General features: G+C 65.8%; 58 protein-coding genes and 2 tRNA genes (2 of these 60 running past the window's edge). 37 read left to right on the forward strand and 23 right to left on the reverse strand.

Features of this window, described 5'->3' with window-relative positions; all coding sequences use genetic code 11:
* The 14 genes from lptG to hspQ all read right to left on the reverse strand — a co-directional run.
* Positions 1-570: the 5' portion of an LPS export ABC transporter permease LptG gene (lptG, locus tag ACWKSV_RS16890; RefSeq protein WP_076715083.1), read on the reverse strand. The gene continues 528 nt to the left of window position 1, outside the view; the window shows 570 of its 1,098 coding nt (coding positions 1-570); its start codon is at positions 568-570; its stop codon lies off the left edge, out of view.
* Positions 567-1,766, reverse strand: a complete 1,200-nt coding sequence (gene lptF, locus ACWKSV_RS16895; protein WP_172839621.1) for an LPS export ABC transporter permease LptF — start codon at positions 1,764-1,766, stop codon at positions 567-569. Before lptF ends, lptG begins: the two co-directional genes overlap by 4 nt.
* Positions 1,767-2,001: 235 nt before the next feature.
* Positions 2,002-3,921, reverse strand: a complete 1,920-nt coding sequence (locus tag ACWKSV_RS16900) for an ATP-binding protein (protein WP_076715085.1) — start codon at positions 3,919-3,921, stop codon at positions 2,002-2,004.
* A gap of 75 nt (positions 3,922-3,996) precedes the next feature.
* Positions 3,997-5,259 carry a serine palmitoyltransferase gene (gene spt / locus ACWKSV_RS16905; protein ID WP_056430241.1) on the reverse strand — a complete coding sequence of 421 codons (1,263 nt, stop codon included), beginning with the start codon at positions 5,257-5,259 and terminating at the stop codon, positions 3,997-3,999.
* A 22-nt stretch (positions 5,260-5,281) separates the two neighbouring features.
* Positions 5,282-5,527: an acyl carrier protein gene (locus tag ACWKSV_RS16910; RefSeq protein ID WP_076715087.1), complete on the reverse strand. Its 246-nt coding sequence runs from the start codon at positions 5,525-5,527 to the stop codon at positions 5,282-5,284.
* A gap of 70 nt (positions 5,528-5,597) precedes the next feature.
* Entirely contained in the window at positions 5,598-6,494 is an 897-nt protein-coding gene (locus tag ACWKSV_RS16915) for an NAD-dependent epimerase/dehydratase family protein (RefSeq protein ID WP_076715089.1), read from the reverse strand.
* Entirely contained in the window at positions 6,491-7,591 is a 1,101-nt protein-coding gene (proB, locus tag ACWKSV_RS16920; RefSeq protein WP_191864571.1) for a glutamate 5-kinase, read from the reverse strand. The genes ACWKSV_RS16915 and proB overlap by 4 nt, the downstream gene beginning before the upstream one ends.
* A gap of 178 nt (positions 7,592-7,769) precedes the next feature.
* Entirely contained in the window at positions 7,770-8,819 is a 1,050-nt protein-coding gene (obgE, locus tag ACWKSV_RS16925) for a GTPase ObgE (RefSeq protein WP_076715092.1), read from the reverse strand.
* A gap of 61 nt (positions 8,820-8,880) precedes the next feature.
* Positions 8,881-10,485, reverse strand: a complete 1,605-nt coding sequence (locus ACWKSV_RS16930) for a pilus assembly protein TadG-related protein (protein ID WP_076715094.1) — start codon at positions 10,483-10,485, stop codon at positions 8,881-8,883.
* Positions 10,485-10,937 (reverse strand): TadE/TadG family type IV pilus assembly protein, encoded by a 453-nt coding sequence (locus ACWKSV_RS16935; RefSeq protein ID WP_172839622.1) that lies wholly within the window; start codon positions 10,935-10,937, stop codon positions 10,485-10,487. The genes ACWKSV_RS16930 and ACWKSV_RS16935 overlap by 1 nt, the downstream gene beginning before the upstream one ends.
* Before the next feature lie 532 nt (positions 10,938-11,469).
* Positions 11,470-12,018, reverse strand: coding sequence for a GNAT family N-acetyltransferase (locus ACWKSV_RS16940; protein ID WP_083706551.1), 549 nt, complete (start codon positions 12,016-12,018; stop codon positions 11,470-11,472).
* A 180-nt stretch (positions 12,019-12,198) separates the two neighbouring features.
* Positions 12,199-12,465, reverse strand: coding sequence for a 50S ribosomal protein L27 (rpmA, locus tag ACWKSV_RS16945; protein ID WP_042486007.1), 267 nt, complete (start codon positions 12,463-12,465; stop codon positions 12,199-12,201).
* A 43-nt stretch (positions 12,466-12,508) separates the two neighbouring features.
* The gene (gene rplU, locus ACWKSV_RS16950) at positions 12,509-12,808 is read right to left on the reverse strand and encodes a 50S ribosomal protein L21 (protein WP_007405484.1); all 300 of its coding nucleotides are present in this window, start codon (positions 12,806-12,808) and stop codon (positions 12,509-12,511) included.
* A gap of 147 nt (positions 12,809-12,955) precedes the next feature.
* Positions 12,956-13,336: a heat shock protein HspQ gene (gene hspQ / locus ACWKSV_RS16955; RefSeq protein ID WP_042486005.1), complete on the reverse strand. Its 381-nt coding sequence runs from the start codon at positions 13,334-13,336 to the stop codon at positions 12,956-12,958.
* Positions 13,337-13,464: 128 nt separating this feature from the next.
* Here hspQ and ACWKSV_RS16960 point away from each other — a divergent pair.
* Both ACWKSV_RS16960 and ACWKSV_RS16965 read left to right on the forward strand, forming a co-directional pair.
* Positions 13,465-13,554: transfer RNA gene (locus ACWKSV_RS16960), tRNA-Ser, on the forward strand.
* A 259-nt stretch (positions 13,555-13,813) separates the two neighbouring features.
* On the forward strand, positions 13,814-14,002 hold the full coding sequence (locus ACWKSV_RS16965) for an integrase arm-type DNA-binding domain-containing protein (protein ID WP_076715102.1): 189 nt from the start codon (positions 13,814-13,816) through the stop codon (positions 14,000-14,002).
* A gap of 145 nt (positions 14,003-14,147) precedes the next feature.
* On the opposite strand, the gene ACWKSV_RS16970 is transcribed toward ACWKSV_RS16965, so the two are convergent.
* The 3 genes from ACWKSV_RS16970 to ACWKSV_RS16980 are packed head-to-tail and all read right to left on the reverse strand — an operon-like array spanning position 14,148 to position 16,815.
* Complete coding sequence (locus ACWKSV_RS16970; RefSeq protein WP_076715104.1) at positions 14,148-14,870, reverse strand: phosphocholine cytidylyltransferase family protein; 723 nt, start codon at positions 14,868-14,870, stop codon at positions 14,148-14,150.
* Complete coding sequence (locus ACWKSV_RS16975; RefSeq protein ID WP_076715106.1) at positions 14,867-15,964, reverse strand: inositol-3-phosphate synthase; 1,098 nt, start codon at positions 15,962-15,964, stop codon at positions 14,867-14,869. Before ACWKSV_RS16975 ends, ACWKSV_RS16970 begins: the two co-directional genes overlap by 4 nt.
* Positions 15,964-16,815: a CDP-alcohol phosphatidyltransferase family protein gene (locus tag ACWKSV_RS16980; RefSeq protein WP_083706553.1), complete on the reverse strand. Its 852-nt coding sequence runs from the start codon at positions 16,813-16,815 to the stop codon at positions 15,964-15,966. The genes ACWKSV_RS16975 and ACWKSV_RS16980 overlap by 1 nt, the downstream gene beginning before the upstream one ends.
* A 350-nt stretch (positions 16,816-17,165) precedes the next feature.
* On the opposite strand from ACWKSV_RS16980, the gene ACWKSV_RS16985 reads away from it, so the two are divergent.
* Complete coding sequence (locus tag ACWKSV_RS16985; protein ID WP_483666822.1) at positions 17,166-19,070, forward strand: AI-2E family transporter; 1,905 nt, start codon at positions 17,166-17,168, stop codon at positions 19,068-19,070.
* Positions 19,067-20,209 carry a YihY/virulence factor BrkB family protein gene (locus tag ACWKSV_RS16990; protein ID WP_076715112.1) on the forward strand — a complete coding sequence of 381 codons (1,143 nt, stop codon included), beginning with the start codon at positions 19,067-19,069 and terminating at the stop codon, positions 20,207-20,209. Before ACWKSV_RS16985 ends, ACWKSV_RS16990 begins: the two co-directional genes overlap by 4 nt.
* A 174-nt stretch (positions 20,210-20,383) precedes the next feature.
* Here the strand turns inward: ACWKSV_RS16990 and ACWKSV_RS16995 are convergent, their stop codons facing one another.
* Entirely contained in the window at positions 20,384-22,015 is a 1,632-nt protein-coding gene (locus ACWKSV_RS16995) for a histidine kinase famiy protein (RefSeq protein WP_172839623.1), read from the reverse strand.
* Positions 22,016-22,363: 348 nt separating this feature from the next.
* On the opposite strand from ACWKSV_RS16995, the gene ACWKSV_RS17000 reads away from it, so the two are divergent.
* The 5 genes from ACWKSV_RS17000 (at position 22,364) to ACWKSV_RS17020 (ending at position 25,389) form a co-directional block, all read left to right on the forward strand.
* Positions 22,364-22,924, forward strand: coding sequence for a sigma-70 family RNA polymerase sigma factor (locus ACWKSV_RS17000; protein WP_076715113.1), 561 nt, complete (start codon positions 22,364-22,366; stop codon positions 22,922-22,924).
* Positions 22,914-23,585, forward strand: coding sequence for an anti-sigma factor (locus tag ACWKSV_RS17005; RefSeq protein ID WP_076715115.1), 672 nt, complete (start codon positions 22,914-22,916; stop codon positions 23,583-23,585). The genes ACWKSV_RS17000 and ACWKSV_RS17005 overlap by 11 nt, the downstream gene beginning before the upstream one ends.
* Positions 23,586-23,667: 82 nt before the next feature.
* Positions 23,668-24,219, forward strand: a complete 552-nt coding sequence (locus tag ACWKSV_RS17010; RefSeq protein WP_076715118.1) for a fasciclin domain-containing protein — start codon at positions 23,668-23,670, stop codon at positions 24,217-24,219.
* Between the two features lie 210 nt (positions 24,220-24,429).
* Positions 24,430-24,828 carry a VOC family protein gene (locus tag ACWKSV_RS17015; protein ID WP_076715120.1) on the forward strand — a complete coding sequence of 133 codons (399 nt, stop codon included), beginning with the start codon at positions 24,430-24,432 and terminating at the stop codon, positions 24,826-24,828.
* Between the two features lie 108 nt (positions 24,829-24,936).
* The gene (locus ACWKSV_RS17020) at positions 24,937-25,389 is read left to right on the forward strand and encodes a hypothetical protein (protein WP_076715122.1); all 453 of its coding nucleotides are present in this window, start codon (positions 24,937-24,939) and stop codon (positions 25,387-25,389) included.
* 94 nt (positions 25,390-25,483) lie between these two features.
* On the opposite strand, the gene ACWKSV_RS17025 is transcribed toward ACWKSV_RS17020, so the two are convergent.
* Positions 25,484-25,819: a hypothetical protein gene (locus tag ACWKSV_RS17025; protein ID WP_076715124.1), complete on the reverse strand. Its 336-nt coding sequence runs from the start codon at positions 25,817-25,819 to the stop codon at positions 25,484-25,486.
* A 29-nt stretch (positions 25,820-25,848) separates the two neighbouring features.
* Here ACWKSV_RS17025 and ACWKSV_RS17030 point away from each other — a divergent pair.
* From ACWKSV_RS17030 to ACWKSV_RS17045, 4 genes are all read left to right on the forward strand, one after another.
* A protein-coding gene (locus ACWKSV_RS17030; RefSeq protein ID WP_156884179.1) for an IS5 family transposase occupies positions 25,849-26,669 on the forward strand; the annotation gives its coding sequence in 2 pieces (ribosomal slippage) (positions 25,849-26,170 and positions 26,170-26,669; 822 coding nt in all).
* A 391-nt stretch (positions 26,670-27,060) separates the two neighbouring features.
* Positions 27,061-27,222, forward strand: a complete 162-nt coding sequence (locus ACWKSV_RS17035; protein ID WP_168371483.1) for a hypothetical protein — start codon at positions 27,061-27,063, stop codon at positions 27,220-27,222.
* Positions 27,223-27,588: 366 nt separating this feature from the next.
* Positions 27,589-29,217, forward strand: a complete 1,629-nt coding sequence (locus ACWKSV_RS17040; RefSeq protein WP_076715130.1) for a beta-helix domain-containing protein — start codon at positions 27,589-27,591, stop codon at positions 29,215-29,217.
* Positions 29,218-29,329: 112 nt separating this feature from the next.
* A complete protein-coding gene (locus tag ACWKSV_RS17045) occupies positions 29,330-32,170 on the forward strand; it encodes a TonB-dependent receptor domain-containing protein (RefSeq protein ID WP_056431276.1) in 2,841 nt (946 codons plus the stop codon).
* Positions 32,171-32,313: 143 nt separating this feature from the next.
* Here ACWKSV_RS17045 and ACWKSV_RS17050 read toward each other — a convergent pair whose 3' ends face one another.
* Positions 32,314-32,985: a prolyl hydroxylase family protein gene (locus ACWKSV_RS17050; RefSeq protein ID WP_076715132.1), complete on the reverse strand. Its 672-nt coding sequence runs from the start codon at positions 32,983-32,985 to the stop codon at positions 32,314-32,316.
* 118 nt (positions 32,986-33,103) lie between these two features.
* Between ACWKSV_RS17050 and ACWKSV_RS17055 the strand changes: the two genes are divergently transcribed.
* From ACWKSV_RS17055 to ACWKSV_RS17160, 22 genes are all read left to right on the forward strand, one after another.
* On the forward strand, positions 33,104-33,946 hold the full coding sequence (locus tag ACWKSV_RS17055) for a type II secretion system protein N (RefSeq protein ID WP_076717933.1): 843 nt from the start codon (positions 33,104-33,106) through the stop codon (positions 33,944-33,946).
* Entirely contained in the window at positions 33,943-36,165 is a 2,223-nt protein-coding gene (gene gspD / locus ACWKSV_RS17060; protein WP_076715134.1) for a type II secretion system secretin GspD, read from the forward strand. The genes ACWKSV_RS17055 and gspD overlap by 4 nt, the downstream gene beginning before the upstream one ends.
* A gap of 121 nt (positions 36,166-36,286) precedes the next feature.
* The gene (gene gspE, locus ACWKSV_RS17065; RefSeq protein ID WP_076717931.1) at positions 36,287-37,762 is read left to right on the forward strand and encodes a type II secretion system ATPase GspE; all 1,476 of its coding nucleotides are present in this window, start codon (positions 36,287-36,289) and stop codon (positions 37,760-37,762) included.
* 396 nt (positions 37,763-38,158) lie between these two features.
* Positions 38,159-39,382, forward strand: a complete 1,224-nt coding sequence (gene gspF / locus ACWKSV_RS17070; protein WP_056430163.1) for a type II secretion system inner membrane protein GspF — start codon at positions 38,159-38,161, stop codon at positions 39,380-39,382.
* A 12-nt stretch (positions 39,383-39,394) separates the two neighbouring features.
* Positions 39,395-39,850: a type II secretion system major pseudopilin GspG gene (gene gspG / locus ACWKSV_RS17075; RefSeq protein WP_076715136.1), complete on the forward strand. Its 456-nt coding sequence runs from the start codon at positions 39,395-39,397 to the stop codon at positions 39,848-39,850.
* Between the two features lie 197 nt (positions 39,851-40,047).
* Positions 40,048-40,458 (forward strand): GspH/FimT family pseudopilin, encoded by a 411-nt coding sequence (locus tag ACWKSV_RS17080; RefSeq protein WP_056430161.1) that lies wholly within the window; start codon positions 40,048-40,050, stop codon positions 40,456-40,458.
* Between the two features lie 82 nt (positions 40,459-40,540).
* A complete protein-coding gene (gene gspI, locus ACWKSV_RS17085; RefSeq protein WP_076715138.1) occupies positions 40,541-40,972 on the forward strand; it encodes a type II secretion system minor pseudopilin GspI in 432 nt (143 codons plus the stop codon).
* Between the two features lie 95 nt (positions 40,973-41,067).
* Positions 41,068-41,748: a type II secretion system minor pseudopilin GspJ gene (gspJ, locus tag ACWKSV_RS17090; protein ID WP_083706554.1), complete on the forward strand. Its 681-nt coding sequence runs from the start codon at positions 41,068-41,070 to the stop codon at positions 41,746-41,748.
* Positions 41,741-42,730: a type II secretion system minor pseudopilin GspK gene (gene gspK / locus ACWKSV_RS17095; protein WP_483666823.1), complete on the forward strand. Its 990-nt coding sequence runs from the start codon at positions 41,741-41,743 to the stop codon at positions 42,728-42,730. The genes gspJ and gspK overlap by 8 nt, the downstream gene beginning before the upstream one ends.
* On the forward strand, positions 42,730-43,812 hold the full coding sequence (gspL, locus tag ACWKSV_RS17100) for a type II secretion system protein GspL (RefSeq protein ID WP_076715142.1): 1,083 nt from the start codon (positions 42,730-42,732) through the stop codon (positions 43,810-43,812). Before gspK ends, gspL begins: the two co-directional genes overlap by 1 nt.
* Complete coding sequence (gene gspM, locus ACWKSV_RS17105) at positions 43,809-44,282, forward strand: type II secretion system protein GspM (protein ID WP_076715144.1); 474 nt, start codon at positions 43,809-43,811, stop codon at positions 44,280-44,282. Before gspL ends, gspM begins: the two co-directional genes overlap by 4 nt.
* Positions 44,282-45,004, forward strand: a complete 723-nt coding sequence (locus ACWKSV_RS17110) for a type II secretion system protein N (protein ID WP_083706555.1) — start codon at positions 44,282-44,284, stop codon at positions 45,002-45,004. The genes gspM and ACWKSV_RS17110 overlap by 1 nt, the downstream gene beginning before the upstream one ends.
* 48 nt (positions 45,005-45,052) lie before the next feature.
* Positions 45,053-45,129 (forward strand) — tRNA-His (locus ACWKSV_RS17115).
* A gap of 132 nt (positions 45,130-45,261) precedes the next feature.
* A complete protein-coding gene (locus ACWKSV_RS17120; protein ID WP_076715146.1) occupies positions 45,262-46,308 on the forward strand; it encodes a Glu/Leu/Phe/Val dehydrogenase family protein in 1,047 nt (348 codons plus the stop codon).
* Between the two features lie 229 nt (positions 46,309-46,537).
* Positions 46,538-46,993, forward strand: a complete 456-nt coding sequence (locus ACWKSV_RS17125; RefSeq protein ID WP_058732182.1) for an SUF system Fe-S cluster assembly regulator — start codon at positions 46,538-46,540, stop codon at positions 46,991-46,993.
* Entirely contained in the window at positions 46,993-48,456 is a 1,464-nt protein-coding gene (gene sufB / locus ACWKSV_RS17130) for a Fe-S cluster assembly protein SufB (RefSeq protein ID WP_056430137.1), read from the forward strand. The genes ACWKSV_RS17125 and sufB overlap by 1 nt, the downstream gene beginning before the upstream one ends.
* Positions 48,453-48,782 carry a hypothetical protein gene (locus ACWKSV_RS17135; RefSeq protein WP_191864574.1) on the forward strand — a complete coding sequence of 110 codons (330 nt, stop codon included), beginning with the start codon at positions 48,453-48,455 and terminating at the stop codon, positions 48,780-48,782. Before sufB ends, ACWKSV_RS17135 begins: the two co-directional genes overlap by 4 nt.
* Positions 48,769-49,521 carry a Fe-S cluster assembly ATPase SufC gene (gene sufC / locus ACWKSV_RS17140; protein ID WP_076715150.1) on the forward strand — a complete coding sequence of 251 codons (753 nt, stop codon included), beginning with the start codon at positions 48,769-48,771 and terminating at the stop codon, positions 49,519-49,521. Before ACWKSV_RS17135 ends, sufC begins: the two co-directional genes overlap by 14 nt.
* The gene (locus tag ACWKSV_RS17145) at positions 49,518-50,597 is read left to right on the forward strand and encodes a SufB/SufD family protein (protein ID WP_076715152.1); all 1,080 of its coding nucleotides are present in this window, start codon (positions 49,518-49,520) and stop codon (positions 50,595-50,597) included. Before sufC ends, ACWKSV_RS17145 begins: the two co-directional genes overlap by 4 nt.
* A 145-nt stretch (positions 50,598-50,742) precedes the next feature.
* Positions 50,743-51,948, forward strand: a complete 1,206-nt coding sequence (locus ACWKSV_RS17150) for an aminotransferase class V-fold PLP-dependent enzyme (RefSeq protein WP_076715154.1) — start codon at positions 50,743-50,745, stop codon at positions 51,946-51,948.
* Positions 51,945-52,403: an SUF system Fe-S cluster assembly protein gene (locus ACWKSV_RS17155; RefSeq protein ID WP_076715156.1), complete on the forward strand. Its 459-nt coding sequence runs from the start codon at positions 51,945-51,947 to the stop codon at positions 52,401-52,403. Before ACWKSV_RS17150 ends, ACWKSV_RS17155 begins: the two co-directional genes overlap by 4 nt.
* 2 nt (positions 52,404-52,405) lie before the next feature.
* Complete coding sequence (locus ACWKSV_RS17160; protein ID WP_056430123.1) at positions 52,406-52,759, forward strand: HesB/IscA family protein; 354 nt, start codon at positions 52,406-52,408, stop codon at positions 52,757-52,759.
* A gap of 182 nt (positions 52,760-52,941) precedes the next feature.
* On the opposite strand, the gene ACWKSV_RS17165 is transcribed toward ACWKSV_RS17160, so the two are convergent.
* Genes ACWKSV_RS17165 through thpR form a run of 3 tightly spaced genes read right to left on the reverse strand, consistent with a single transcriptional unit; the run spans position 52,942 to position 54,742 of the window.
* The gene (locus ACWKSV_RS17165; RefSeq protein WP_076715158.1) at positions 52,942-53,604 is read right to left on the reverse strand and encodes an HAD-IA family hydrolase; all 663 of its coding nucleotides are present in this window, start codon (positions 53,602-53,604) and stop codon (positions 52,942-52,944) included.
* A gap of 10 nt (positions 53,605-53,614) precedes the next feature.
* A complete protein-coding gene (locus ACWKSV_RS17170) occupies positions 53,615-54,151 on the reverse strand; it encodes a superoxide dismutase family protein (RefSeq protein WP_076715160.1) in 537 nt (178 codons plus the stop codon).
* A 39-nt stretch (positions 54,152-54,190) separates the two neighbouring features.
* Positions 54,191-54,742, reverse strand: a complete 552-nt coding sequence (gene thpR, locus ACWKSV_RS17175) for an RNA 2',3'-cyclic phosphodiesterase (RefSeq protein ID WP_076715162.1) — start codon at positions 54,740-54,742, stop codon at positions 54,191-54,193.
* Between the two features lie 123 nt (positions 54,743-54,865).
* Between thpR and ACWKSV_RS17180 the strand changes: the two genes are divergently transcribed.
* Both ACWKSV_RS17180 and ACWKSV_RS17185 read left to right on the forward strand, forming a co-directional pair.
* Positions 54,866-55,612: a Bax inhibitor-1/YccA family protein gene (locus ACWKSV_RS17180; protein WP_076715164.1), complete on the forward strand. Its 747-nt coding sequence runs from the start codon at positions 54,866-54,868 to the stop codon at positions 55,610-55,612.
* A gap of 76 nt (positions 55,613-55,688) precedes the next feature.
* Positions 55,689-55,913, forward strand: the 5' end (the start) of a protein-coding gene (locus ACWKSV_RS17185) for a transglutaminase-like domain-containing protein (RefSeq protein ID WP_076715166.1). It continues 564 nt past the right edge of the window; only the first 225 of its 789 coding nucleotides appear in the window; its start codon is at positions 55,689-55,691; its stop codon lies beyond the right edge, outside the window.

Here is a 55,913-nt window from a genome sequence, read left to right on the forward strand (position 1 = left end):
GCGGTCATACAGCGTCACGCCGCCCAGCTGGGTCTTGGCGCCCCGGCCCTGGATCAGATCGACCGAGATCAGGTCGTCGCCGTCGCGCACCCAGACATTGGCCCGGTCGCCGCTGTCGATGGGCAGGGGGCCATATTGCACCTTCTGCCAAGCCGACAATGTCGCGCTGGCGCGCGGCACGATGCGGTCGTTGAACGCGAAGCTGAAGGCCGCCACGCCCGCGCTGGCGATCAGCAGGGGGGCGAGCACCTGATGCGCCGACATGCCCGCCGCCTTCAGCGCGATGACCTCGGAATTCTGGTTCATCGTGAAGAAGGTCAGGATCGTGCCGAGCAGCACCGAGAAGGGTAGCAGGAACGAGATGATCTGCGGCGCGCGCAGCGAGACGTAACGCCACACCTGCGCCTGTCCGTTGCCCGGCGCCGCCAGCACCGCACCGGATTCGCTCAGTACGTCGAGCGTCTGGAGCACCAGCGCCACCGCGAACAGGATGGCGAAGGTGCGGATCAGGAACATCTTCGCCATGTAGATGGCGATCGTCTTCGACGGGAAAATGTTGGACAGGCTCATGCCGTATAGGCCTTTTTACGGCGGCGGCCGGGTATCCAGCGCCCGATCGCCTTGGCCAGTTTGGCCACCCCGCGCTCCAGCGCGCCGATCGGCTGGCCGCCGGGCACATAGGCGGTGACATAATACATCCACAGGACCAGTCCCGCGAACACCGCGAATGGCCCCCATAGCGCCAGGATCGGGTTCACCCGCCCCAGCGCGCCGATATCGGCGGCATATTGGTTCACCTTGAAATAGGTGACCAGCATCACGATCGACAGGAACACGCCCAGCGCCGAGGTCGATCGCTTCGGCGGTATGCCCAGCGACACCGCGAGCAGCGGCAGCAGGAACATCGTCACCACTTCGACTACGCGGAAATGGAATTCGGAGCGGCTGCCTGCGCGCGCCTCGGCGCTCTGCGCCTCCTGACCGTGACGGGCCAGTTCGGGCAGGGTGAACTCCAGATCGCGGCCGCCGCGTTGGCGGAAATTGTCGAACTTGGGTAGGTCGATCGGCAGGTCATGGCTGGAGAAGGTTAGCACGCGCGGCGCCTTGAACTCGGGCCGGTTGTGGATCAGCGTGCCGTTGGTCAGGCGGAAGATGATGACGTTGGGGTCGTCGGTCGCCAGGAAGCGTCCGCGCGCCGCCGTCACGCCGATCCAGTCGCCCTTCGACGTGTTGGCATGGACGAAGATGCCCGACAGGTCGCGACCATTCTCACGGCTTTCCTCGATGCGCAGGGTCATGCGGTCGCCCAGATGGGTGAACTCGCCGACCTTGATCGACGCCCCCAGCGCGCCGGTGCGCAGTTCGTAGCGCAAGCCCTCGTAATAATAACGCGCGACCGGCTGGATATAACCGACGATCGCCAGGTTCAGCGCGGCGAGCACGATGGCGTACATGTACGGCACGCGCAGCAGCCGGGTATAGCTCATGCCCACGCCGCGCATCACGTCCAGCTCGGACGAGGTGGCGAGGCGACGGAAGGCAAGCAGGATGCCCAGCATCAGCCCGATCGGAATGCCCAGCCCCAGATATTCGGGCAACAGGTTGGCGAGCATCCGCCACACCACGCTGATCGGCCCGCCTTCGGTCGCGACGAATTCGAACAGGCGGCGGATGCGATCGAGCACCAGCAGCATCGCCGAGATGAGCAGCGTCGCGAACAGCGGCAACGCGATCAACCGGGCCATGTAGCGATCGATAGATTTCATGCCGGGGACATCACTCGCGCGATAAAACGGCCATGGCTATACGGGGGTGGGCAGGGCGCGTCACCCCCTTCGTTTTTTGAGGGGTTTCCCTTGAGTTGGTCTTTGGTGTGGCGTGGGATTCCCTTGGCCTTCGACCGCGCTCAGGCTGAACGGAGGTGGTGTTTCGGTCTTGATACAAAAGGCCGTTCAGCCTGAGCGCAGTCGAAGGCCACGCCCAACCCTCGCCCCAAACCTCTCAAGCCGCGGCGCTGACCGGCCCTTCCGCCCGCTTCAACGCCGCCGCCACCGCACGTTCCAAGCCAACCAGCGTGAACGGCTTGCGCAACACCTCATGCCCCTCGAACCCCGTGGCCTGCGCATCGCCCGCAAAGCCGGTGACGAACAGCACCGCCAGATCGGGATGGCTCGGGCGGATCGTGGCGATCAGTTCGGGGCCGGTCAGGTGCGGCATCAGCACGTCGGACACGATCAATCGGATGCCCGGATGCCGCGCCAGCAGTCCTTCCGCCTCGCGCGGGTCGTTGCAGGGGATCGGGTCATGGCCCAGTTCCCGAAGCGCGCTCATCGTCGCGGCCAGCACGCGGGGATCGTCCTCGACCAGCAGGATGCGCAGCGCATCGTTCGCCTCGGCCTGGGTTTCGGCCGCAACCGGCACGGCCTCGACCGGCAAGGCGGGGGCGGGGGCCGAGTGGCGGGGGAGATAGAGATTGACCGTCGTGCCCTTGCCCGGTGCGCTCTGGATGGTCACGTCGCCGCCCATCTGGCCGACCAGCCCGAAAATCTGGCTGAGCCCCAGCCCGGTGCCCTTGCCCGCGGGCTTGGTGGTGAAGAAGGGCTCGAACACCCGTTCGATGACCTCGGGCGTCATGCCCTCGCCGGTATCGGCGACCGACAGCACGACATAATCGCCCGCCTCGCCGCGCGGCAGGGCATGCGGCCCCATCTTCATCTCGGCGGTGCGGATGGTCAGCTCGCCGCGCCCGTCCATCGCGTCGCGGGCGTTGACCGCCAGGTTCAGGATCGCATTTTCCATCTGGGTGCGATCGCCGAACAGCGTCCATCCGGTCGTCCAGTCCTGGATCGTCACCTTCACCCCGTCGCCCAGCGTCCGGTCGAGCAGGTCGCGCATCCCCTCGACCAGGCGGCGCGGCACCAGCGTTTCGGGGGCCAGCGCCTCTTCGCGGCTGAACATCAGCAGGCGGCGGGTCAGCGCGGCGGCGCGGTGCGCGCCTTCGGTCGCGCTTTCCAGATGGCGCGCCATGTCGTCCGGCGATCTGGTCCGGCGGGCCAGTTCGAGCCCGCCCAGCACGACCGCCAGCATGTTGTTGAAGTCGTGCGCGATCCCGCCGGTCAACTGGCCCAGCGCGTCCATCTTCTGCGCCTGACGCAGCTTGGCTTCCTGAACCTTCAGTTCCTCTGTCGCGACTTCGACTGCGCTGGCCAGTTCCTCGGCCCGGGCGCGTTCGGCGCGCGCTTCGGCATGGGCCTTGGCCCGCTCGCTGACCGCGCCGACGATGATCCAGGCCAGCGCGATGCCGCCCAGCACCAGCACGATGCCGAACACCACCAGCCCGCCCGCGATCCGGTTGGAATGCTGGATCGTCTCCTCGGCGGCTTCGGAGCGTTGTTGCAGGAGCACCCGCTCGCCATCGGTCAGCCGGGCGAGCAGATCGTTGATCTTCAGCAGCGCCTCGGCCTGGCGGGCCTGGTAATAGAGACCATAGGCCTGACGGTTGAGGTGATAGGTGGTCGACAGCGCGATCGTCGACAATTCACGGCCGCGCGTGCCATAGGCTTGGCGAAGCTGGTCCATCAGGCGTTGCTGCTGCTGGTCCTCGATCATCCGGTCCAGCCGGTTGAGCTGTACCCCCGCCGTCGTCCATTCGTCCTGATAGAGCTGGCCCAGCTTGCGGTCACCCGAGATGACGTAGCGGCCCAGCGACGCCTCGGACCGGGCGATGGTGCCCGCCAGCGTGCGGGCGGCGATCATCACGTCATAGCTGTGGCTTTGCCGCTCCAGCGCGCGGTCGCGCTCGCGATTGGCATGGCCCAGCGTGATCACGAGCATGGCCAGCGTCACCGCACCCGCCACCGCCATCGCGATCAGCGCAAAGGTCCGCCACCGGCCGACCCCGCCAAGCTCGTCCTGATCCATCACGGGCGCGACGCTATCCTCGACGGTCGGATATTGTAAAGTCGGGCCGACACTGCATTCGGCCCGACCATGGGGTCAGGCGATGACGCCGACCGCCTGACCGGCGGCGCGGAACATGCCCAGCACGGTCTGGATCTGTTCCGGCATATGCTCGGCGCAGATCGAGCAGCGCAGCAGATAGGTGCCTGCCGGGGTCGCGGGCGGACGCGCCATGTTCACATACAACCCGCCGTCGAGCAGCGCCTGCCACATGATGACCGCCTGTTCCTGATCCTCCAGGATGACGGCGACGATCGCGCTGTCGCAATTCTCGGTGCCCAGCTTGAAGCCCATCGCCTTCAGCCCGCCATGCAGCGCGCGCGCATTCGACCATAGCCGCTCGCGCTTTTCGTGCGCGGTCATCAGCTTGCGGATCGAGGTCGCGGCGGTTGCGACGACCGAGGGGGGCAGCGAGGCCGTGAAGATGTACGGACGGCAGGCCAGGCGAACCGCCTCGAACTTCGGATGGTTGGACACGACGAAGCCGCCGACCGTGCCGACCGACTTGGAGAAGGTGCCGACGACGAAATCGACCTGGCCTTCCAGCCCCTGCGCTTCGTACACGCCGCGCCCGTTGGGGCCGAAAAAGCCCATCGAGTGCGCCTCGTCGACCAGCACCATCGCGCCATGCTTCTTGGCGACGGCGACCATCTCCTTCAGCGGGGCGATATCGCCCAGCATCGAATAGACGCCCTCCAGCACGACCAGCTTGGCCGGTTCCTTGGGCAGGCGGCCGAGCCGCTTGTCGAGATCCTCGACCGAATTGTGGCGGAAGCGAACGATCTCGGCATTGCCCTGCTGGCAGCCGTCATAGATGGACGCATGGCTGTCGGCGTCGAGGATGACATATTCACCCTTACCTGCCAGCGTCGAGATGATGCCCAGGTTCGCCATATAGCCGGTCGAGAAGACGATCGCGCCGGTCGTGCCATAGAACTCGCGCAGCGCCTGTTCGACGTCCATATGGTCGTGGAAGGTGCCGTTGAGCATCCGGCTGCCGTTCGTGCCCGAGCCGAACTTCTCCAGCGCGTCCTTGCCCGCCGCGATGACGTCGGCGTCGAAGGTCATGCCCATATAATTATAGGTGCCGAGCAGGATCGTGTCCTTGCCGCGGATCACCGCCTCGGTCGGCGACTTCACCTGTTCCATCACGATCGCGAAGGGATCGGTGACCCCTGAGTCGAGCAGCTTCTGCCGCTCGGCGATCAGACCGTCGAACTTGGAGAGCAGGTCACGCTCGGGCGCGATTTCGGGCGCTTCGGCGGGCAGGGCGTGGGGCTGGGCAGCGGCTTCGGTCATGTCGGTGTCCGTTTGAAGGCGATCAGGCTTGCTTCAGCTTTTCGACCGCGTCGACCAGCTGGCCGACATTCTCGATCTCGGCCTGCATGTTCATCGAGATGATGATGTCGAACTCGTCCTCGATCGCGGCGACGAAATCCATCACGGTCAGGCTGTCCCACTCCAGGTCGCCCTGGAAGGTCGTCGCCTCGGTCAGCGCGACGCCCTTTTTGTTGAAGGGCGCGATCTGGGCCGCGACGGTGTCGAAAATGGCTTGGCGGTCGCTCATGATGATCCTTTCAGTCGGGCGCCCAGTGGCACCCAAATGCGGCGGCTTTTCGACCGCGTGATGGTGTTCGCTATAGCAAGCCGTTGGCACGATACCACCGTGCCGTATCCGCCAGCCCCTTGGCCAGCGGTATGGCGGGTTCCCACAGCGCCGGGTCGGGGCGCAGGGCGGGGTCGGCGGTCCAGTCGGGGTGGCAGAGATAGCCGACCCGGTCGGCGGTCAGCTTGGCGCCAGGCCCGCGCAGCTTGCGGTCGATCTTGGCGCCCAGGCTCAGCAGCCCCTTGGGCAGGTGCAGCGTCATCACCCTCCGCCCTACCGCCGCACCCATCGCCTGGGCGAGTTCGGCATGGGTCAGGACCTGGCCGTCATCGACCTCCAGCAACGCGCGGGGGCCGTTGGTGGCGACCAGCGTGGTCAGCAGTCGGGCGAAATCCTCGACCGCGATCAATGACAGCTTGCCCGGCGGCGGCATGAAGGCGAGGCCGAGCCTGGCGGTGCGGAACACGTCCAGCCACTCGGTATCGTGCGGGCCATAAATGCCGCTCGGCCGGACGATCGTCCAGTCGAGGCCGCTCCCCGTCACCACATCCTCGGCCTGTCGCTTGGACCAGCCATAGACGGACAGGTCGGGCTCCCGCGCCGACAGCGAGGAAACATGGACGAAGCGCTGGATCCCGGCTGCTTTCGCCGCCTCGACCATCGCGCGCGTGCCGTCGATATTGCCCGCGACAAAGCCTTCGCGGTCGGGCGCGTTCACCACGCCCGCGATGTGCAGCACGGCGTCGGCCCCCTCGACCAGCGTAGCGAGGCTGTCGGGCTTGTCGAGCGCCCCCGCGATCCAGGTGATCCCGGCGCGCGACGGCTGCGCCCGGCGGGTCAGCGCGCGCAGGGTCAGGCCGGACCCGGCGGCACGGTCCACCACCGCGCGACCGACGAAGCCGGTCGCTCCCGTCACCGCGACGATCATAGCAGGGCCAGATGGTTGCGATGGATCAGCGCGGCGCGCGGGGCGTGACCCAGTATCTCGGCCTGCTGGTCAGAGCGGGTGCCGACCAGCGCGCGCGCCTCGGTCGAGTCATATTCGCTGAGCCCCCGTGCGATGGTGCCGTTCGGCCCCTCGATGGTGACGAGGTCGCCGCGCGCGAAATGGCCCTGCACGGCCGTGGCGCCCGCCGCGAGCAGGCTGTTGCCCTCGGCCAGCGCCCTGGCCGCGCCCGCATCGACCGTGATCGCGCCGCGCGCGGTCAGCCCGCCCGCCAGCCACGCCTTGCGGGCAGGGGCGCTCTTCTCGGCGACGAAGATGGTGTGGCGCGCAGGCGTCGACAGCGGATGGTCGATCCGACCCGATGCGATGGCGAGATGCGCCCCTGCGCTGACCGCGATCCGCGCGGCGGCGATCTTCGACACCATGCCGCCCGATCCCATGCCCGAGGCGGAGCCGCCATCGGCCATGCCGCTGACCGCATCGATGCGCTCGACCCGCTCGATATGGCGCGCATCCGGGTTGGTGTGCGGGTTCGAGTCGTACAGCCCGTCCACGTCGGAGAGCAGCAGCACGCCGTTCGCGCCCGCCGCCTGTCCGACCCGCGCGGCGAGCCGGTCATTGTCGCCGAAGCGGATTTCCTCGGTGGCGACGCTGTCATTCTCGTTGATGACCGGCACCACGCCCAGACCCAGCAGCCGGTTCAACGTCGCGGCGGCGTTCAGATAACGGCGGCGATCCTCGAGATCGTCGAGCGTCACCAGCATCTGCGCGGCGGTCAGGTTTTCCGCGTGCAGCAGTTCCGCCCAGGCCTGGCTGAGCGCGATCTGGCCGGTCGCGGCGGCGGCCTGCGCATCCTCCAGGCTCGCCCGGCCGCCCTTGGGCAGGCCCAGCCGACGCGCGCCCAGTGCGATCGCACCGGAAGAGACGATCGCGATCTGCTGCCCGGCGCGTACCCGTGCGGCGATGTCGGCGACGAGTCCGGTCAGCCAGTCGCGACGGACTTCGCCCTCGGGCGTGACGAGGAGGGCCGAGCCGACCTTGACGATCAGCCGCTGGCAGGTCGTGGGGGGGAAGATCATTGTGGAGTGGAGTGCCACGATTGTCGGTCTCTGCGAGGCTCTTTTCCCTCCCCCGGCCCCTCCCGTTTACGGGAGGGGAGAAGAAAGCGTGAATAGCTCGCCAAGTATCGCTCCCCTCCCGCAGGCGGGAGGGGATGGGGGAGGGCAGGGTGTCTCACCGAGCCCACCACCCGACGCATCAGCCCAGCGGCGACCACGTGATCTCGTCCTCGCCCTGGTCGTTCTCCGGCACCGCATCCGCCCCCGGACCCATCTGCTCCAGCAGCTTGTCGAGCACCCAGTCGACACCGATGCCCGCCGCGCCCGACAGCGGGATCACGTCCGCGCCGCTCGCCTCGGCCAGTTCGGCCGACAGCGCCTCGATCAGTTCGTCGTCGAGCGTGTCGATCTTGTTCAAGGCGATGATATGCGGCTTGTCGATCAGGCCCGCGCCATAAGCCTCCAACTCGTCGCGGACGATGCGGTAACTTTCGGCCACGTCCGCGTCATTGGCGTCGACCAGATGCAGCAGCACGCGGCACCGCTCGATATGCCCCAGGAAGCGGTCGCCGATCCCGGCCCCGTCCGCCGCACCCTCGATCAGGCCGGGAATGTCGGCGACCACGAACTCGCGCTCGCGATGCCGCACCACGCCCAGCTGCGGCCGGGTGGTGGTGAAGGCATAGGCGCCGACCTTGGCCTGCGCGTTGGTCACGGCGTTGATGAAGGTCGACTTGCCCGCATTCGGCAGGCCGACGAGCCCGGCATCGGCGAGCAGCTTCAGGCGCAGCCAGACCCATGCCTCTTCGCTGGGCCAGCCGGTGCCATGCTGGCGCGGCGCGCGGTTGGTCGAGGTCTTGTAGGTGGCGTTGCCGCGCCCGCCGTCGCCGCCGCGCAGGAACACCTCGCGCTGGCCGACCTTGGTGAAGTCGAGCAGCACCTCTTCCTTGTCCTCGGACAGGACCTGGGTGCCGACCGGAACCTTGATGACCAGGTCCTCGCCACCGCCGCCGGTGCGGTTCGAGCCCGATCCGCCATGCCCGCGCGGCGCCCGGAAATGCTGGGTGTAGCGGAAGTCGATCAGGGTGTTCAGGCCCGCGACCGCCTCGAAGACGATGTCGCCGCCCTTGCCGCCGTTGCCGCCGTCGGGACCGCCATATTCGATGAACTTTTCACGGCGGAAGGATACGGCGCCGGGGCCGCCCGCGCCGGAACGGACGAAAATCTTGGCCTGATCGAGAAAATGCATGGCGCCGCCTTTACCGCTGACCGCGCCGACTGACCAGCCCGGCCGTTTATGACGGGGACGATCAGGCGACCAGCGTGGCCGCGCCGCATCGCACGCCGTTGACCGTCACATCCGCCTGGCCGACATGCAGGCCCAGCAACTCGGTCAGATCGCCGATCAGCGCATCGAGTATCGGGGCGACCGGCGTCAGCGCCGCTCCGACGATCCCGGTCAGCCCCGACAGGTCGAACCCCTCCAACCGCAACGTCACCTGCTGGATCAGCGACGCGGCGATCCCGCGTACCGCCGAATTGGCGGTGACCGTCCTGGTCGTCCGCTGGCTGATGTCGTCCTGATCGAAACGAACCTGTTGCCATGCGCTGTCGCTCGCCAGATCGAGCTTGGCATAGCCCCAGACCCGCGCCAGCAGCAGCTGGAGCAGCACGGTCTGGCCGGTGATGGGCGAACGGCTCATATCGTCGAAGCGGTTCTGGTCGACCTGGGCGATGGCCAGCGTGCCGGGGGAGGGCAGGGCGTCGATCGTCACCGTCTGCACGGGACCAGCGCAGGAGACACTGTTCAACCGGGCCTGGGCCGCGGCGGTTTCGACGAAGATCGGCAGGCGGATATTGGCGAGCAGGGGAACGCCGATCTCGCTGTCGATCAGGAATCGTTGCTGCGCGGTCCGCATGATGGTCGAGCCGTCCTGCGCCACCGCCAGCCATGGCGTACTGGCCGGGCGCTCGCCGATCGCCACCAGAATCCTGGTCGACAGCAGTCCCTTGATCGAACCGCCCAGGTTCAGCGCGACCTGTCGCTGCCCGTTGGCGACCGACAGCGATTCGCGCAGCATCGCATAGGCGTCGACCTCGATCAGATCGCGCGCCGGCACCCTGGCCGTATTCTCCAGCGGCCCCAGATCGATCAGCCGGGTCAGCGGGACCTTCGATCCCGGTACGCGCAGCGCTATCCGCCGCAATATGCCCGCTGCATCCGGCTTGTCGGTCGCATCGGCCATGGCCCCCAGCAACTGCGGCAGCGTGACGTCGGCGGCCAGGATCGTGTCGAAACTTGCCCCGGTCAGGCCGATCTTCGTGCCCAGCCCCTGAATCATGGGTAGCAGGTCGAGCTGTGCGCTCACCAGCGCCTGATAATCGCCTATCGACAGCGACAGGTCGCTGCCCGCCAGTCCGTTGAGCAGCGCACCGGGCAATCCGCCCGACACGTTGACCAATCGGGTGCCGAGCGAAAAGGCGGCCATGTCGATTCGCCGCGCCACCGCCCTGGCGGAGACGGGCGCGGTGTTGCGCCCGGTGAGTACTCGCCCGAAGAACAAGGGGACGGGGCGGCTGAGCGCGACACGCAACGCTCCGGCATCGGCGCCCGGCACGAATCGGTCCTGTGGCACGATCGCGGCATCCGCGCGGTAGCGACCCGGCGTGATGGTGCTGGTCACGTCGCTCAACCCATTGGCGGCGAGCAGACGGCGAATCGCTTCCTCGCGCCGATCGGGGCTGGACGAGGCCGCCGCCAAAGCAGCCTCGTCGGCGATGCCCTGCAAGCGGCGCTGCGACAGGGTCAGCATGCCGATATCGACCCCCAATGCGGAAAAGCCGATCAGCGCCATGGTCATGATCGCGGTCAGGATGCTCACCGCGCCGCGCCGATCGCCCCACAGCCTACGCATCACAGCCCGCCGATCATCGCGATACCCTTGGCGGTCATCGTGCGGCCCGGGGTGGGGACGAAGGGCAGGTTGAGCAGCGGATCGGACGTGGCGTCGTAGCGGATCGACACGGTCATTATGTTATCGACCTCGACCGCGTCCACTTGCCCCCGGCTGCTGCGCAGAATGCCGGTCGAATCGATCATCCGCTTGGCGGTGTCGACGGCGATGCCCTTGCGCTCGGTGGCGCTCATGCCCGCCAATGCGGCGCGGGCGGCGTCGTTCGCGGCCTGCTGAACCAGATGCGCGGTCAGGAAATATTCGCCAAAGCTGACGATCCCCATCAGCATCGTGAGCAGGATCGGCAGGACCAGCGCAAACTCGATCAGCGCCGCGCCCCGCCGGTCACGCAGGACTTGGGGCCGAACGACGCGGCAACGGTGCGGCACGGATCGGGCGATAGAACAAAACACCGAAGGTTCCCCTTCCTGCGGTAGAATTGAAGTTCCACACAAGTAGAGTACTGAATCCTTATCGGTCTATTACCATGCTGTATCGGCTATCAATTTCGATGTTATAATGTGGATCAGTGGCCATATTGGCTTGGTAGAGGTGGTTCCATTATTTGGTCATGACCGATATGGGCATGACGCTGGCGTAACGAAATCAAGAGGCCGCGAATCGCGGCTTTCGACCGCAATGCTGTGATCGACCTGAAATTAATTTGGATCAATGGCTCCCGAATGTCGGGAGTTGTCGAGCATGATTGTTCGCTGTGCGCCTCGCCCAAGCGTGGCTGTCATCTCCACATCCCGGACGCCGATCCTTGGACCGTGTAAAGCAGGCTGGCGGCATGGTTCGAGCGGCCTGGCCGGACATGTCCGGCCAGCCGCAAATCATATGACGCCATCTCATGGCGACGCCGCGCTGGCGGACAGCGACTTGGTCATACCGGCTCTGCCCGAATCCCTCCCTTCAGGAGCGGGGATTCGGGCAACGCGTCATTCAGGCTGCGAGCGGCATCGCGGGATTTCGCTCGTCTTCCAGGTCCAGCGCATAATGGAGACTGGGCGACAGCATGTCGCGCCCGGCCGAGGCGCGGGCCATGCGGTGTCCGGTGGGACGGAAGCCGAGCTTTGTCAGTACCCGGCCCGAGGCAGGATTGTCGGCGAAGTGCCACGCCCCGAGTCGCGCGATGGGCAGGGCATGGCGGGCCATGGCGATGACCGCATGACCTGCCTCGGTCGCATAGCCGCGACCCCAGGCCGCCGGTGTCAGCCAATAGCCGAGTTCATGGCCGGTATCGCCCGCGATGATCGCGATCCCGCCGATCAATTCGGGCGCGCCGCCACGATCGAGCGCGGTGATCAGGAACTGCGGTTCGGTCGGGCCGCAGGGCCGGGCCAGCCACTGTTCGGCATCGCCGATGGTATAGGGATAGGGAACGCGCGCCGCCATGCGGGCGACGGCTTCATGGCCGATGGCCTGGGTCAGGGCGGCGGCATCTTCCGGCCAGGCTGGCCGTAACAACAATCTTGGGGTCCGCGCGAACATCACTCGACAACTCCTCGTCGCGTCGGGCGCTTGCCACACGCCCATGACGGGACGGCGACATTGGCCCAAACGGTGGAGGGAGCATGAAAAAAGGGAGCCGGGGTGACCCGTCTCCCTTTTTTGCTGGTTCCTGCGCGGAACCCGGGTCACCCTGGTGGGCAACCCGGCGCGGTTGCCCGATTATTCGGCCGCTGCGGCCAGTTCGACCGAGCAGAATTTACGGCCGAGCTTGCCTTCGTGGAACGCGACGCGGCCATCGACGAGCGCGAACAGGGTATGGTCCTTGCCCATGCCCACGTTGCGACCCGGATAGAACTTCGTTCCGCGCTGACGCACGAGGATGTTGCCGGCGATGGCTTCCTGGCCACCGAACTTCTTCACGCCAAGGCGACGGCCGGCCGAATCACGACCGTTACGCGACGAACCGCCTGCTTTCTTATGTGCCATTGCGAACTACTCCTGGATTTCGTTGGGGTGGCGCGGCTGAAATTCAGGCGCCGACCGACACGATCTTCAGGATCGTGTGCTGCTGACGATGGCCGTTGCGACGACGATAGTTGTGGCGACGGCGCTTCTTGAAGACGATGACCTTGTCGGCCTTCGCCTGAGCGATGATCTCGGCGGCAACGGTGATGCCGTCGACGGCCTTCAGCTCCGAGCCTTCGCCCGCCAGCAGAACGTCACCAAGCGTTACCGACGCGCCGGCTTCGCCCTCGATCTTTTCGACGACGATCTTATCTCCGGCGGCGACGCGATACTGCTTGCCGCCCGTGCGCACGACTGCGAACATGGCTGTTATCACTTCCCAAATACATGGCTCCCGCGCGGGAATGCCCGTCGGGAAAGAACGGCCAGCTAGGCAAAGGTGGCCGGATTGTCAACCGGGGATTCGCATTTTCGGGCCACAAACCGGCCCCGCCAGCACGCCCGAAAGGCCTTAGTGCCGGTGTTCGCGCTTCAGCAGATAGCGGCCATCGGCATAGCCCGTGAACAGGCCCGCAATGGCAGGGTGCTCGATCGGTTCGTCGCTGTCGTCGTGCAGCAGGTTCTGCTGGCTGACATAGGCGACATAGCTCGATTCGGCATTCTCGGCGAGCAGGTGATAGAAGGGCTGGTCCTTGGCCGGACGAATCTGTTCGGGGATCGCGTCATACCATTCGTCGCTATTGGCGAAGACGGGGTCGACGTCGAAGATGACGCCGCGAATATCGAACATGCGATGCCGCACGACATCCCCGATCGCGAACCGCGCGGTTGCGATCATCGGAGCCTCCACGTCCAGGCGCGAGGTGAGGGGGAGGGTGTCGGTCAGGTCCATGCCCCATGATTTAATGTCTTTGTCGCGCCGCACAAGTTTAGGCGCTTGCAATGCGCAAAAAGCTGATCTAACAGCGCGCCTCCAATCGATCAGCCCCGGCGGTTTCCCACTGCCCGGATCGTCCTCGCGGAGAGGTGGCAGAGTGGTCGAATGCACCGCACTCGAAATGCGGCGTACCGGCAACGGTACCGAGGGTTCGAATCCCTCCCTCTCCGCCATTGACGCCCCTTACGGGGCTCGCAAAAATTCTCTCAAATTTTCTATGCAAAGCCGAGAAATCACCGGCTTTTCGTTCCGCTGAACTCCACGTGATCCGACACCATCCCGCGAAATGTGTGGGGTAATGTGGAGTGTGGTGCGATGGGGAGGCTCACCGCAACCAAGGTCCGGGCACTGAGCGAACCGGGGCGATATTCCGATGGCGAAGGCCTGTTTTCTGAACGGAACGGCCAGGAGTAGGGCCGCTGGCTGCTTCGAGTGCAATCTGAAAGCCGGCGCAGGGATATCGGCTTGGGCTCGTTGCAAGCCGTTTCGCTTGCTGATGCCCGAGAGGCAGCGCTCCTGATCCAGGAGAAGATCGCGCAAGGCATCGACCCCGTCGTAGAGCGGAAGCGGGGGCGACAGGTCATTCCGACGCTCCGAAAACGCCCCCTGACCGCTGCATGACAAGAGCCACCACCTTTGCGGTTGGATAGACAATTTCAGCTTTGGTGCTTGGGGCGGGCTATCCGAATGCCCTGTGCTCGCGCTTCCTTTGTCCTTTCGTCACATCCCGGATGCGGCGGGCGGCTTAGCGCTATTCGCGCTGATTTTAGGCGTCGCCTGTGCTGCTACGATTTGTGGTGAGCCATGTTTCCGCGATGCGCCATGCCCGTTCGTCGTCCACATCGATCCATCCAAGATCGCTGCAATCACGGATGCCAGCAGCCTGGTCGGATGCCAGGCACCGCATTCCTTCGGTCAGAGAGGGTTTTTCCAGTCCGCGGAGTGCGTCGAACAGGCCCTTGCCGACAGCGAAGACACCCGTATCGAAGCAATCATATACCGCGAGGCCCTTGCCAATGCCGGTCAAGCGGTCGCCATCCGTCTGAGCGCATGTCACATCGTCCAGATCGATCCAATCGTGATCGATTCGACGGTCGATTCCGAGCGACGCACCACCCCCCGTATCGGCGTGGATCATTCGCCGATAGAATTCCGGTTCGACCAGATGGTCGCACATCGCAAGGATCGCCTCCTCACCGTGCAGCAGAGGCTCCGCTGCGAGCAACGACGAGCCGTTGGGATGGCGATGATCTTTTACCCGTACTGTTTCGACTTTGATCGGCCAGTCTTCCGCCGCGACATAGGCTTCGATCGTCTCTGCTTCATAGCCGACGACCACGACCGTTCTGGCCAGCCCCGCCTGCGCCATGCCAAATACGGCATGGGCAAGCAGTGTCCGCCCGCCCACGCGGCAGAGCGGCTTGAGTGGGGCGACAGCGCGAAGGCGGGAGCCTTCGCCTGCCGCGAGAACAATACCGGTTTCGATCATTCCGCCGCTACGGCAATGAATTCGTCGACCGCCTGCGCCGCAAGGTCATCGGTCATCTGGATACGCGGATGCTTGCAGAAATAGGCCGAGGCCGCGTCGATCGGCCCCGCCAAACCGCGATCCTTTGCCAGCTTGGCGCACCGGATCATATCGATGGCGACGCCCGCACTGTTCGGGCTGTCCTCGACGGACAGGCGCAACTCCAGGTTCATCGGCACACCGCCGAACATCGTGCCTTCCATCCGCAGGAAGCAGATCTTGTTGTCATTTTGCCAAGGCACATAGTCGGACGGGCCGATATGAACATTGTCGTCGTCCAGCCGCTCCGCAGCGACCGACTGCACCGCCTCGGTCTTCGAGATTTTCTTCGAGGCAAGGCGGCGATGATTGGACATGTTGAGGAAGTCGGTGTTGCCGCCGGTATTAAGCTGGTAGGTCCGCTCCAGCTTGACGCCGCGCTTGGCGAATAGATCGGTCAGCACGCGGTGAACGATGGTGGCGCCGAGCTGCGCCTTGATGTCGTCGCCGATAATCGGGACACCAGCCTTGGTGAAGCGGTCCGCCCATATGGGGTCACTGGCGATGAATACGGGAATGTTGTTCACAAACGCCACACCCGCCTCGAGCGCGCATTCGGCGTAGAACTCACTGGCGGCCTGCGAACCCACCGGCAGATAGTTCATCAGCACATCGGTCTTGGTCTCACGCAGGGCCGCGACCACTTCCGCTTTGGACGCCTCCTTTTCCTGCGCGAGCAGGAATGTCCGATGATCGTCATAATCCGACATATGTTCGGCGACGCCGTCCAGAACATGCCCCATCTGCACCTTGGTCCCTGTGGGAGGCACGGTTTCGCAAAAGACGGTGGTGCAATTGGGCTTGGCGAAGATTGCCTCTGCTACGTCCTTGCCGACTTTTCGTTGGTCAATATCCCAAGCTGCAACGACTTGGATATCGGTCGGCTTATACCCGCCCAAGTCCCAATGCATGAGACCGACCGTTTCGTTTGCACCCTCGCGGTAATAGGAAAGCCCCTGCACGAGAGAGCTGGCGCAGTTGCCTACCCCGACAATGGCAATATTAATGGCCGGCATTACCTTTTGCTTCCTTCTATATCTGGGAAATAATTTTCCGGCACTGTGAGGTGATTTTCGACGGTGCGATGCTGGAAAAGTCCAAGGATGAGGATGATGTTCAGTGGGATAAGCTCAAACCACCAGAACAGGCGTGGATTACCAAAAAGACAGGCAAGGAAAATGGCATAGACCCGCACATTGGCGGACAGCAGACTCATCAGCCGCATGGGCCTGACGGCCAGGGTGGCATAGGTCGCCGCGAGCTCAGAGGGAGCTTGGTGCTGCCCCAGCGCGTGGTCGAACCGCGCCGCCACGCGATCCAATAATCCCCAGCAATGATCATAAAGTTGGACGAGCGGATTGCGGCTCGGTGTAGGGCTGACGATCTTTGCCACCGCATCCCGGCGCCGGTGAAAGCGGGCTCGCTCGCTCTCGTACATATTGGATTGGACCATATGTGCGATGCCTGCGGCGACCGCCAAGGCCCAAGCTTCCAACGTGCCGATGGAGAAGGCCAGCGAGACATAGATCAGGACGAAAACGCCATGGTCGCACAACCCATCCAGCGCGCGTCCGAGCGGACTGGCTGTGCCTGTGGCCCGCGCGATCATCCCATCCATCCCGTCGGCGACAAGCCAGCAGACGGACAGCAGCAGGCCGACAACGGCAAAAGGCCATATTTCCCACTGGCTGTAGGCCAGCGCGGCCGATGTGCCCAAAGCCAGCCCGGCCAGAGAAACGGCGTTGGCGGAGATTCCACGCTTGATGAACCAGGGCACAAGAAATTGTGCCGCTGGATGAATAACCCAGAGATTTGTCGGATCTTCTATCCGACGGTCCCGTGACGTGTCAGGGATGGTAAATGTCATTAAATCGTAATGTATGAGCTTAGGTGCCTGACTTGCAAGCGATTTGCAACGAGCCCGTCACGCGTCCGATCAGGCCGGTCGTTGGGGCAGGCTGGGGTTGGCGGTCAGCTCTGCGGTACAAGGGCGGGCGCGATGGATGGCGCCGTCATGCCGTCCCTAGCTGAACAAGCGGCGGCTGGTCTGCGATTGATGAAAGTCCGCTTGCCGGGGGCGGTTGGGGACCTCTGAACGACCGCAATCGGGTCTTCACGCCGTGTCAGGCGCGGACATAAAGATGTCGTTTTCCTAGGCCCGATTGACGATCTCGCGGACCGAACCATGCCAGCGTGAGTTTGCCCATTCCGAAGGGAATGCAAATGGGAATCGGGACGGGGAAGGCGGTAGAGGCAAGCGGCGTCGCCGCGGCAAAGGTACCCAGCAGGGACGGATTGTTCGGCCTCGCGGTCGCCGTGGTGGTGGTCGCTGGGCTATTCCTTGCGAAAGGCGTCCTGGTTCCCATCACCCTGGCGATCCTGTTGTCTTTCGTTCTGTCGCCGATCGTCCTGTTGCTGCGTCGTTTGCGGGTGCCGAAGGGTTTCGCGATTTTCGTGGCTGTGCTGAGTGCCTTTGGGGCGCTGGGCGGGATCGGCACATTGGTCGGTACCCAGGCCGCGTCACTGGCCGACAAGGCACCGAGCTATGTCGCGACGATACAGACCAAGATCGATGGCGCTAGCGGGTATCTGACGAAGCGCCTCCCGTTCCTGCGCCCGACGACCACCCCGGCGGTGGCGGCCGCCGATCCGAATGTCCAGCGCGGGACCAAAAGCCATCCCGTGAACGTCCGTGTCGTCGAAGAGCAGACGCCGGTCCTGGAGGAGGTCGGTGCCTATCTGAGCCCGGTGATGGCGCCGTTCGAGACGTTCGTGATCGTGCTCGTCGTTGCCGTCTTCATCCTCATGCAGAAGGAAGACTTGCGCGACCGCCTGATCCGATTGTTCGGCTCGTCTGATCTGCATCGTACAACAGCGGCCATGGATGAGGCCGGGGCGCGCCTGAGCCGCTACTTCCTCTCGCAGCTTGCCGTGAATGCCAGCTTCGGCCTGACGGTGGGCATCGGCCTGTGGCTGATCGGCCTGCCTGTACCGGCGCTGTGGGGCATCTTGGCGGGCGTATTGCGCTTCGTGCCCTATATCGGGGCGTTGCTGGGCGCGGCGCTTCCCTTGGCGGTGGCGGCCGGTGGGGACCCGGGCTGGTCAACTATGCTCATGGTCGCGGCGCTGTTCCTGACGCTCGAACCACTGATCGGCTATGTCATCGAACCGCTGCTTTACGGCCACTCTACTGGCCTGTCGCCGTTGTCGGTCGTGTTGGCAGCCGTGTTCTGGACCTGGATCTGGGGACCGGTTGGTCTCGTGCTGTCAATGCCGCTCACCTTGTTGCTGGTCGTGCTGGGCCGACACATTCCAAGCCTTGAGTTTCTGGACGTGCTGCTCGGCGATCGTCCAGCGCTTACACCGGTAGAGCGTTTCTATCAGCGCATGCTCGCAGAGGACCCCGACGAGGCGCTGGAGCAGGCGGAGAGCCAGCTCACGACCCGCTCGCTTACGGCCTATTATGACGAGGTCGCACTGGCGGCTCTGAAAATGGCGGCCGCGGACGTCGAACGTGGTGCGATCACGCGCGATCGCGCCACGAGGGTCGTCGATTCGATGCTCGTGCTAGTCGACGAACTCCAGCAGCAGGACGATACCGCCGCCCCTCCCAAGGCGGGTGGCGGCCTGCTGACCCCGCTGCCCAACAGCGATGCGGGGTTTCAAGAGACGGCGCCGCCCATGCTACCCCGTGCGCCGGCAGCATGGCACGCCGACGGTAGCATCCTGTGCATCGCCGGCCGCGGCGTCCTCGACGATGCGGTCACGGCTATGCTCGAGCAATTGCTTGCCAAGCGCGGCTTTGGCGTCAACCGCGTTTCGCACGAAGCAGGATCCCGGGCCAATGTTGACCGGCTCGATGCCTCGCAAGCACGCTTGGTCTGCATCTCCTACCTCGAGATCGGCGGATCCCCCTCTCATCTCCGCTATCTGGTCCGTCGGATCCGATCGCGGGCGGGCAACGTCCCAATCCTCGTCGGCCTTTGGCCGGAAGGCGAGGCGGCGCTGACCGATGAAGAGATTCAACGAACCTTGGGTGCAGATTTGTATGTCGGCAGCCTCGGCGCGGCGGTGGAAGCGTGTCTTGATCATGCCGGCAGCCATCTGGAGCAGGCAGCATGATCGCGCCGAAAGCGCGCGCTGGCCGGGGCGCGCGGTCGCCATTGGAAGTGCCGGCGAACGGATGGCTCGCGATCGCGCAACGCACTTGGAAGGAAATGGACGAGGACAATATCGGTATCATCGCAGCCGGCATCGCCTTCTATGTCTTCGCCGCGATTGTTCCGACGCTAGGCGCGGTCGTCCTGAGCTACGGGCTGTTCGCCGACGCGGAGACGGTGCGGCAAAATGTCGAGGCGGTCTTTGCGTCACTGCCGCGTGATGCCGCCTCGATCATCACCGATCAGCTGCTGACGGTGTCCGATAGTGCGAAGGACAAGCAGGGCATCGGCTTGATCATCGCGTTGGCCTTGGCTTGGTACGGGGCGACGAAAGGTTCGTCTGCGATCATAACGGGCCTAAACGTCGCCTATGATACGGAAGAAACTCGCGGTTTTGTCCGGATTAACCTGCTCCGTCTCGGGATTGTCGCGGGCGGCGTGCTAATGATTTTCCTCGCGGTCGGAACGACCACGCTGCTCGCATTCCTCGGGGGCTTGGTCCCTGACGCGCCGGGAGTGATGCTGGTGATAATCCGGATCGCGGGGTATCTCGTGCTCGCGTTGCTCGTCGTCACGGCGTCTGCGGTGCTCTTCCGCTACGGTCCCGACAATCGCCAACCTCGCTGGGTCTGGCTGTCCCCAGGCTCGATCGGCGCGACGCTGCTATGGCTGGCCGGGACTGCGGCCTTCGGCTTCTACGTATCGCGTTTCGGTAATTACGGGGCGACGTACGGGTCGCTAAGCGCCGTTATCGTAACGCTCACATGGCTCTGGCTGACTGCCTATGTCTTTCTGTTAGGTGCCGAACTGAACGCAGAGCTTGAACGACAGGTCGAGGGCGAGCCTGTTGCGGGCCAGTTCGCGGACGACGACCGTACCGACTTGTCGTCCGATCGCGCGAGCCTCGCGACGCCAAAGGACGAAGGCTTTGAAGCGGTTAAGCCAGGCAGCATTTCTGTTGCCCCCCAGGAGGGCCGGAAGGAGGTGCATGTGGGGTCCGGTATGCAAGACAAGACCGGATTGCTTGCGTTGGCTGTCGTAGCAGTTGCCGCATTTGCAACATGGCGGCGAGGGGGCCGCACGGTGGCAGGCCGTCATTAAATCATGGGGTTGACGGTAGCGCATACCGTCATCTCTTTTTCTGCGATCGGCCTATTCGATCCAATGCGTGACGATATGCGCCGGTGAGTGCTTTAGGTCGGCGCAAAGTTGGGTCTAAACGTCTGCTCAGGGGGCCGTTTTTTTTCATTCAACATGTTGGATTGATGCCGCAGGCTAATCCCCGCCGGACGCGCTGCCGCGGTTGAGCGCCTGACGAACACGGTCGAGCAGGTCGCTTCGTCGGTACGGCTTTCCGAGAACGTCTAGGCCAGCGCGCATCGGTCCTTCGGCCACGAGCTCCTCATTATATCCCGTCGTCATCAGAACGGGTAGATTTGGTGCGCGTCGTGCGACCTCTCCAGCCAAAACGATCCCGTTGATGCCGCCCGGCATGATCAGATCGGTGAATAACAGGTCTAGCGTCCCGGACGGCATTCCCTCAAATAGTTCAAGCGCAGCCTCACCGGTTTCGGCGGTCGATACACGGTAGCCCACACCTTCGAGGATCTCGCGTGCCAATGCGAGCACCTCGGCGCTGTCTTCGACGATGAGAATATGAGCACCGGAACGGGCGCCGTCCGTGTGAGCCGAAATGGTCGCGTGCTTTGTGCCGGGATTGTCCGGCTGATCTTCGGTTGCCGACGGGAACAGCATCCGTATCGTCGTCCCGTTACCAGGGGTACTGTCGATCTCTAGCCTTCCCCGAGACTGCTGAACGAAGCCGGAGGCCATGGCGAGGCCTAGCCCGGTACCTTTACCGGTTCCCTTCGTCGTGAAGAAGGGCTCGGTCGCGCGATCCGCCACATGCTGCGGCATGCCCTGACCCTGGTCGCGGATCTCGACGACGACATAATCGCCTGGCGAGAGTTCACGGGCGGCGGCATCGCCGTCGAGTTGCAGCTTGCTGGTGACGATGTCGATCAGTCCACCGTTCGGCATGGCATCGCGAGCATTGATCGCGATGTTCAGCACCGCCATTTCGAATTGCTCGGGATCAAGGACGGCCCGTGGTAGGCCGCGCCGCAGCGTCAACTGCAGTTCGGCTTGCTTGCCGAGCGAACTCTCTAGGACATCGCAGAAGCCGTTGATGGTGGCGTTGATGTCGACCGGTCGCGGATCGAGACGGGTCTTTCGGGCGAATGCCAGCAACTGTCCCGTCAGCTTGGCACCTTTTTCGGCCGCCGTCCGGGCGCTTTGAATGTAGCGACGCAGGCGATCATCTTCAGCGCGTGCGGCAGCCAGTTCCAAGTTACCGTTCACGACCTGAAGGAGGTTGTTGAAATCATGTGCAAGCCCGGCAGTCAGCTGGCCTACGGCCTCCATCTTCTGCGTTTGCAGCAGCGTCCTGTCGCTTTCCCGGCGGCGGGTGACGTCGATCTGACTGGCAAAGAAGTAAAGCAGCTTGCCGGAGGCGTCGTGGATGGGACCAATGAACACTGCATTCCAGAACGGGGTGCCGTCGCGCTTGTAGTTGAGCAGTTCGAGCGCGATGGACTCCTGGGCTTCGATCGCGTCCCTTAACTTAGCGACTTCGCTGCGGTCGGTCTGCGCGCCTTGCAGGAAGCGGCAGTTGCGTCCCACTACCTCCTCCTTCTCGTACAAAGTGAGGTCGAGAAAGGCGTTGTTCGCGAAGACGATCGGGTTGTCGTCCTGGTGCGGGTCCGTGATAACCATCGGCATACGCGTCATTTCGATGGCCGCAAAGAAGACGTCGCCGCGGTCGTCGAGGCCGGGGCGGGTTATGGTGGCTTCCTGCCAGTGATGCACGCCAGAGGTTTCGATCGGCTCACGCGCGCCGACGTCCATGCTACCGTCCGCAGGCGTGCCGGCACTTTGACCCTTGCCCTCCCCGTTTGCCTCATTGGCTAGATCGTCTCGGCCCACCACCTGCTCCCACCTCTGTCCTTCGATCCGAAACAATCCGAAGGCAAGTTAGGGTCCCTAGCGACGGACTGTAGCAGAGCGGAGGTCGGCCTGCGCTTCCAATTGCGAACGGTTAGCCTTCCCTACCCTTCGAACGAAATGGTAACGAAGGCGTAGGCTGCGACCGGTCGACCACCGCGTCGCGCATGATCGGCGAGCGGCACGGTATCCTCGATCCGAACCACGCGGTTGCTTGCGGATGACCGCTTCGGTATCCCGTCAGCAGTGACGATGAACCAACCTGACGCTCGGCAGGAGCTTGTCAAAGCCCTGGTCGCAACCGGGCGCGAGGATCGTGCCGCTTTCCGCAAACTTTATGCCCTCACGTCCGCGAAGCTTTTCGGCATCTGCCTTCGTATATGTCGCGAGCGACAAGCGGCGGAGGACGTTCTGCAAGAGGTCTACGCCATCATCTGGCGACGTGCCGGTGCCTATGAGCCGGGGCAGACCAGTCCGTTCGCCTGGCTTGCCACGATCGCCCGCAATCGCGCGATCGATTATCACCGGGCCCTTGGTCGGCGCCCGACCGCGCCGTTGGACAACGTCGCCGAGCCCGTCGCCCCAAATCGTCTGGCACTCGAGAACATGCTGCTAGACGAGGAGGAGCGCAAACTGCACGGCTGTATGGATCGCCTGAGTGAAACGCAGCGCGACGCCATTCGAACGGCCTTTTTCGAAGGGATCACCTATGCCGGGCTCGCCGATGTCCTCGGGGTTCCGACGAGTACCATAAAGAGCCGGATCCGGCGCGGCCTCGAACGGCTCAAGGAGTGTCTCGACGATGACATCTGACGAGACCGATCTGACCGCGGCCGAACTGGCGCTTGAGGTCCTCGACGGCGACGAGCGGAGCGCTGCGTTGCGTCGGATGCTGGACGATCCGGCCTTTGCACGGGATGTCGCCCGGTGGAGACGGCATCTGGCCGCCTTGTATCTCGAGGTCGAGCCGGTCGCGCCAAGCGCCGATCTGGGACGCCGGATCCTGGCGGTCGGCGACAATGACAATCACCGTACCGGACCTTGGCGGGCGATCGCGGGCATTGCCGGTCTGGCGGCTGCGATCCTGCTGACGGTCGTCGTAACCCGTCCCGATACGCCAATGGTCGTACCGCATGCCAGCAAGCCTGCTCCCTTGCTCTTTGCCGTCCTCACGCCCGAGCGTGCCGCGCCGATCACGGTATTCTTCGATCCTGCCACCCGCACCCTGAAGCTGCGCGACGCGCCGTCCGTGAAGAGCGGGCAGGATGCACAGCTATGGGCGATCGGGGGCGACGGGGTTCCCCGCGCAGCGGGCCTGCTGCCTCGTGGAGGCGGGCCTGCCCTGAAGATCGCTCCGCAGGTCACGGTCGTTCCCGGGACCACATTGGCGATATCGATCGAGCCGCTCGGGGGATCGCCGAAGTCGACGCCGACGGGGCCGGTGGTGGCTGCCGGGAAGCTGGCCGAAATTTAAGGGGTCGCGCCGCGTCGCTGCGTCCAACGGGCTGTTGGCGTCGTAATCCGAAAGCCGCGCTCCATGCGGCTGGAGAGATCTGATGACCCTGATGATCCGTGGTGCGATGATGGCTGTCGCGCTCAGCGTCGGCGCTGCCGCCGGTGCTGCCCCGCGCAACCCGATGGTCGGCGGTGCGGCGATGTACCCCACGAAGACGATCGTGGAGAACGCCTCGCAGTCGAAGGACCATACCACCCTGGTCGCCGCGGTGAAGGCGGCCGGCCTCGTCGACACGCTTTCCGGCCCGGGCCCTTTCACCGTGTTCGCGCCGACCAATGCGGCATTCGCAAAACTGCCCACTGGCACCGTCGACACCCTGGTGCAGCCTGAAAACAAGGATAAGTTGACGTCGATCCTCACCTATCACGTCATACCCGGCCGGATTACCGCAAAGGATATTGCCGCCAAGGCAAAGGCGAATGGCGGGACGGCGACCTACACCACCGTTCAGGGCGAGCCGATCATGTTCAAGAAGGCGATGGGCGGCTGGGCCATCATGGACGGCAAGGGGGATACCAGCCGCATCACCACCGCCGATGTCATGCAGTCGAACGGCGTCGTGCATGTCATCGACACGGTGATGATGCCATAAGGGCGGCAGATCATTCCCACGGGTGGGGCAGCACATGGTCGCCCCACCCATGCGACGGAGGGGCAGTCTGTCGCGCCGACTCGGAGGCGCGAATTGGCCCTCATCGCAAATGCGCTTGAACGACGGCGCAGGTGAAGGTGCTGGTCAATCTTGCGCGCATGGACCAACATTTTCGTCGCAGGCCACTGGCACACCGGTAGGAGACGATACGTGCTGTTTCACACGATGATTGGTTCGAACGACATTGAACGGTCGAAGCGCTTTTACGATACCGTGCTGGGAACGCTCGGCATTGGGGAGCCGATGCGGAACGTGGCCGATAGCGGCCACATCCGACTGATCTATCGGGGCGAGAGCGGAACCGCCTTCATCGTTACGCAGCCGATCAATGACGAACCGGCGACCGTTTCGAACGGCAGCACGGTCGCCTTCCAGTGCAATTCTCCCGAGCAGGTCAGGCAATTCCACGACGTCGCCGTGGCAGCCGGGGGTACGTCGATCGAAGCGCCGCCCGGTCCTCGTCATACGGCATCCATGGGAACGATCGAACTGGCCTATGTTCGCGATCCGGACGGCAACAAGCTTTGCGGCATTCACTTTCCGGGATGACCGATAGGGCATCGGGCTTGCCACGAATGTCGACGGCGAGCCCATGTCCCACCAGGCCTTCCCTTTCCTCAGGCAAGGAAACCGCCATGACACATGGAAACATGCCCGATGTTTTCTAATCGACATTTCAACTTGCAGCGCGTGGGATTCGCCAGGCTGGTCGAAGACCATATTCTTATCGAGTCGAGCATATCGGCCCTGCTGGACGATTTGAGGGACGAGGCCGCATCCCCCCACGAACTATCGGTTCAGCTTGACGCCCTGGCCGTCATCATCCGCAAGCACCTGCGTGAAGAGTCCGACGTCATTCAGAATATACGCCTGGAAACATTACCCGATACATGGCGAGCGACCTGGGTCGAGGGTGAGGCCGCTCTTCTGCAGCTGAAGGTCGATTGGAGTGATTTCCTCGATCACTGGACCGAATGCCGTATTGCCAACGATATGCCGGGGTTTTCGGATGCTGCGAATGCGATCCTGGCCCGATTGAGCGATCGCGTCAAAACCGAAACCCAATGCTTTTATAAAACGGCCCTGTCCACAGGCGGTATCGAATACTAGGTCGTGAACCCATAAATGAGTTGTGACTAGCTCCCTAGCTGCGTCTCGTCGACTGCAGGGCCATGCGCGCCATCTGCCAGCTTGCCGCAATATATTAGATGACGATTGACCCGATGAGCATCGCGAAAGGCAGGATTAGCAACAGGCCCAACCCGGGCGGGCCTTCTCCATCGTCGTGAGCCGCGAAGAATATCGCGCGAACAGTCACCCACGCGGTCGCCATAACACAAGGAAGGAAGAGCAGGTGAGCCAACCATGGCCTTCCTCTGTCGGTAGCCTGACGCCAGAACCAAAGCGCCAGGAACGGAGGCCCAAGTAGCGCCACCAGCCATGCCACCAGACCAAGAACGAAAAAGCCTAACGCTTCCATGATGTCATCCTTCCATGGTGCGGCTTGCTTTGCCAGAGGTTTGAAGCTGGCGACTTCCATATTGCTCCGACCTATGATTCAGCCGCGGCATGAGCCGATATGATCTGACCGACTTCGAGTGGCGCGTGATCGAGCCGCTGCTACCCAACAAGCCGAGAGGCGTCCCGCGCGTTGATGACCGACGAGTGCTGAACGGCATCTTTTGGGTGCTGCGGTCCGGTGCACCATGGCGTGATCTGCCGGAGCGCTATGGCCCGCGTACGACCTACTACAACCGCTTCGTGCGACGGCGAAAGGCGGGTGTCTGGGGCCGGCTGATGGATGCTATCACCGCCGCGCACGACGGTGACATACAGATGATCGACAGCACCTCCGTTCGCGCCCACCAACAGGCCGCGACGGCAAAAAGTGGGATGCAGATCATTGTCTCGGTCGATCGCGCGGCGGGCTCACAACCAAAATTCACGTCGTCGTCGACGCGCAGGGCCTCCCTATCCGGCTCGGCCTGACCGCAGGTCAGACGCATGACGGCCAGATCGCAGGTCAGACGCATGACGGCCAGATCGCAGGTCAGACGCATGACGGCCAGATCGCAGATGCGCTGCTTGACCGCCTCGGCCCACACACCATCGTGCTGGCCGACAAGGCTTACGACGCCGATCGGATCCGCGAGCTGATCCAGGACCAAGGCGCCACACCCAACATCCCACCCAAGAGCAACCGGCGCTGGAAACCGTGCTTCAGCAAGCGGCTATATCGCGAACGCAACCTGATCGAGCGGTTCTTCTCCAAGCTGAAGCACTTCCGCCGCGTCGCCACCCGCTACGACAAGCTCGCCGCCAACTTCCTCGCTATGGTCCAGCTCGCGTCAATGCGGCTGTGGCTTCGAGCTTATGAGTCTACGGCCTAATTCTGAAGTTCTTAGACACGGTTTTATTCCGCCGATCATCGACGAAGCCATCCTTTCCCCGTGCTTGTTTTCAGCGGGGTTGGCGACCATCGGCTGTGACACGGTCGATGACGGAATCGTGCAGCTATCACGTTCGCTGATCGCTACCGGTCATAGCGGGTGGCGACGCGGTGCCAGTCCCCGGCCTTTGCCGGGGCAGGGTCTTGAGGCGGCCGAACATGATCTCGATGCGGCTGCCGCGCCGGTAGCCTACCAATCTCCATCGACGCCCCAGACCAGGCTCGGCTTCGTCCTGGGTCGTACACGGGCGACCCGTGCCGTGCTGAAGACAAGGGATGTTCCGGAACGCGCATAGCGCGTCGCGCATTGGCTCTCTCATAGGAGAGCAACCATGGCCGACCCGATCAAACCGACGACCGAGACCCGCGATCCCAATCTGTCGACCGAGCATCAGCGTGACGGCGATGCCCGCCGTCCCAGCGATACGCTCGACCGCGGCCAGCCCAGCACCGAGGGGCAGGACGCGCCGAAGCGAAAATCCTCGCTGACCTGATTTTTCGGCAAGGGGCAAAGGGACGCCCCGTTCATTCCGTAGTGACACAGTGCCTGAACGGGGCGCCGAGGACGTGCGGAAGCTCGACCTCTCACGCCCAGTAACGTGCTTTGGTGACAAAAGCTGCGCCTTCCTTTGCGCCGAGCAAAATAAAGCGGCCGGGAAGGGGTGTGGCAACCCGTTGGATGGGCGCCGATGTCACGAAAGTGACTCATATCTGTCACGGAAGTTTCTCTCAAACTGCATCTTCGCGTCATGAGACGCGCCTAACGCCCGGGCCGGGATCGACAGGGGGACTTGTCTTGAGTCGGTCATCGGGCGGCGTTCGCCCGGCTTAGCAACGATAAGATCGGGAGTTTTTCGGCGATGAGCAGCTTCAAGCGCTTCGGCCTCATTCTCATGACCAGCTCGGCCTGTGCGGCCCTTTCCGCATGCGGCGGAGCCGACAGCGTGGCCTCGCCCGGCGCGGGCGAAATCGTGATCGTCCAGCCGACGCCGACGCCCGCCCCGTCGCCGACCCCGACGCCGACCGCGAACATCACCGCCGCGCAGTTCGCCGCCGTGACCAAGGTCAACGACTTGACGATCACGGCCGACGAGCAGCTGGCGATCGTGAACGCCGGGTCCAACAACAACGTCAACGGCACCGGGGCTGCGCTGAACGGCATCTATCCGACGAGCAGCACCTCGCTGGTGACCGCGACCGACCCGTCGACGCTGAACAGCTTCTTCACCTCGACCAACTATGTCGGCGCGCTCAACGGTCCGTCGGACACCGCCTTCCAGGGCTGGACCTGCAACTCGACCTCGGCCGAATTCGGCGGCTCGGGCGCACGCTGCACCGCGGTTCCCTCGATCGGCACCTATGCCGCGGCGACCTCGGTCTGCCCGACCGGCACCACCGATGACGGCACCAACAGCTCGTCCTCGCCGACGCTGCGTTACTGCCGCCTGCCGCAGAACATCACCGCCGACCTGACGCTGCCGAAGATCGCCGGTGTGGTATACCGCCTGCGCGGCCAGACCGAAGTCGGCACCGATCTGGGTTCGACCGGCGGCACCGGCGTCACGCTGACCATCGCGCCGGGCGTCGTGGTCGCGGCGGACTCGTCGGAGGCGACCAACGACCTGCTGCTCGTCAATCGCGGCTCGAAGATTTCGGCGGTCGGCACGCGCGATGCGCCGATCATCTTCACCTCGCAGCAGAATCTGGCGAACAATGGCGTGTCCGACGCGAGCCAGGGCCAGTGGGGCGGCATCATCCTGCTCGGCCGCGCGCCGACCGCCGTCTGCGCCACCGGCACCGGCCCGAACAATGCATCGGGTTCGTCGACCACCTGCCAGCTGGCGATCGAGGGCGTGACCGGCCGCTTCTATGGCGGCGCCAACCAGGCCGACTCGTCGGGTCAGATGTCCTATGTCCAGATCCGCTATTCGGGCATCGCCATCTCGGACGGCAACGAGCTGCAGGGCCTGACCCTGGGCGGCACCGGTTCGGGCACGGTCCTGGATCATATCCAGAGCCACAACTCGGCCGATGACGGCATCGAGATCTTCGGCGGCACGTCGAACCTGAAGTACATCGCGATCACCGGCGCGGACGATGACGGTTTCGACATCGACAATGGCTATCGCGGCTTCATGCAGTTCCTGATCGCGGCGCAGCGGACCATCGGCGCGACCGCCGACAGCTTCTCGACCGAGATCGACTCGAACAATGCCGAGGACCTGCTGCCGCGCACCTTCGGCCGTTACGCCAACTTCACCTTCGTCCAGACCGCGCTTGCGCCTGCCGCGATCCGTCTGCGCGGCGGTGCCGACATGACCTTCATCAACGGCATCGTGAAGGCGCCGTCGAACGTGGCCTGCATCAACCTGATCGCGGGTGAGGGTTCGGGCTCGGGCCGCACCACGATCCGCGCTGCCGACTCCTCGCTGCAGGATGTCGGGCCGCCGGTCTTCACCTCGGTCTATTTCAGCTGCAACGGCCGCTAAGGCCCCGCTGACCATGCGTCCGGCATCGTTCGGACGCTCTCGGCAGGCCGGGGTGGCGATCATCGCCGCCCCGGCTTTCCTCCATGAAAATCTGATACGGGATGACCCGGCCATGCAGCGACGCCTCGCTTATGCCTCCCTCCTTCTGCTGACCTCGCAACTCGTCGCGCCCGCTCTCCTGGCGCAGACGGCGGGCGGGGCGACGCCAGCTCCGGCGCAGACCAGCACCACCGCGACCAGCCCGGACGGGCAGGCCACCCCGCAGAGCCAGACGCCCACGGGCCAGGACGGTCAGGCGGCGGAAGAGCCGGTCGAAATCTCCGCCCCCGGCATGGACTCCACGGCGGGCAACGAGATCGTCGTCGTCGGCCGCAACATCCCCAACACCATCCGCGCCACGCCGCAGATCGTCTCGGTCCTGTCGGCCGCCGACATCGCGCGCACGGGCGAGGGCGACATTGCGGGCGCGCTGACCCGCGTGACCGGCCTGTCGGTCGTGGGCGGCGGCTTCGTCTATGTCCGGGGTCTGGGCGATCGTTACTCCTCGTCGCTGCTCAACGGCTCGCCCTTGCCCAGCCCCGAGCCGCTGCGCCGCTCGGTCCCGCTGGACATCTTCCCGACCACGATCGTCGGCTCGGCGCTGGTCCAGAAGACCTATTCGGTGAACTATCCGGGCGAGTTCGGCGGCGGCGTCATCAACCTGACGACCAAGGCGATCCCGGCCAAGAACTTCATCTCGGGCGGCTTCACCGTCGCGGCCGACGATGCGACGACCAGCGAGCTGGGTTATACCTATGCAGGCGGCGATGCCGACTGGCTGGGCTTCGACGACGGCACGCGCGGCGTGCCGCAGTTCGTGCGTGACGTGCAGGCGGGCAAGGGCTCGGGCATCGTTCCCGCCGCACAGGTGGCGGGCCTGTCCAACGCCTCGACCACCCTGCTTCAGCGCAACAATCAGCTGCCCGCCAATCTGTCGGGTGAGCTGTCGGCGGGCTCGGTATTCGACATCGGCAGCGACCGTCTGGGCGTGATCTCGTCGCTCTCGCTCTCCAACACCTTCCGCACCCGCTCGGCGATCCAGCAGGACTCGGTGTCGGCGGACGGCACGATCCGCAACGATTTCCGCACGCTGCTGACCGACAACCGCATCGTCGCCAATGCGCTGGTCGGCCTGGGCTATGAGTTCGGCGACAACACGGTGCGCTGGACCAACGTCTACATCCACGACACGCTGAAGCAGGCGCGTGGCTCGGCGGCCGAGGTCTATAACAACGCCAGCGGGCTGCGTTTCCAGCAGAACACCAACTGGTTCGAGCGTCAGCTGATCGAAAGCCAGCTGGTCGGTGAGTTCAAGCTGACCGACGCGCTGAAGTTCGACGCGCGCGGCGCCTTCGCCAACTCGAAGCGCAACGCGCCCTATGAGCGCCAGTTCGACTATCTCTGCTCGAACCGCACCACCACGGGCCTGCCGATCAGCTATGACGGGGGCAACGGCGCGGGCGGGTTTCAGTGCAACGGCGCCTATCAGGTGACGCAGCGCTTCACCCCCTTCGCCTCGATCATCTTCTCGGAACTGAACGAGAATCTATATACGGGCCAGGCGGACCTCTCCTACAAGATCGACGGAGATCGTCCGATCACGTTGAGCACCGGCTATTTCTACCAGGGCACGGACCGCTATTCGAGCCGTATCCAGTTTAACTACCAGACCAGCGACGGTGCGGGCACCGCGCCGGGCTTCCCGTACAATCTGTACCGCCCCGACTATCTGCTGAGCCCGGGCGTCATCAACAATGCCTGTCCGTTGCGTGGGCAGGGGGCATGTACCCTCCAGCTGCAATTCTCGACCCAGGCCGGTGCCTATGCGTACGACGCCAAGCTGAACGTCCATGCCGGTTACGTCCAGGCCGAGGCGGAAGTCGCCAATGGCCTGCGCGCCGTGGCGGGTGTCCGCTACGAAACGGCGGTCGAGACGGTGACGCCGGTGCAGAGCGCGACGACGCGGTTGAAGAACGACTATTTCCTCCCCGCCGGCACGCTGACCTGGAACTTCGCCGCCGACATGCAGCTGCGCGCGAGCGGTGCGAAGACGATCTCGCGCCCGCAGTTCCGCGAATTGGCGCCGCAGCAGTTCCGCGACCCGGACTCGGACCGCCTGTTCTTCGGTAACCCGAACCTGCGCGACAGCGAGCTGTGGAACCTCGAGGCACGCTACGAATGGTTCTACGCGCGCGACCAGCGCTTCACGCTGGCGGGCTTCTACAAGCGGATCAAGAACCCGATCGAGCAGGTCGGCTTCTACACCGGCGCGGACGACCGGTTGCAGACGGGCTTCACCTATCTGCCCTCGGCGACGCTCTACGGCGCGGAAGTCGAGTTGCAGAAGTACGTGCCGCTGGCCGGGATCGGCGGCGACTTCTTCGCCACGCGCCGCCTCGTCGCCATCGCGAACTACACCTACACCAAGTCGCAGATCAACGCGGACGCCTCCTGCGTGCCCAATCCGGCGGCGGCGCAAGGCTCGCCGGGTCTGGCGGGCTGCGCCTCGGGCTTCGGCCCGGCGCGGTTGCTGTTCCGCGACGGCGCGTCGCTGACCGGCCAGTCGGACCATCTGGTCAATCTGCAGCTGGGTATGGAGGACACCGCGGCGCTGTCGCAGATCACGCTGCTGTTCAACTATGCCAGCAATCGCGTGACCAATCGCGGTCCGTCGAACCTGTCGGGCACCGGCTTCCAGCCGGACATCGTCGAAGTGCCGGGCATCCGCCTCGACCTCGTGGCGCGCCAGGGCTTCGAGCTGATGGGCGGCAAGTTCGAACTGAAGGCCGAGGCCCGCAACCTGACCCGCACGCGGTATAACGAGCGGCAGGACTTCGGGAATGGCCGGTTCGTCTATCTGAACCGCTATAATCTGGGCCGCATATTCTCGCTGGGGATCAGCACGACCTTCTGATCCTTTTTGCGGGATGGCGTAAGGGGCCGTCGTCCGGGTGATCCGGGCGGCGGCTCGTTTCGTTTGGGAGAGGATGGTGCGTGCACTTCGACTTCGCTCAGTGCGAACGGAGGTTGGGGATTAGGGCGGGTCGGGAGGGAATATCACCCCCGCCACGGCAACTCCCGATACCATTTGGTGATGACGTACTTCACCCCCGCCCGCACCTTCATCGCCTGATGAAGGGTGGCGGCATTGGTCGAGCCGTCCGCGCGCCGGTTGCTCCAGGCGACCATCTTGCCGGGTTCGGGCTGGATCATCTTGTCCACTACCTTGAACCGCGTCGCGCCGCCCGCCTCCGGCGTGTTCAGGTATAGCATCACCGTCCAGGTCCGATTGCCCGACAGCGCGCAATAGCGGTGATAGTCCAGTCCCCTGGGCTCGAAATAATCGGTATGCTGCTTGAATTCCTGGCCGACGGCATAGCGTTGCCCCTGGATCGGCTCGCCATATTCGCCCGACAGGCCGGTCAGCATCGCGATGCGGCGTTCGGTGTCGATCACCGCCGGATCGTCGGCGGGCAAATCGCCCGTCTCGCTGGTGCGATAGGCATGGTCGCCATTGGCGTCGGCGATAGTCGACGGGCGGCGCACCGCGTCGATTCGCGCGATCAGCGCCGCGCACAGTTCGGGCGGCAGCACGTCGCGCTTCACGAACAGGGTCAGCTTGGGACTGGGCAGCCGCTGGACACCCGGCGTCGCGGCCAGCCGCGCGATGATCGGGGTCGGATCCAGGCCATTGCCCAGCCTGGGCACGTCATCGGTCAAGGCTTGCATCCGGCTCTCCCATCCTGTCCCTCATGTGAAACCGATATGACCAACATGTTTCAGGGCTTTGACGCCGTGCTGTAACATGCCATGCCTAGAGCCCGAAAATGCGTACGGGGTGGGTTTCATGCGGTTGAGGCTCGACGCGCGCGGACGTCGCTGGTTGCGACGCCTGCCGGTCGTGAATGTCTATTCGGTGGCCGAACTGGCGCTGATGGCGGTTCTCGCCGTTCAGGGCGCGCGGCTGCTATGGGTGATCGCCACCCCCGTCTCGCCGCTGGGCGAGTGGCGGCCGCTGGCGCCCGCCATTGCAGGTTCCCCTGCCGCCATCCTCGAAGGCTTCGACCCGTTCTTCCGCTTGCAGGGGCAGCAGGCCGCGCCTGCCGCCGTCACCACGCTGCAACTGACGCTGTTCGGCACCCGGCTGGACGAGGCATCGGGGCGCGGCTCGGCGATCCTGGCCGGGCCCGACGGGGTGCAGCGCTCGGTGTCGGTCGGCGAGGAGATCCAGCCCGGCGTCACGTTGAAGGCGGTGGCCTTCGACCATATCACCATCGATCGCGGCGGCGCGACCGAGGATCTGTATCTCGACCAGTCCGATGCGCCGCCCGCCGCCGCCGGAGCACCCACCCCGGCCGCGCCGTCCGTGCAAGCGCCCGGATCGGTGCCCCCGGCGGGCGGCGTGGCGATCGCGCAGTTGCGCAGCGACATCGGCTTCATCCCCCGGCTCGACGGGGCGCGCGTCTCGGGCCTGGTCGTCCGGCCGCAGGGCTCGGGCGCGGCGTTCCGTGCGGCGGGCCTGCGCGAGGGCGATATCGTCACCGCGCTCGGCGGGCGTCCGGTGACGGGGCCGGGCGATCTTGACCGTCTGGCGGCGGATTTCGCACAGGGCGGTTCTCTTTCCATCACGGTCGAGCGGGGCGATCAGACGCTGCCGCTCTCCCTTCAGATTGCGGCACCACGGCCATGAAGAAGCTCGTCCTCGGTTCGGTTCTGGCGCTTGCACTGGCGGCGGGCGCTCACGCCCAGACCACGCTCAACGTCCGCGACGCCGATATCCGCGCGTTCATCGCCGATGCCGCCAAGGTGACGGGGCGGACCTTCATCATCGACAGCCGGGTCAACGGCAAGGTGACGGTCGTGACCGACCGGCCGCTGTCCCGGTCCGAATATTTCGAGATTTTCCTGTCGACCCTCCGCTCCAACGGGCTGGTCGCGGTGCCGACCTCGGGCGGGGCGTTCCGGGTGCAGCCGGTGGATAACGCCGCGTCGCAGCCGAGCCGGATCGGGTCGGCGGGCGCGAACCGCAATTCCTACGTTACCGAGATCATCCGCCTGCGCGCGATCGACGCGAACAGCGCGCTGGAGACGGTGCGTCCGCTGGTCAGCGCGCAAGGGTCGGTGACGGCGAACCGCGGGGGCAACAGCCTGGTCGTGGTCGACTTCGCCGACAATATCCGCCGTATCCGCGAGGTCGTGCGCCGGATCGACGCCGACAACGCCTCGACCCGCGTGATCGCGCTGCGCAATGCGGGCGCGCGCGAGATCGCGACGGCACTTCAGACGCTGGCGGGCGGCGGTGGCGGCGGGCAGGGCGGTGCGCCCGCGCAAGGGGCGACCGGCGTGTCGGTGGTCGCCATCGACAGCTCCAATTCGATCGCGCTGCGCGGCGATCCATCGAGCGTGGCGCGCTTCGCCCAGATCGCGATCGATCTGGACAACAAGGCGAAGAGCGGCACCGAAATCCGCGTCGTCTTCCTCGAAAACGCGGACGCCGAGCAGCTTCTGCCCGTGCTCCAGCAGCTGGTCGGCCAGCAACCCGACCCGGTGCAGGAAACCACCCTGTCGCGCGGCAGCTTCACCCAGACCAACAGCCAGTCCGGCTCGTCGGCGGGCACCTCGATCGCGCAGCGTATCCAGCCGGTCGCCCAGCCCCAGGCGGCAAGCGCGCCGGGTGCCGGTGGCCAGAATGGCCAGCCGCCCGCGATCAGCACCCAAGGCGGCCGCACGGCGGCGGTCGTCACCCGCTTCACCGGCGCGAACGCCATCGTGATCGCCGGACCCGCCGACATCCAGCGCCAGATCGGCGAGGTCATCCGCCAGCTCGACGTGCGCCGCGAACAGGTGCTGATCGAGGCGATCGTGGCCGAAGTCTCCGACCAGACCGCGCGGCGGTTGGGTGCGCAGTTCCTGCTCGGCAGCCTGTCGGGCGGGGCGTTCGCCGCCTCGACCTATGGCAACACCGCGCCCAACATCCTGCAGATCGCAGGGGCGGTGGGCGCAAACACGATCGGCGGCACGACCACGACCGTCGTCGCCCCCGATGGCACCCGCACCACGACCAATGTCCCCAACCAGGCCTATAGCCAGCTCACCCAGTCGGCGGTGCAGTCGATCCTGGGCACGACGGGTGGCTTTGCGGGCTGGGGTGGCAAGATCGGCGACACGGTGTTCGGCGCGATCATCAACGCGGTGAAGAGCGACACGACCTCCAACCTGCTCCAGGTCCCGCACATCATCACGCTGGACAACCAGCAGGCACACAGCCTGGTCGGTCAGGAAATCCCGATCACGACCGGCCAGGCACTGTCACCCAATTTCGACAATGCCTTCCGCACGGTGCAGCGTCAGAATGTCGGCATCCAGCTGGACGTGAAGCCACAGGTCAATGCGGGCGGCTCGTTGAAGCTCTATGTCCGCCTCGAAGTCAGCTCGATCGCAGGACCTGTGTCGAGCAACAATAGCGAGTTGATCCTCAACAAGCGCGCGTTCGAAAATGTCTTTACCCCCGATGACGGCCAGATCACGGTCATCGGCGGTCTGCTCGACGATAACGAGCGTCGCACGATCGAAAAGATCCCTTTCCTGGGCGACATTCCCGGCCTGGGCGCGCTCTTCCGGTCCAAGGCGCGCAGCCGGTCGAAGACGAACCTGATGGTCTTCATCCGCCCGACGATCCTGCGCACGCCCGAGGACAGCCGCCGCGTCACCGAGCAGCGGTACGGCTATCTCCGCCAGCTTCAGGGCTATGCCCAGCCCGGCGTCGAGCCCTCGATCGACGAGCTGGTCCGCGATTACATGAACGCCGCGCCGCCGATCCCGCACGCACCGATGCCCGGCAATATCGAGGACCCGCGCATCGCCGTCCCCGTCGCCAAGTCGGTCGAACCGATCAAGCGCCGTGACTGACGACGCGCAGCCCCTCCCCACGGGCGACACCGTCCCCCTGCCGCTGGGCACGCCCCTCCCGCAGGTGGGAGGGGATGGGGGAGGGCCACCCGCTCTCCCGCTCCCCACGCCCGACGAAGCGCTGGAGCTGGTCGCCCCGCTGACCATTCCTTACGCCTTCGCGCGCAAGTTCGGCACGGTCGTCCACACCGCCGACCCGCTGACCATCGCCCTTCGCGAAGGCGCCGACCCGCGCGCGCTGATCGAGCTGCGCCGCCATATCGGCCGCCCCTTCGCCATCGCGCGCGTGGAAGGCCCCGCCTTCGACCGGCTGTTGTCCGACGCCTATGCGATGGACGGACAAGCGACCGCCATCGCGGCGGTGGGCATGGGCGACGAGCTGGACATGCTGGCCGACGGCATCCCGACCGCCGAGGATCTGCTCGACACCGCCGACGACGCGCCCGCGATCCGGCTGATCAACGGCATCATCGCCGATGCTGCGCGCAACGGCGTGTCGGACATTCATATCGAGCCATACGAGACCGGCCTCGTCGTCCGGATGCGGATCGACGGCGTGCTGCGCGAGACGTTGCGCATGCCGCCGCATGTCGCGCCGGTGGTGGTCAGCCGTATCAAGGTCATGGCCCGGCTCGACATCGCCGAGCGGCGGGTGCCGCAGGACGGGCGCATGGCGCTGACCTTGGGCGGCAAGCTGCTCGACGTGCGCGTCTCGACGCTGCCCAGCCGGGCCGGGGAACGCGTGGTGCTGCGTATCCTCGACAAGGAGAATGCGGGGATCGACCTCGATGCGCTGGGCATGAACCCGGCGATGTACGCGCTGCTGCGCGAGGCGCTGAGCGAACCCAACGGCATTATCCTGGTCACCGGCCCGACCGGTTCGGGCAAGACGACCAGCCTCTATGCGGCGCTGCGCCTGCTGAACGATGGCAGCCGCAACATCCTGACCGTCGAGGACCCGGTCGAATATGCGGTCGAAGGCGTGGGGCAGACCCAGGTCAACGCCAAGGTCGGCCTGACCTTCGCGGCGGGCCTGCGCGCGATCCTGCGCCAGGATCCGGACGTGGTGATGGTCGGCGAAATCCGCGACCGCGAAACGGCCGAGATCGCGGTGCAGGCCTCGCTGACCGGCCACCTGGTGCTATCGACGGTCCACACCAACGACGCAGTCGGGGCGATCACCCGGATGCGGGACATGAAGGTCGAGCCGTTCCTGCTCGCCTCTACCTTGCGGGCCGTGATCGCGCAGCGGCTGGTGCGGCGGCTGTGCCCGGCGTGCAGGCGCCCGGTCGAGGCGAAGGAAACCGTCGCGCCGCTGCTCGGCATCGATGCCCATGCCACCGTGTACGAGGCGGTCGGTTGTCCGCAATGCAACGGCAGCGGTTACAAGGGGCGGACCGGCGTCTATGAAGCGGTGCGCGTCGACGACACCATCCGGCGGTTGATCAACGAAGGCGGCGACGAACAGGCGATCGCCGCGCACGCCTTTGCCCGGCAACAGCCGTTGGCGGCGGTGGCGCGGACGCTGGTGCTGGACGGTGTGACCACGGCGGAGGAAGCCATCCGCGTATCCCGCCGCGATTCCGACGCGGGGTGAGGGGGATGGTCGTATTCCCATCTTCAGCCGCCACCCCGGCGAAGGCCGGGGTCCAGTTGTCATGCCGTTTGTGGTTGGGAACGGACGGCGGCTCAAAGCTCCTGGGTTCACGCGGAGACGCGGAGACGCGGAGAGATAATGAGTTCGCGCAGAGGCGCAGAGGACGCAGAGACGTCGTACCCGCCGCGCCAGCGGCCCTCTTGCCTTTGCCGGTTATAGATGCAGTGCGCTGCCGCGCACGAGACACCTCTGCGCCCTCCGCGCCTCTGCGCGAACATCTCTTTCTTCTCCGCGTCTCCGCGTCTCCGCGTGAGATAGAATGGCGATCCCGCATGCCTCGAAGTCCTTGGGCCCCCGCCTTCGCGGGGGAACAGGGGTGTGGGAAGGGGCACTGACATGGCCGGGTTCGACTATGTCGCCATCGACACCAAGGGCGCGGAGAAGCGCGGCTTCATCCCCGCCGAAACCGCCGACGCCGCCCGCGCCGCGCTGGAGAGGCAGCGGCTCTATGTCGTCTCGGTCAAGCCGGGGAGCGGCGATACAGCCGAGCGCCGCCCGCTGTTCGGGCTCAAGCTCGGCCGCGCGCGCATGTCGGTCAAGCAGTTGACGTTGTTCACCCGCCAGTTGGCGACGCTCAACCGCGTCTCGCCGCTGGAGGAGTCCCTGCGCACCATCACCCGCCAGACCGAGCAGGAGCGGGTGCGTGCGATCGTCGCGACGGTGCACCAGGGCGTCACCGAAGGCCGTCGCCTGGCCGACGCGATGGCGCGCGAGCCGAAAAGCTTCCCCCCGCTCTACCGCGCGATGGTTGCGGCGGGTGAGAGTTCGGGGACGCTGCCGACCATCCTCGAACGGCTCGCCGCGCTGCTGGAGCGGCAGGCGGAGATTCGCGGCAAGCTGATCACCGCACTCGCCTATCCGACGATCCTCGCGGTCGTCGCGCTGGGCGTCGTCACCGCGCTGATGATGTTCGTCGTGCCGCAGGTGGTCGAGCAGTTCGATACGGTCGGGCAGGAGCTGCCCTTCCTGACGCGCATGGTCATCACCGTGTCGGACCTGTTGGTCGGCTGGTGGTGGCTGATGGCGGGGATCGTCGTTATCGCGGGGGTCGGTTTCTGGCGCGCGCTGAAGGTGCCGTCGATCCGGCTGTCCTTCGATAGCTGGTTGCTGAAGCTGCCGCTGCTCGGCCGGTTGCTGCGCGACCTGCACGCGGCCCGGATGGCACGCACGCTGGGGACGATGGTGGCGAGCCGGTTGCCGTTGCTGGAGGGGCTGACGCTGACCGCTGGGACGATCCACAATCGCCGGTTGCGCGTGGCGTCCGACGCCATCGTCGATTCGATCCGGGGGGGCGGCAGCCTCTCGGCCGCGATGCGGCGGGCCGGGGTGTTCCCGCCCTTGCTCACCTATCTGGCCGCCAGCGGCGAGGCGGCGGGGCGGCTGGACGAGATGCTGGAGCGCGCCGCCGACTATCTGGAGCGGGAGTTCGACCGCTTCACCGCCACCGCCCTGTCGCTGCTGGAGCCCGCGATCATCGTCGTGATGGGCGGCGTGGTCGCCACCATCGTGCTATCCATCCTGCTGCCCATTCTCCAGCTCAACACGCTGGCCGGTCAATAAGAGGACATGTTGATGCGTAACCCCCACCGCCGTCCAATCCGCCGCAAGCGTCCGGCCAACGGCTTTACTCTGGTTGAGCTGATGGTCGTCATCGTCATCATCGGCCTGCTGGCGACGATCGTGGCGCTGAACGTGCTCCCCTCGGGCGACACGGCCAAGATCCAGAAGGCCAAGGCCGATATCTCGAACATCGAGACGGGGCTAGAGATGTACAAGCTCCAGAATCTGACCTTCCCGACCACGGCACAGGGGCTGCCCGCGCTGGTGTCGATGCCTGCCGGGCTTGCCGATCCGTCGCGCTATCAGAAGGGCGGTTATCTGAAGAAGCTGCCCGACGATCCCTGGGGCCGCCCCTATCTCTATGCCTCGCCCGGCCAGCATGGCGAGGCGGATATCTGGACGTACGGCGCCGACGGTAAGGAAGGCGGCGAAGGCGTCAACGCGGATATCGGCAACTGGAATAAGTGATGACGCGGCCCCGCCTCGATGCCGGGGACGGAAGCGGGCGGGGCCTGCTTGGCGAGGACGAAACGTGGCCTTCGACTTCGCTCAGGCTGAACGGGACGGAGGATCCGTACTCAACCTCCGTTCGCACTGAGCGAAGTCGAAGTGCACGGGCTGACCTTACCCCAAGGCGCGCTACCGGCTTCACCCTGGTCGAACTGATGATCGTCATCACCGTGATCGGCCTGGCCTCGGCGGTGGCGGTGCTGTCGCTGCCCGACCGACGGGGGCGAGTAACCGACGAGGCGTTGAAGTTCGCCGCCCGCGTCCGCGCCGCGCATGACGTGGCGGTGGTCGAGGCGTCGCCGGTCAGCATCTGGGTCACGCGCGGCGGCTATGGCTTTGATCGACGGGCGGACGGTGCGTGGAGCCCTATGACCGCCAAACCCCTGCGGGTCGCGCAATGGGAGGACGGCACCCAGGCCACGATTCCCGACGCCAGTGGCCGGGTGCGGATCACTTTCGACGTGACGGGGCTGGCGGACCGCCCGGTCGAACTGCGTCTGACGCGCGAGCGGGCGAGCAGCATCGTGCGGATCGGCGCGGACGGAACGGTGCGCGTCGATGGGTGAGGGGTATTTTGATCCTCCCCGGCACGGGGAGGGGGACCATGCGCAGCATGGTGGAGGGGGAGTGCCGCAAGGGACGTCCTTTGTGGAAGCCCCCCTCCGTCAGCGCTGCGCGCTGCCACCTCCCCGTGCCGGGGAGGATGGCTTCACGCTAATCGAGATCATGGTCGCGCTGGCGGTCTTCAGCCTGGCGGCGATGGCGCTGGTGCGGCTGGAGAGCGCAACGATCCGCGGCGCGTCGATCCTGGACGAAACCGTCGTGGCGCAGATGGTCGCCCGCAATGTCGCCATCGCCGCCGTCACCGATCCCCAGGCTCCGGCGCTGGGTCGGACGACGGGCGCGGAGGTCAATGGCGGGCGCAGCTGGAAATGGACCCGGATCGTCAGCGGCACGGGCGACGCGCGGGTCGTGCGGATCGATGTGGCGGTGGCGAATGCGCGTGGCCGGATCACCGGGCGGATGACGATGGTCCGCCCGCCCATGGCCGCGCCGCCGATTGGGGTGGCGGGGTCGTGACCTGCCGTTCAAAGGGCAATCCGTTCCCCGGCGGAGGCCGGGGCCCAGTTGCCATGAACCCAAAGGGTAGGGGTGAACGTCACTGCTCTCCTCGAATGACATCGCAACCGGGCCCCGGCCTCCGCCGGGGAACAAGGGCTGGGTGCCCTAACGGCTTCACCCTGGTCGAGGTGCTGGTCGCGCTGCTCATCTTCTCGATGCTGGCGGCGGCGGCCGTCGCGATCCTGTCGCTCAGCGTCCGGGCGCAGGGGGTGACGGGGCAAAAGCTCGATGCGATGGCGGCGGTCAGTCGGACGACCGCGATCCTGTCCGCCGATCTGGCGCAGGCGGTGGACCGCCCGACGCGCGACGAGGGCGGTGTGCTGACCCCCGCCATGGTGGCGGGGCCGGACGCGATGCGGCTGGTGCGCGGCGGCTGGAGCAATCTCGACAATGCGGCGCGTCCTTCGGTGCAGAAGGTCGCCTATCGCCTGAACGGTGACGTGCTGGAGCGGGTGGCCTGGCCGCTGCTCGACGGCGCCGCACCGATGGAGCCCGCCGCACTGATGGACCATGTCCGCGAATTGCACCTTCGTTATCGCTTCAATGGCGCGTGGCTCGACCAGTGGCAGGGGCAGCCGGGCGTCGCCCTGCCGCAGGCGGCCGAGGTCACGATCGTGCGCGACGACGGCATGATCTATCGCCAGCTGTTCCTGGTCGGCACCGGCTATGTCGGCGTCCCGAACCTGCCGAATCCTGCGCCGACGCCCAGCCCCACGCCGACTCCCAATGGCTAGACCCATGCCGCCAGCGGGCGAGCGCGGGGCCGCGCTGCTGACCGTCCTGATTCTCGTCGCCGTCATCGCGGTGCTGGCCGCGACCGCGCTGGAAAAGCTGCGCCTGTCGACGCGGCTCGGCGGCAATGCGGTGGCGATCGAGCAGGCACGCGGTTTCGCCTATGCCGCCGAAGCGCTGGCGATCATCCGGATCGGCGATCTGCTGGAGCGCGCCCAAGGCAAGGTGTCGCTGCTCGGCGGGTGGAGCGACCGGCCCTTCGTATTACCGCTGGGTGAGGTCGCGGGCGGAAGCAGTGCCGTCGCGCGGGTGACGGATGGGGGGAATTGCTTCAACCTGAACGGCCTGGCGCAGGAATTGCCCGGCCAGCCCGGCACGCTGATCGGCAATGCGGTCGAGGTCGCGCATTTCGCCAAGCTGATGCGGCTGCTGAACGTGCCCGGCCAGGTCGCGCAACAGGTCGCGACCGCCGCGTCCGACTGGATCGATAGCGACCAGAACCCGCAAGGGGGCGGCGCGGAGGACCCCGTCTATCTGGCGCGTGATCCGTCCTATCGGACCGGCGGCGCGATGATGGCGGATGTCAGCGAGTTGCGCATGGTCAGTGGCGTCACGCCCGAACTCTATGCCCAGCTTCGCCCCTGGCTCTGCACCCTGCCCGAGGCGAAGCCGACGACCGTCAACATCAACACGCTGGCCCCCGAACAGGCGCCTTTGGTCGCCATGGCGCAGGCCGATACGATTTCGCCCGGCGCCATCGCCCAGGCCCTTTTGCGCCGCCCGCCGCAAGGCTATGCGGACGTGAGCGCCTTCTGGGCGCAGATACCGGGGGCGAGCGGGGGCGGCGGCGTGGCGGTGACGACGCGCTGGTTCAACTTGCGGATCGATGTCGGTCTGGGCAGCGTGACGGTGCAGGAACGCGCACTGGTCGACGCCACGCGACAGCCGCCGCGTCTGGTGGCGCGGATTTGGGGGGAAGAGTGATGAGTGCGACCAACCTCCTGTTCCTGCCGCCGGGCGAGGGCGGCGACTATCGCTGGATGCGGATCGAGGACGAACGCGTCGCCGCTGCCGGAGAGGGCCTGCCGCAGGGGGATGGCGACGTCGTCGCGGTCGCACCCGCCGATGCGGTGTCGCTGCACTGGGCCGAGATTCCAGCCCGTTCGACGGCACAGGCCGCCGCCGCCGCGCGGCTGCTGGCGGCCGAGGTGAGTGCCGCGCCGATGGACGAACTGCACGTCGCGGTCGGCGAGGACGAGGCAGGCAGCCGCCCCATCGGCATCGTCAATCGCGGCGCGATGGCGGGCTGGCTGGCGCGGCTGGGCGCGGCGGGGGTCGACCCGGTCGCGGTCGTGCCCGCACCGCTGCTGCTGCCGCGCCCCGAAGAGGGTTATGTGCGTGGCGACCTGGCTGGGCAAGGCGTGGTGCGCGGGCGGGCCTCGGGCTTTGCCGACGAGCCCGGCTTTACCGAGATCGTCACGGGTGACGCACCGCTCGACGAGCTGGACGATGCGGCGGTCGCGGCCGCGCTGGGGGCGGTGGCCGCCGCGCCTGCGCTCGACCTGCGGCAGGGGCCGTTCGCGCGGCGGCGGGGCTTTTCGATCGACTGGCGGCTGGTCAAGCGACTGGCATGGCTGGGCGTCGCCATCGTCGTCGCCACGCTGGCGATCGATTTCGTGCGCTGGACCAAGTACAGCTTCGCCGCCGACGCGACCGAGGCGAAGATCGAGCAGATCGCCCGCACCGCCCTGCCGCGTGGTGAGACCTTGGTCGATGCCGACCGCCAGCTGACCGAGCGATTGTCGGCGGTGCGCGGGCCGGGGCAGGGGTTTAGCCGGACGGCGGCGGCGGTGTTCGCGGCCGTGCGCGCGGTGCCGGGCACGGAGCTGACCGCCCTCGATTTCCAGCCCAATGGCGACGTCCGGCTGGGCGTCGCGGTCGACCGCGAGGCGCTGGCTACCGATCTGAAACGCGCGATCGAGGTGGGGGGCTTCACCGTCCAGCCCAGCACCTTCGTCGCGGCCAATGGTCGGATTACGGGAGAATTCACGGTGCGCGTACGATGAAGGCGCTGAAACTCTGGTTCGATGGCCGCTCCCTTCGCGAGAAGCGGCTGCTGCTGGTCATGGGCGCATTGCTGGTCGTGACGCTCCTTTGGGGCGGGATATTGCGGCCGCTGGGCGACGGACTGTCGAGCGCGCGCGAGCGTCATGCCGATGCGGTGATCCGACTGGGCGAGGCGCAAGCCGTCGCCGCCGAGTTGAGTCAGCGCCGCCGCCGTCCGCCCGCACTTTCGGGCACCCTGGCCGATACGGTGCGGCTGTCGGCGGAACAGGCGGGCTTCAGCCTTTCCGCCCTGACCGAGGACGGCCCCGGCCGGGTGCGGGCGCAGATCGCCTCGGCCAGACCCGCCGCGCTGACGCCGTGGCTGGCGCGGCTGGAGCGGGGCGGCGTGCTGGTCGAGCAGGCGACCCTGACCGACAATGGCGACCGGACGGTGGGTGTCGCGCTTCTCTTGCGGACGCGGGTGTCCTGATGCGGTTGCGGATGACCACGCGGCCTTCGGTGCTGTTCGCCGCCATGCTGGTCGTGGCGCTGATCGTCTTCCTGCCGATGCGGTTGGCGCTGGGCGCGACGGGGCTGGCCGATCAAGGGCTGACCGCGCGGCGGGTCGGCGGCACGATCTGGGGCGGCAGCATGAACGAGGCGCGGTTCGGCGACGTGGCGCTGGGCGACCTGCGCGTGTCGCTGTCGCCGCTGGCCCTGTTGCTCGGCTGGGCCAGGCTGGCGTTCGAGGGAGCCGGGGCGGATGGTCGCCCGATCGCCGGGTCCGCGACGATCAGCCGCCATGCGATGGGCATCGACGGCGTGACCGCCAGCCTGCCCGCCGCCACGCTCTTTGCGCCGCTGCCGGTGACGACGCTGGCGCTGGAGGATGTGACGGTCCGCTTCCGCGACGGCGTGTGCGAGGAAGCGGCGGGCCGCGTCCGCGCCACCGTGGTGGGCGAGGCGGGCGGCCTGCCGCTGCCGCCGATGATGATGGGCACCGCACGGTGCGAGGCGGGCGCGCTGCTCTTGCCGATGACGGGGCAGGGGGGCACCGAGGGCGTCAACCTGCGCATACGGCCCGATGGCCGCTACACCGCAGACCTGGTCCTGACGCCGGGCGATCCGGCGGCGGCGGCACGGCTGGAGCAGTTGGGTTTTGTCGCCGGTACGGGCGGCGGATACCGACTTTCCGCAGAAGGACGATTTTGACCGCTTGACGAAAGCGGGTGATCCCGTTTAGGGGCGCAAGCCTTCGCGGCGACCGTAGTTCAATTGGTTAGAGCGCCGGCTTGTGATGCCGGAAGTTGCGGGTTCAAGTCCCGTCGGTCGCCCCATTCTTCTCCGGCCATATCCTGGCCACGGCACCGGCCCCTTTCTCGCCCGTGTCCCCCCTCAATCCTTGCCGATAGGGTGGCCGGGTCGAAAGTCTCGGTCCGGTTCCGCTTTTGTCGGACCGAAGGACGAGCATGACGAACTGGGGCTTTCCCGATTTCGACGCGCATGAAGGCGTGCACCTGTTCACCGATCCCGCTTCGGGTCTGCAGGCGGTCATCGCCGTGCACTCGACGCATCTCGGCCCGGCGGCGGGCGGGGCGCGCTTCTGGAACTATGGCACGCCCGCGCTTGCCATCACCGATGCGCTGCGCCTGTCGCGCGGCATGAGCTACAAGAACGCGATGGCGGGGCTGGCGCTGGGCGGCGGCAAGGGCGTGGTCCTGGCGGCCAAGCCGGGCGACATCATCACCACCGCACAGCTGGAAGCGTTCGGCCGCGCGGTAGAATCGCTCGGCGGTCGTTACGTGACGGCCGAGGACGTCGGCATGTCCGAGGAGCGGATGAAGGTCATCGCGACCCAGACCCGCTATGTCTCCGGCCTGCCGGTGGCTAGCGGCGCGGCGGGCGGCGACCCCGGCCCCTACACCGCGCACGGCGTCTATCTGGGCGTGAAGGCCGCCGCCAGCCGTGGTCTGGGCGCGACCGACATGAAGGGCGTGCGGGTCGCGATCCAGGGCGTCGGTTCGGTCGGTGGCGGTCTGGCCAAGCTGCTGGCGAAGGACGGCGCGATCCTGACCATCGCCGATGTGAACCAGGCCCGCGCCGAACAGATGGCGGCCGAACTGGGTGCCAGCGTCGCCCCGGCGGACGAGATCCTGTTCGCCGATGTCGATCTGGTCAGCCCCAACGCTTTGGGCGCGGTGCTGAACGCCGATTCGATCCAGCGGCTGAAGGCCAAGGTGGTCGCGGGCGGTGCCAACAACCAGCTGGCGACCCGTGAGGACGGCGCGCGCGTGGCGGAGGCGGGCATCCTCTATGCCCCCGATTACGTCATCAACGCGGGCGGCATCATCAATGTCGGCCTGGAATATCTGGGCCAGGGCGACGAGGCCGAAGTCATGGCGCGCATCGCCAAGATCCCCGAGCGTCTGGAACAGGTCTGGCAGCGCTCGACCGAGACCGGCCATCCGGCCTCGGACGTGGCGGATGAAATCGCGCAGGGCCTGATCGGGCGTTAATTGAGTCTCACGCCCCTCCCGCAGGCGGGAGGGGATGGGGGAGGGCAAGGCCACGGGCGACAGGCTCTGTGAGACTCCATGCCCTCCCCAACCCCTCCCGTTTACGGGAGGGGCTTAAGAAGTGGCCGAACCACTCACACCCATCGAAATTCCCGCACCGAAACCCGGTTGACGAACCGCCCCCTCGCGCCCATTTGCCAATCGGACCAAATCCATCCGATTGGAGACCATGCGCCTTTCCAGCCTAGCCGATTATGCGGTCGTGATGATGACCGCCGCCGCGCGCGAAGGTGCCGGTGGGCGGAGCAACGCGACTCTGCTGGCCGGGCAGACGGGCGTGCCTTTGCCCACCGCGCAGAAGCTGGTCAGCCGTCTGGCGGGCGCGGGCCTGATCGAGAGTACGCGCGGCACCGGCGGCGGCATCCGTCTGGCGCGCGACGCCGATACGATCAGCCTGGCCGATATCGTCGAGGCGGTGGACGGCCCGATCGCGCTGACCGCCTGTGTCGAGGGTGCTGCGCACGATTGCGGGCTGGAAATGCAATGTCGTGTCCGGCCGCATTGGCATGTCGTCAATCAGGCGGTACGCGCCGCCTTTTCCGGGGTGACGCTCGCGACGCTCGCCGCCGATCCTGTTGAATCGCAAGTGATGGACGCCTCCCCGCGTCCGGGGGTATTCGCCTGATGGCCACGAAGAATGCAGAGGCGCTCGCCGCCGCCAACAAGAAATATGAGTGGGGCTTCGCCACCGAGATCGAGCAGGACTTCGCGCCCAAGGGGCTGAGCGAGGATACGGTCCGCTATATCTCGGCCAAGAAGGGCGAGCCGGAATGGATGCTCGACTGGCGGCTGAAGGCGTTTCGCCTGTGGCAGACGCTGGAGAGCCCGGACTGGGCCAAGCTGAACATCCCGCCGATCGACTATCAGGACGCGTATTATTACGCGGAACCGAAGCAGAAGAAGACGATCGCGTCGCTGGACGAGCTCGATCCCGAGATCCGCCGGACCTACGAAAAGCTGGGCATCCCGATCGCCGAACAGGAAGTGCTGGCGGGCGTCGAGGGTGCGCGCAAGGTCGCGGTCGACGCGGTGTTCGACAGCGTCTCGGTCGCGACGACCTTCCGCAAGGAACTGGAAGCGGCGGGGGTGATCTTCCGTTCGATCTCCGAGGCGATCAAGGAATATCCCGATCTCGTCCGCAAATGGCTGGGCAAGGTCGTGCCGCAGCGCGATAACTATTTCGCGACGCTCAACTCGGCGGTCTTCTCCGACGGGACGTTTGTTTACATTCCCGAGGGCGTTCGCTGCCCGATGGAGCTGTCGACCTATTTCCGCATCAATGCGGAGAATACCGGCCAGTTCGAACGCACGCTGATCGTCGCGGACAAGGGGGCCTATGTCTCCTATCTCGAAGGCTGCACCGCGCCGATGCGCGACGAGAACCAGCTGCATGCGGCGGTCGTCGAGCTGGTTGCGCTGGACGATGCCGAGATCAAATACTCGACCGTGCAGAACTGGTATCCGGGCGACGAGAATGGTGTCGGCGGCATCTACAATTTCGTCACCAAGCGCGCGCTGTGCCAAGGCAAGAACAGCAAGGTGTCGTGGACTCAGGTCGAAACCGGCTCGGCGGTGACGTGGAAATATCCGTCCTGCGTGCTGGCAGGCGACGGCTCAGTCGGCGAGTTCTACTCGGTTGCGGTCACCAACAATCGCCAGCAGGCCGATACCGGCACCAAGATGATCCATCTGGGCAAGAACACCCGCTCGACCATCGTGTCGAAGGGGATTTCGGCCGGGCGCTCGGACAACACCTATCGCGGGCTTGTCCGCGTGGCGGCGACCGCCGAGAATGTCCGCAACTTCACCCAGTGCGACAGCCTGTTGCTGGGCGACCAGTGCGGCGCGCACACCGTACCGTACATCGAGGTGAAGAACCCCAGCGCGCAGATCGAGCACGAGGCGACGACCAGCAAGATCAGCGAGGACCAGCTCTTCTACGCGATGAGCCGTGGGTTGGACCAGGAAGCGGCGGTCGCGCTGATCGTCAACGGCTTCGCGCGGGAAGTCTTGCAGCAACTCCCGATGGAGTTTGCTGTTGAAGCGCAGAAGCTGCTGGGGATTTCGCTCGAAGGGAGCGTGGGGTGATTTTGTTCGCAGCGCTTTTGTCATTGGCGGGATCGGTGGGGCAGCAAATGCCTGCGCAGCCCGCCAACGAGATTAGCGTGGTGGGCAACAAGCTGCGTAAGTTGCAACTAGACCTCAATGTCGATGGAGGTCGGATGACGGTTTGCCGTGCCAAGGTTTCGAGTGGCGACCGCTTCATCGACGACGTTGCCTGTGAATCGGCCCGTGTTTGTATAGGCAAGCGCTCCTCTGCCCGGATCGGGCTTATGAATTGCATCAATGATGGTGTCGTCGCGGCGGTGGCCCGCGAGCGCGCCAAGGAAGAAAGCCGCAATGCTGAAAATTGAAAACCTCCACGCCGAGATTGACGGCAAGCCGATCCTCAAGGGCCTGACGCTTGAGGTGAATGCGGGTCAGGTCCATGCGATCATGGGGCCGAACGGCGCGGGCAAGTCGACGCTGGGCTATGTGCTGGGCGGGCGTCCCGGTTACGAAGTGACCGAGGGTTCGGTGACGTTCGACGGCGTCGACCTGCTCGAACTGGAGCCGAACGAGCGCGCCGCCGCCGGGCTGTTCCTGGGCTTCCAATATCCGGTCGAGATTCCCGGCGTGTCCAACGTCCAGTTCCTGCGCGAAAGCCTGAACGCGCAGCGCGGGCAGCGCGACGAAAAGCCGCTGTCGGGCGTTGAGTTCTTGAAGCTGGCGCGCGCGCAGGCGGATGGGCTGGGGCTGAACCAGGACATGCTCAAGCGTCCGGTCAATGTCGGCTTTTCGGGCGGCGAGAAGAAGCGCAACGAGATGGTCCAGATGGGCATCCTGAACCCCAAGTTCGCGATCCTGGACGAAACGGACTCCGGCCTCGACATCGACGCGCTGCGCATCGTCGGCGACGGCATCAACCGGATCATGCGCGCGCCCGACAAGGCGGTGCTGCTGATCACGCACTATCAGCGGCTGCTCGACTATGTGCAGCCCGACCGGGTGCATGTGCTGGCCGATGGCCGCATCGTGCGCTCGGGTGGCCCCGAACTCGCGCTCGAACTGGAGCGGGAAGGCTATGCGGGCGTCGAGGGAGCGGCGGCGTGACGACCACGCTGGAACTCCCCTCGACCCGCGAAGAGGCGTGGCGCTGGGCCGATATCGACGCGCTGCGCCGCGCGGCGGAAAGCGAGCGGGCGGTGCCGGTCGCGGGGGCGGATCGCTTCCTCGATCTGCCGGGCGCGCGGTTGCTGTTCGTCGACGGCGTGCTGGATGAAAGCGCCAGCAGCCTCGGCCCGGTGCAACTGACCCAGATCGATGCCAGCAATCACCCGCTGGGCAAGCAGGCGCTGGGGCGTGGCTGGTCGCTGCGGCTGGATCGCGATGCTGTCGCCGAGCCGGTGCAAATCGTCCATGTCGCCAGCGGCGCGACCAATCATCTGCCCGCCGAGATCGTGCTGACTGAAGATGCGGCGGCGCAGGTCTATGAGACCTATGTCGGGCGCGGCTGGACCAACCGGCTGACGCGGGTGAAGCTGGCGGCGTCGGCGCGGCTGATGCGTGCGGTGCGCTTGTTGCAGAATGACGGCTTCGTCTCGCTGCGTGAGGAAGCCGAACTGGGTGAGGGCGCGAGTCTGACCGCGACCTTCCTGGCGGCGGGGACGATGGGCGTGCGGATCGACGGCGGGATCACCCAGACCGGCGATGGCGCCTATGCCGAGTTCGGCGGCGCGTTGCTGACCAAGGGCGAACTCAAGCAGGAATGCGCTGTCGCTCTGCGCCATGCCGCGCTGAACGGCCAGAGCCATCAGTTGTGGCGCGCGGTCGCCGCCGATCGCAGCCAAGCGAGCCTCGCCGCGCGGGTCGAAGTGGCGCGCGATGCGCAGAAGACCGATGGCGAGCAGAGCTTGCGCGGCCTGCTACTCCAGCGGACGGCGACGGTGAATTTGAAGCCCGAGTTGGAGATTTTCGCCGACGACGTGAAGTGCGCGCATGGGGCGACCGTGGGCGAACTCGATGCCAAGGCGCTGTTCTACATGCAGAGCCGTGGTATCCCGAAGCCGCGCGCGCAGGCGCTGCTGACCCGTGCTTTCGTGGCCGACGCCATCGACCGGATCGGCAACGAGGTGGTGCGCGAAGCCTTTGCGGCGGATGCGGACGCTTGGCTGGAGGCGGCGCTTTGATGGCAACTACCCAATTCCTCCCTGCGTGCAGCGCGGGGAGGGGGACCGCTCGCGAAGCGAGGGGTGGAGGGGCCGGAGGCGCATGCCCCTCCACCACCGCTTCGCGGCGGTCCCCCTCCCCATCGAAGATGGGGAGGATTGGGTGATGGCGACCGCGTCTCCCCTGGACCGGGTCGCGGATTTCCCCGCGATCCCGGACAGCTGGGCCTATCTGGACACCGCCGCGACCGCGCAAAAGCCGCAGGTCGTCATCGACGCGATCACGCGGGCCTATGACACCAGCTACGCCACCGTGCATCGCGGCGTCTATCAGCGTTCGGCCGATATGACGGTCGCGTATGAGAAGGCGCGCGAGGCGACGGCGCGGTTCATCGGCGCGGGGTCGCCGAACGAGATCGTCTTCACGCGCGGCGCGACCGAGGGGATCAACCTGGTCGCGCAGTGCTGGGCGGCGACGCAGTTGAAGGCGGGCGACCGCATCCTGTTGTCGATGCTGGAGCATCACTCCAACATCGTGCCGTGGCAGATGGTCGCCGAGCGGCTGGGCGTCGCGATCGACGTGCTGCCGTTGACGGCAGACCACCGCATCGACCTGGACGCGATGGAGCGGATGCTGACGCCCGCGCATAAGCTGGTGTCGCTGGGCCATGTGTCGAACGTGCTGGGCTCGGTGCTCGACGGCCGCCGTGCGGCCGATCTGGCGCATGGCGTGGGCGCGAAGATCCTGCTCGACGGGTGCCAGGCGGTGCCGCGTATCGCGGTCGACGTGAAGGCGCTCGATTGCGACTTTTACGTCTTTTCCGGCCACAAGCTCTATGGCCCGACCGGCATTGGCGTGCTGTGGGCGCGGCCCGAACTGCTCGACGCCATGCCGCCCTATCAGGGTGGCGGTTCGATGATCGACCGGGTGAGCTTCGAGAAGACCACCTATGCCCCGCCGCCCGGCCGGTTCGAGGCCGGGACGCCGCATATCGTCGGCGCGCTCGGGCTGCATGCCGCGATCGATTATGTGTCGGCGATTGGGCTGGACGCGATCCATGCGCATGAGGCGGCTCTGGTCGCCCAGGCGCGTGAGGGGCTGTCGGCGATCAACTCGGTGCGGTTGCTGGGGCCTGAGGACTCGGCGGGTATCGTCAGTTTCGCGGTCGAGGGGGTTCATCCCCATGATATCGGCACCATATTGGACGAGAGCCGGGTGGCGATCCGCGCAGGTCATCACTGCGCCCAGCCGCTGATGGAGGCGCTCGGCCTGCCCGCCACCGCGCGGGCGAGTTTCGGCGTGTATAACGGACCCGATGACGTCGCAGCGCTGGTGGATGGCGTCCGGCGGGTCACGAGGATTTTCGGATGAGCGATTACAAGTTCGAGGAAGTGGACAGCGTCGCATCGCCGCCCAAGGCGCGCGTGCAGGACGTGGTCGAGGCACCGGCGGAGCGCCAGCGAGATTACCTGTCGGGCTTCCTCTCGCAAAAGCCGACCGCCGAGGATCCGACCCAGCCGGGCGGGGCACTGTATGACGGCATCATCGACGCGTTGAAGGATATTTTCGACCCCGAGATTCCGGTCAATATCTATGATCTGGGCCTGATCTACGGCGTCGAAGTGACCGAGGGCGGCCATGCGGTCGTCACCATGACGCTGACCACCCCGCATTGCCCGGTCGCCGAGTCGATGCCGGGCGAGGTGGAACTGCGCGTCTCGGCGGTGCCGGGGATCGCGACCGCCGACGTCAACCTCGTCTGGGATCCGCCTTGGGACCCGCAGAAGATGTCGGACGACGCCAAGCTCGAATTGGGGATGCTCTGACCATGGCGACCACCTTGCGCCCGCGTCCCGCCGCACTGAATCTGACGCCCTCCGCCGAGGCGCGTGTTGCCGAGCTGATGGCGCGCGCGCCGGAAGGCGCAATCGGGGTGAAGCTGTCGACGCCGCGCCGCGGCTGTTCGGGGCTGGCCTATTCGGTCGATTATGTCACCGAGGCCAAGGCGTTCGACGAGAAGATCGACACGCCAGGGGGCACGCTGTTCGTCGATGGCGGGTCGATCCTGTACCTGATCGGCTCGACCATGGACTGGGTCGAGGATGACTTCACCGCCGGGTTCGTGTTCCAGAACCCCAATGCCAAGGGCGCGTGCGGGTGCGGAGAGAGCTTCACGGTTTGAGGGGACGCTTGGGCGTCGCTTAGATCGAGTAGGCTATTCCTATAGCCGTTCCCCGGCGAAGGCCGGGGTCCAGTTTCTATTCGACCGAGATGGCGGGATGTTGTTGCGTGGGAGGCAAATGCCTCGCGCTGTCGAGAGTACACCGCAACTGCGCCCCGGCCTTCGCCGGGGAACAGATGGGATCAGACCCGGTGCTCCAGCTTCAAACTCGCGCCATCCCACTCCACCGCCAGGTCGCGATAATCCGCCACCGTCGCATGGGGCGTATCCATCGCCCCCCGATGCGTCTCGGTAATCACCACCACCGTCATTCCCGCCGTCTCGGCCGCCGCGATCCCGGCGGGGGCGTCTTCGAAGGCCAGGCAATGCTCCGGCGCGACGCCCAGCCGCTTGGCCCCGAGCAGGAAGCCATCGGGCGCGGGCTTGCTCCGCTCCGCATCCTCCGCCGTCACGAACACGCCGGGTAAAGGCAGCCCCGCCGCCTTCAGCCGCACCTCCGCCAGTCGCTTGGGCGCGGATGTCACGATAGCCCAGCGATCGGGCGGCAGAGCGGACAGAAACGCAGCCGCGCCGCCGATCGGCACCACATCGCCGACGTCCAGCATCTCCGCCTCGGTCAGCGCATGCGCTTCCGCCACCGGATCGATGCCGGGCAGGTTCAGCCGCCGGATCGTCTCGACCGACTGAACCCCGTGGATGGTCGGCAGGAACGCCGCAACGTCCAGCCCCTGCCGTGTCGCCCACACGGTCCAGGCGCGTTCGGCCGAGGCGATGGAACTCAGGATCGTCCCGTCCATGTCGAACAGGAAACCGCCAAAGGCGCGGGTCGGCAAGGGGGTGGTCATCGGCTGAGGATCAGTTGGCCTGGAACACGCCGCAGGCGATGCGGCCGCCGCTATTGCCGCTGGGATCGGTCTTCAGGTCGTCGGCGGCGGCATGGATCACGATCGCCGAGCCGTCCGCATCGAGCAGGCCCGCCATGGTGGCCCCCGGCAGCACGACGCCCAGCGTGCCGCGCCCGTCATTGCCGACGGTCATGTTGGGCATGTCGCCCTCATGGGGCCCCTGCGGGTTCATGCTGCCATGCTGGCGCTGGCTGGGGTTCCAGTGGCCGCCCGCCGTGGTGAAGTCCGGCGCGTCGCAGCGGCCGACGGTGTGAACGTGGACGCCATGCATGCCAGCCGGCACGTTCATCGCGTCGAGGGTGATGCGCAGTCCTCCGGCGACTTCGGTCGCGGTGGCGCGGCCCGCATCCGCGCCGGTGCCGGTCCGCAGGCTCGCGGTCGCGCTGGCGCCGTTCGGCGTGGGGGAGCCCGTCTCCATCTTCGTCTGATCGCAGGCCCCCAGGCCCAGCGCGACGGTGCCGATGGTCAACAGCGTGAGATATTTCATGACGCAAGCTCCCTGTTCGATACGCGTAGTTGCGGCGTGTTACCCGCCGGTTTCAAGCGGCCAACGCATTACGGGTTCATAGGATGCGCCGCCATGCCCCAGATGGCTCTGGTAGAGGACCAGATGCCCCATGGTAAAAGGCTCGCTCGACAGGCCCGTATGGACCGCGCGCCACCCGTCGATCTCGGGTGCGCGTCCCGCCGAGCCGGGCAGGCGGGCGAGTGTGATGTGGGGCAGATAGGCCCGCGATTCGGGCGATAGGCCGGCGCGGAGACAGGCCTGGTCGACCTTGCGATGGAGATGGGCCAGCGCATCGTGCGGCGTGACGCCCGCCCAGAGCGTGTCGACCCGCCCCCTGCGATCAAAGGCTCCGACGCCCGAAATCCGAATGGTTGGCGCGGGAGCATGAACCTGGCCCAGTGCGGCGGCGATGTCCTCCCCCACGGGGCGATCGACCTCGCCGATGAAGCGCAGGGTCAGGTGCAACTGGTCGTCGTCCTGCCAGCGCGCCTGGGGAACGCCGTCCATCGCATCGGCAAGCATGTCGCGGATGGCGGGCGGCGGGCGGAGGGCGACGAACAGGCGGACCATGACAAAATATGTCTATCGCATTCCGTCGCGCCCACGGGAACCTCCCCCGCTTGAAAAGCGTCCCCAACAGAGCGATATTTCGCTTAACCGGCATATGGCCGGGCAAAGGAGCAATAGTTCACCATGGCAAACTGGTCTGATCCACGGCCGAGCGCCGCGCCGTTCGGTACCACAGCCAACACGGGCTCGACCGCCTATGATGCGGGTCTGCGTTCGTACATGCTGTCCGTCTACAATTACATGACGTCGGGCGTGCTGCTGACGGGTATCGTCGCGCTGCTCTTCGCATGGGGTGGCCGCGACAGCATGGCTGCGCAGGTCTTCCTGAACGGCGGCGCGCTGAAATACGTCATCATGTTCGCGCCGCTGGGCTTCGTCTTCGCGCTGAGCATGGGCGTGAACCGCATGAAGACCTCGACGATGCAGCTGCTCTTCTGGGCGTTCGCGGTCGTCATGGGCCTGTCGATGTCGACCATCTTCCTGGTCTATAGCGGTGGTTCGATCGCGGGGGCGTTCTTCGCGACCGCAGCGGGCTTCGCGGCGCTGAGCCTCTATGGCTACACCACCAAGCGTGACCTGTCGGCGTTCGGTACCTTCCTGATCATCGGTCTGGTCGGCCTGATCGTCGCCAGCATCATCAACATCTTCCTCCAGTCGGGGACGATGGGTCTGGTGATCAGCTTCGTCGGCGTGCTGCTGTTCGCAGGCCTGACCGCCTATGACACGCAGCGTACCAAGTCGCTCTATTACGAGGTGCGCGGCACCAGCATGCAGGACCGCGTGGTCATCATGTCGGCGCTCAGCCTGTATCTCGACTTCATCAACATGTTCATGTTCCTTCTGCGTCTGACCGGCTCCAGCCGCGACTGATCGGATCGACAGAGCCAATCCAACGGGCCCGGCGGGATATCCGCCGGGCCTTTTTTCATGAGAAGGGGATGCGGCCATGCGCCTGTCGATCGACGTGACGCTCGACTATGTCCTGAAGCAACCGGCCGATATCCTGCTCCAGATCGAGGCGGCGGCGACCCCCGACCAGCGGCTGGAGCATCAGTCGCTGACCATCTGGTCCGATCATCCCGTGGCGGCGGTGCGCGGCGAGGACGGGATCGGCCAACGCTGCTGGATACGTGCCGATCATGGCCTGCTCGCGCGCTATGAGGCGGTGGTC

The organism is Sphingomonas sp. SphC10, from assembly GCF_057004845.1.

Coding starts and splice junctions, on each gene's coding strand:
- ACWKSV_RS17025 (WP_076715124.1), bottom strand. CDS start 25,819: ATGGAAGTCGCCAGCTTCAAACCTCTGGCAAAGCAAGCCGCACCATGG.
- sufC (WP_076715150.1), top strand. CDS start 48,769: ATGCTGAAAATTGAAAACCTCCACGCCGAGATTGACGGCAAGCCGATC.
- gspF (WP_056430163.1), top strand. CDS start 38,159: ATGGCCGGGTTCGACTATGTCGCCATCGACACCAAGGGCGCGGAGAAG.
- ACWKSV_RS17055 (WP_076717933.1), top strand. CDS start 33,104: ATGCGGTTGAGGCTCGACGCGCGCGGACGTCGCTGGTTGCGACGCCTG.
- ACWKSV_RS17110 (WP_083706555.1), top strand. CDS start 44,282: ATGCGGTTGCGGATGACCACGCGGCCTTCGGTGCTGTTCGCCGCCATG.
- ACWKSV_RS17000 (WP_076715113.1), top strand. CDS start 22,364: ATGAACCAACCTGACGCTCGGCAGGAGCTTGTCAAAGCCCTGGTCGCA.
- ACWKSV_RS16985 (WP_483666822.1), top strand. CDS start 17,166: ATGCAAATGGGAATCGGGACGGGGAAGGCGGTAGAGGCAAGCGGCGTC.
- hspQ (WP_042486005.1), bottom strand. CDS start 13,336: ATGGACCTGACCGACACCCTCCCCCTCACCTCGCGCCTGGACGTGGAG.
- gspL (WP_076715142.1), top strand. CDS start 42,730: ATGAGTGCGACCAACCTCCTGTTCCTGCCGCCGGGCGAGGGCGGCGAC.
- gspK (WP_483666823.1), top strand. CDS start 41,741: ATGGCTAGACCCATGCCGCCAGCGGGCGAGCGCGGGGCCGCGCTGCTG.
- thpR (WP_076715162.1), bottom strand. CDS start 54,742: ATGGTCCGCCTGTTCGTCGCCCTCCGCCCGCCGCCCGCCATCCGCGAC.
- ACWKSV_RS16900 (WP_076715085.1), bottom strand. CDS start 3,921: ATGGATCAGGACGAGCTTGGCGGGGTCGGCCGGTGGCGGACCTTTGCG.
- rpmA (WP_042486007.1), bottom strand. CDS start 12,465: ATGGCACATAAGAAAGCAGGCGGTTCGTCGCGTAACGGTCGTGATTCG.
- ACWKSV_RS17180 (WP_076715164.1), top strand. CDS start 54,866: ATGGCAAACTGGTCTGATCCACGGCCGAGCGCCGCGCCGTTCGGTACC.
- ACWKSV_RS17165 (WP_076715158.1), bottom strand. CDS start 53,604: ATGACCACCCCCTTGCCGACCCGCGCCTTTGGCGGTTTCCTGTTCGAC.
- gspG (WP_076715136.1), top strand. CDS start 39,395: ATGCGTAACCCCCACCGCCGTCCAATCCGCCGCAAGCGTCCGGCCAAC.
- ACWKSV_RS17040 (WP_076715130.1), top strand. CDS start 27,589: ATGAGCAGCTTCAAGCGCTTCGGCCTCATTCTCATGACCAGCTCGGCC.
- ACWKSV_RS17020 (WP_076715122.1), top strand. CDS start 24,937: ATGTTTTCTAATCGACATTTCAACTTGCAGCGCGTGGGATTCGCCAGG.
- ACWKSV_RS16940 (WP_083706551.1), bottom strand. CDS start 12,018: ATGTTCGCGCGGACCCCAAGATTGTTGTTACGGCCAGCCTGGCCGGAA.
- ACWKSV_RS16915 (WP_076715089.1), bottom strand. CDS start 6,494: ATGATCGTCGCGGTGACGGGAGCGACCGGCTTCGTCGGTCGCGCGGTG.
- ACWKSV_RS16980 (WP_083706553.1), bottom strand. CDS start 16,815: ATGACATTTACCATCCCTGACACGTCACGGGACCGTCGGATAGAAGAT.
- ACWKSV_RS17045 (WP_056431276.1), top strand. CDS start 29,330: ATGCAGCGACGCCTCGCTTATGCCTCCCTCCTTCTGCTGACCTCGCAA.
- spt (WP_056430241.1), bottom strand. CDS start 5,259: ATGACCGAAGCCGCTGCCCAGCCCCACGCCCTGCCCGCCGAAGCGCCC.
- ACWKSV_RS16930 (WP_076715094.1), bottom strand. CDS start 10,485: ATGCGTAGGCTGTGGGGCGATCGGCGCGGCGCGGTGAGCATCCTGACC.
- ACWKSV_RS16990 (WP_076715112.1), top strand. CDS start 19,067: ATGATCGCGCCGAAAGCGCGCGCTGGCCGGGGCGCGCGGTCGCCATTG.
- ACWKSV_RS17035 (WP_168371483.1), top strand. CDS start 27,061: ATGGCCGACCCGATCAAACCGACGACCGAGACCCGCGATCCCAATCTG.
- ACWKSV_RS17170 (WP_076715160.1), bottom strand. CDS start 54,151: ATGAAATATCTCACGCTGTTGACCATCGGCACCGTCGCGCTGGGCCTG.
- ACWKSV_RS17155 (WP_076715156.1), top strand. CDS start 51,945: ATGAGCGATTACAAGTTCGAGGAAGTGGACAGCGTCGCATCGCCGCCC.
- gspM (WP_076715144.1), top strand. CDS start 43,809: ATGAAGGCGCTGAAACTCTGGTTCGATGGCCGCTCCCTTCGCGAGAAG.
- ACWKSV_RS17050 (WP_076715132.1), bottom strand. CDS start 32,985: ATGCAAGCCTTGACCGATGACGTGCCCAGGCTGGGCAATGGCCTGGAT.
- ACWKSV_RS16970 (WP_076715104.1), bottom strand. CDS start 14,870: ATGATCGAAACCGGTATTGTTCTCGCGGCAGGCGAAGGCTCCCGCCTT.
- sufB (WP_056430137.1), top strand. CDS start 46,993: ATGGCCACGAAGAATGCAGAGGCGCTCGCCGCCGCCAACAAGAAATAT.
- ACWKSV_RS17010 (WP_076715118.1), top strand. CDS start 23,668: ATGACCCTGATGATCCGTGGTGCGATGATGGCTGTCGCGCTCAGCGTC.
- ACWKSV_RS17120 (WP_076715146.1), top strand. CDS start 45,262: ATGACGAACTGGGGCTTTCCCGATTTCGACGCGCATGAAGGCGTGCAC.
- ACWKSV_RS17080 (WP_056430161.1), top strand. CDS start 40,048: ATGATCGTCATCACCGTGATCGGCCTGGCCTCGGCGGTGGCGGTGCTG.
- ACWKSV_RS17160 (WP_056430123.1), top strand. CDS start 52,406: ATGGCGACCACCTTGCGCCCGCGTCCCGCCGCACTGAATCTGACGCCC.
- ACWKSV_RS17125 (WP_058732182.1), top strand. CDS start 46,538: ATGCGCCTTTCCAGCCTAGCCGATTATGCGGTCGTGATGATGACCGCC.
- ACWKSV_RS16975 (WP_076715106.1), bottom strand. CDS start 15,964: ATGCCGGCCATTAATATTGCCATTGTCGGGGTAGGCAACTGCGCCAGC.
- ACWKSV_RS17005 (WP_076715115.1), top strand. CDS start 22,914: ATGACATCTGACGAGACCGATCTGACCGCGGCCGAACTGGCGCTTGAG.
- obgE (WP_076715092.1), bottom strand. CDS start 8,819: ATGCATTTTCTCGATCAGGCCAAGATTTTCGTCCGTTCCGGCGCGGGC.
- ACWKSV_RS16995 (WP_172839623.1), bottom strand. CDS start 22,015: ATGGACGTCGGCGCGCGTGAGCCGATCGAAACCTCTGGCGTGCATCAC.
- rplU (WP_007405484.1), bottom strand. CDS start 12,808: ATGTTCGCAGTCGTGCGCACGGGCGGCAAGCAGTATCGCGTCGCCGCC.
- gspJ (WP_083706554.1), top strand. CDS start 41,068: ATGACATCGCAACCGGGCCCCGGCCTCCGCCGGGGAACAAGGGCTGGG.
- ACWKSV_RS16910 (WP_076715087.1), bottom strand. CDS start 5,527: ATGAGCGACCGCCAAGCCATTTTCGACACCGTCGCGGCCCAGATCGCG.
- lptF (WP_172839621.1), bottom strand. CDS start 1,766: ATGAAATCTATCGATCGCTACATGGCCCGGTTGATCGCGTTGCCGCTG.
- proB (WP_191864571.1), bottom strand. CDS start 7,591: ATGATCTTCCCCCCCACGACCTGCCAGCGGCTGATCGTCAAGGTCGGC.
- gspD (WP_076715134.1), top strand. CDS start 33,943: ATGAAGAAGCTCGTCCTCGGTTCGGTTCTGGCGCTTGCACTGGCGGCG.
- ACWKSV_RS17150 (WP_076715154.1), top strand. CDS start 50,743: ATGGCGACCGCGTCTCCCCTGGACCGGGTCGCGGATTTCCCCGCGATC.